The sequence below is a fragment of the Micromonospora tarapacensis genome, assembly GCF_019697375.1.
GTDB classification, from domain to species: Bacteria; Actinomycetota; Actinomycetes; order Mycobacteriales; family Micromonosporaceae; genus Micromonospora; species Micromonospora tarapacensis.
The window spans coordinates 1,974,331-2,032,001 of the sequence record NZ_JAHCDI010000004.1; the positions used below are offsets into that span (position 1 = coordinate 1,974,331).

The window sequence follows — 57,671 nt, forward strand, 5'->3', positions numbered from 1 at the left end:
GGCGAGGGCGCCCGCACAGTGGTCCTGCTCGACTGACCCGCCCTCCACAGCATTTCGCTCAGCGAGCAGCCTCACAGGTTGCTGCACCGCCGCTGTAATTCCGCCGGCTGTCTCTGGTCCAGCCGATGAAGCGGCAGTGCAGCGCGCCGGCCGGTGCCCAGGGCATGTCCTCGGCGGCCCGGACGAGGTAGGCGCCGAGGTAGAGAGCCAGGGACACTGGCGCACCGGCGTACTCCGCGCGCAGTTCCCATGGAGCCGATGCCGGGCCACCACCCACGTAAGCGGCCTGGCGCCATCTGGCGGCCCACCGGGCTACCGAGATGCCCGCTCCGTCGTCACCTCCCTCGCCAACCAGGGAGATCCCGAACCACTACGCGACTCCATCGCTCGCGCGCACCCCGACGACGCCTGCCAACGCGCAGACCTCAACTACTCCGCCTACTGGGTCGGCGAGATCCCCCACCGCCAGCCCGACGACTCCTTGATGCCCGCCACATCACCGAATGGCGCGGCACTCGGCTTCTGCGGCACCTGGTCGAACGCCTCAACGCCGACCATCCGTTCATCGACCTCAACATCCACAACCTATGGGCACTGCTCACCGCCCGACGCGGACTCGCCTACGACCATCCTGGCACCGGACAACGACCTCGCCGCCCAGGCCGTAGCGATCCTCGACAGCGACCGGATCTCGACACAGTCCCGCCAGGAACTAACCTCGATCGTCTACAGCCTGCGAACAGAGGGCATCACCGGCACAGGGACGGACAGATGAGCGAGGACCAGCACGCCGCCACGATGAGGTACATCTTCGAGGCCGGCGTCCTCAAACGCGCCGCCCGTACCGGCTGGTGGTTCGCCGGAGTCAAGCACCCCGAATCCATCGCCGAACACTCACACCGCACCGCCCTGATCGGCATGATGCTCGCCGCCATGGAAGGAGCCGACCCCGCCCGGGTCACCATGCTCTGCGTGCTGCACGACACCCAGGAAACCCGCACCACCGACCTGCCCCACATCGCCAAGCGCTACCTCACCGTCGCCCCCAACACCGCCATCACCGCAGACCAGGTCGCCGACTGCCCACCCACCGTCACCGACCTCATCACCGCCGCCGTCACCGAGTACGAAACCGGCGAAACCCTCGAAGCCGTCGTCGCCCGCGACGCCGACAAACTCGAATGCCTCGTCCAAGCCGTCGAATACCGCCACCAGGGAATCGACAACGTCCAGCGCTGGATCGACAGCAGCCGCGCCGCACTCAAGACCGCCTCCGCACACCACCTCGCCGACGCGGCACTCACCAGCCAACCCCTCGCCTGGCTCGCACCCCCGCCGGCCCCGGCGAGCTGACCTCTCGCCTGTAAGTTCCGGGCGCACCGTCGGCAGTACGGTCAGCGCGTGACGCCCTTCCTCAAGTGGACCACGACCAAGATCGACAACGGGATTCATGCCGGCGAGGTACCTATCTTCCCGGATGTATTGCCGGGCTGGCGGCTACAGCGAGAGTGGCAGGCAACGGTACGTGCCTTGAGGGCCGGTGGGTGTCCTTGAGGACGGCAGACGGCGAGTTCTTCCGTGAGTATCCGGCGACGATGAATGGTTGCGGCAACCATCGCTTTCACCTTCGCTGGCGGAGTGTCAGCGGGGTGCCCGTGCGGTTCGCCTGCGGGACCGTTGCCAGCGAGATCGACTCGTCCGTCGCCGGGTCAGGCGCTCTATCGGGTGCCTGACCTGGCGTTTCTTCTGGCCCTGCTGGTCGCTGACGGTCAACGTTGGTCGGCGTCTGAGACCCTGCGAGCCGGTCAGATGAAGTCTCATCCGAGGTCATCCGGCCTGCTGAGGGCCGCCGGAGTCGGGTGTGGCTCGATCGGTTGCCGTACTCCGCTGCTGTACTTCACTAACCGCGTGAAGGACGTTGCGGGCGACGGTTGCCACGGGGCAGTCCGGAGTGCGGCAAGCGCAGCAGTGGCTGTCCGGCCCGGGTCGGTGCTGTCGGGGGGCCGTTCGGGCGGTGAGGATCAGTCGGTTGCGGATCTGGGCCAGGGACAGGAACGGTGCCGTCACCGGTCAGCCCACCCCGAGGGTGACGGCGAGCTGCGTGACCGTGGTCGGGGCGCGCGGGTCACGGGCGAGCTCGGCGAGTGCCTCGCGGGCGGCGGGCCGGTGTCGGATCTCGGCAGGTGCGGTGTGCTCGGCCTCGATCAGCACCCGGGCGGCGTTGGTCGGATCGTCGGCGTGTAGGTACGCACGCGCGGCGTCGAGCAGGTGAGCGGCGCGGTGTTCGGGGGGTAGCCACCGCCATCCGGGCCGCTTGGTGGCCTTGTTGTGCCAGGCGATCGCAGCACGGGTGTCGCCGGATTCGGCGGCTACGGCGGTGCGGGCCAGGTCGACGGCGGTGGGTCCGAACCCGGTGCGGTGATAGTCGTGCCCGTCACCTATGCGCTCGGCCATGCTGGCGGCCTCGTCGATCAGCTCGGTGGCGGCGGGCTCGTTTCCGTGCTGTGCTGCTGCCAGGGCGGCTTGGATAAGCAGAGTTCCGCACAGGGACAGCGCCGTCGGTGTGCCGTACTCGATCACGGTCGGGGCGATCCGGTACGCGGCGGCGAGCATCGCCGATTTCGCCGCCCGTGCCCGCCCCGACGCGCGCAACACCTGACCCAGCTGCACTGCTGCGGCAGCCACCAGCTCCCGGTCACCGGTGGCGGCGAGCATCGCCCGGTCGGTGGCCAGCCACGCCAGCTCGGCGTCGCCGAGCTTGACCAGCAGGGCGGCGATGATCCGGTACGCCTCCACCAACGGCACCCGACCCATCACCGGGGCGTGGGCATGGGTGCCCTGCGCATTGCTGAGCAGGTCCGGTGCCAGGTCGATCACCTGCTGGTAGCGGGCGTACTGAAACGTCGTCCACGCATGCCCCACCTCCCGCAGCATCCGGTCCACGGACAACACCGGCCGCCGACCCGCCGGCCTGCCCAGCGGAATGTCGTACCGCGACAGCGACGCCCTGATCCGGTCGACGCCCTCGACACGACCCCTCGTCTCAATCTGCTCGGCGTCCCGGCCGAGCAGGACGGCGGTGTCGATGCGCAACACGGTCGCGATCTCCTGGAGCGTGGACAGCTTGTCCAGCGACCGGACGCCACGTTCGACCTTGTCGACCCAGCTCTTCGACTTGCCCAGCCGATCAGCGAGCAGCTGCTGCGACAACTTCCGCCGACCCCGCCAGTACGCCACCCGCCGCCCGACCGGCAACAGCTCAAGGCTGTCCACGACGCCACCGCCGGTCCGGTATCGCCCGGGTCGTCTCCTCCGCCGGGATCCGATCCGCCTCAGCCTCGGCGAGAAGCCGCCGCTTGGCCGCTTCCCGCTCGGCTGCCTGGACCTGCTCGCCCCGGCTGACCCCCGGCTCGCCGCCATCACCCTGCATCCCCACCTCCGTCAGCAGAAGCGCACCGGCAAGCCGGCCGTCGCAGGTCCACAGTGACGTCCGGGTGTCACCGACCGCGACGGCACAAAGCCCGACATCTAGGCCACATTGCTGGCGACATAAAGGCGACACAGCGCTATCGTGTCGGGCATGAACGCCCCCAACACCGCCCTGCGCGCCGTCCGCACCGGAATGCGCATGAGCCAGGACGACTTCGCCCGCGCGCTCCAGGCCGCCGGCCACCGCGTGGGCGAGCCCAACGACGCCAACAAGAGACTCGTCCAGCGATGGGAATCCGGCACGATCACCGCACCGCGACCCGTCTACGCCCGCGCCCTGGAGGTCGTCACCGGCCTACCCATCTCGCTGCTCGGCTTCGCCGCAGTGCCCGGCGAGCAGATCGCCGATGACCAGCACGGTGGCCACGACCTGACATCCCCCATGTCCAACCTGGCCACCCCGACGCAGGCGTCCAGGCAATCCACGGTCCACAGGTCATATGAGGACGTGTGGCTCAGCCGCTACCAGTACTACTCCAGCGGCCGGGGAGACTCCTTCGCCGGGCAGCACTTCGTGGTCGTGCTTCAGCACGGCGACCGGCTGACCGCGCGCAGCCTGCCTGGCTCGGCGACATCGTCGCTGTCGCTCGATCTGACCGTGGACGGCGCTGTCGTCACCGGCACGTGGGTCGAGCAGACCGACTCGGCCGGCTACTACCGGGGCGCCCGCTATCACGGCGCAATCCAACTCCTGGCCGAGCCCACGGGTCGACGGATGGCCGGGAAATGGGTCGGGTTCGGCAAGGACATGGAGGTCAACACCGGGCCGTGGGAACTCATCTTCCGCGACGCCTCGACATCCAAGGCGACGCTCGATCGGTACAACACGTCGGCGGAATAGCATCCGGCTCACCCCGCCACCGCGTCGCGTTCGGCGGCGTCGATGTTGGCGTCGGTGACCTGGCGCATGCCGAACAGCAGGGTCAACACCACCAGACCCATGATGGCGAAGACCGCGCGGAGGCCGAACAACTCGGCCAGCAGACCGCCGGCAAGCGCGCCCACCGGCATGCTGCCCCAGGCGAGCAGGCGGTAGCTGCTGTTGACCCGGCCGAGCAGGCGGTCCGGGGTGATCCGCTGGCGCAGGGATATCGTGATCACGTTCCAGGCGGCGAGCAGGATCCCGCCGCCGAAGAAGACCGCGCCGAGCACGAACGGGTTGGTGCTCAGCGCGGGCGCGCCGACGACCGCCGCCATGGCGAGCACGGACACGCCGAGCGCGCGGGCCCGGCCGAGGCGGCCCTCGATCCATCCTGCGGCCAGCGAGCCGAGCACGATGCCGGCGGCCACGGTGGTCAGGAAGATCCCGTAACCGGGCTCGGTGAGCCCGATCGCGGAATCCGGCCCGACCGCGTAGAGCACCAGCACCGCGAACATGGCGTTGGTGGTGAAGTTGCCGACGCCGACCATTGTCGCGAGGGTTCGCAGCAGCCGGTGCCGCCACAGGAAGCCCAGACCTTCGGTGATGTCGGCACGCAGCGTGCTCGGCGCGTCCCGCGGGACCCGGAACCGGCCGCCGACCAGCAGCAGCAGCACCGCGACCGCGACCGCCCAGAGCCCGGCCGGGCCGGCCAGGGCGACGGCCGCGCCGGCGGCCACCAGGAAGCCTGCCAGCGGCGGGCCGATGAACTGGTTCGCGGCCAACTCGACGGCGCTCAACTGCCCGTTGGCACGGGGCAGCGACTCGCGTGGCACCAGCTGCGGCAGGATCGACTGGGCGGACGTGTCGTAGAGGGTCTCGGCGACGCCGACCCCGAACGCCACCACGTAGAGCAGCCAGATCGACCCGGCGTCGAGCGCCACCGCCACCGCCAGGGCGCCGAACAGCGTCGCCCGGAGGGTGTTGGCGGCGAGCATCACCCGCCGCCGGTCCAGCCGGTCGACGAGCGCGCCGGCCGGCAATGCGAACAGCAGCCACGGCAGGCTGAACGCCGCCGCCACCCCGGCCACCAGCACCGGCGAGGTGGTGTAGCCGATGGCGACCAGCGGCAGCGCGATCTTGACAATTCCGTCGGCGAGGTTCGACACCGCCGACGCCGACCAGAGCCGCCAGAATCTGCCGCCCAGCCCGCCCGGCTCGGGGCGGGAGTCCGCCACCGGATCCGTACGCAATGGTTCGTCGACCCCCGTCATGGGGTCGAGGATGGCAGAAACCCCGTTGCGGGCCAAGAAACAGATCGGAGAGGCTTTCACTCAGTGAAATCGTGGGTCCCCTGACCCGGGCCCGCCACGGGACCATCCGACCACCGTCGTCCCGAGGAGGTCCGGTCGCATGGAGTTCGCCCGCAACCAGTGGTACGTGACGGCCTACGGCAACGAGGTCGGGCGGGATCTGCTCGCCCGCACGGTGCTGGGTGAGCCGCTGGTGCTCTACCGCACCGAGTCGGGGGTGGCGACGGTCCTCGCCGACCGGTGTGTGCACCGCCGCTACCCGCTGTCGGAGAGCCGGCTCGACGGCGACAAGATCGTGTGCGGCTATCACGGCTTCACCTACGACCAGACCGGCGCCTGCGTCTTCGTGCCGGGCCAGCAACGCATCCCGCGGACCGCGCGGGTCGCCGCGTACCCGGTGGTGGAGCAGGATTCGCTCATCTGGGTGTGGATCGGCGACGCCGACCGCGCCGACCCGACCACAATCCCCCGCGCGCCCTGGCTGGACGATCCGCGGTACACCGTGGTCCGCGGGATGGCGCCGCTGAACGCGCGATACGGCCTGCTGGTGGACAACCTGATGGATCTGTCCCACGAGACCTACCTGCACGGTGGCTACATCGGCACGCCCGAGGTGGCGAACACGCCGATCACCACCGAGGTCGACGACGAGCGCGGCGTCGTCTACGTCAGCCGGCACATGGACGACGCCGAGTGCCCGCCGTTCTACGCGAAGTCGACCGGCATCCAGGGCCGGATCACCCGCTGGCAGGACATCGAGTACCACCCGCCCTGCCTGTACCTGCTGCACAGCCGGATCGCGCCGCAGGGCGTCTACCCGCCGGCCGAGGGCGAGGACAGCGACGCCTTCCACGCCGAGATCGTGTACGCGATCACCCCGTCGACCGAGCACACCACCTACGACTTCTGGGCGGTGGCCCGCGACTTCGCCGTGGACGACGAGTCGGTCAGCGAGTACCTGCACCAGAGCAACCACACGGTGGTCATGCAGGACGTGACGGCGCTGAACATCCTGGAGCAGGTGATCGCGTCCGAGCCGGACAGGTACCAGGAACTCAGCATCAACATCGACACCGGCGGGCTGGCCGCCCGACGCCTGCTCGCGCGGCTGGTCGAGGCGGGGACGGTCGGTGCGTCGGGGACGGTGGGAGCGCCACGATGACCGCGCCGGCCCGCATGCTCACCGGCGACCGGGTCTACCGGATCCACTGGATGCCGGGCACCGACACCCTGCGCGGGATCTGCCACTGCGGCGCCGAGAGCAGCGCCGAGGAGCCCGTGGAGCTGTGGGAGTGGCTGCTGGCCCACCCGCGTGGCCACCACGTGTCAGCGGTGGTCCCGCCGGCACCGCAGCCCCCGGCCCGCACCTCGGCGCCGGCATGAGCGGCGACGAGCTGGCCGGCACGGAGCTGGTGGTCGCCGCCCGGGACGAGGTGGCCACCAACGTCGTCGTGTTGACCCTGCGCCGCCCCGGCGGCGGAGACCTGCCCGGCTGGACGCCGGGCGCGCACGTCGGTCTGGAGCTGGACCCCGACCTGGTGCGCCAGTACTCGCTCTGCGGTGACCCGGCGGACCGATCCGCGCTGCACGTCGCCGTGCAGCTCGAACCGGGCGGGCGCGGCGGCTCCCGCCACGTGCACGAGCGCCTCACGCCCGGCACCGCCGTCCGGGTGCGCGGGCCACGGAACAACTTCCGGCTGGTCGCGGCGCAGCGGTACCTCTTCATCGCCGGTGGCATCGGCATCACCCCGATCAGGCCGATGGTCGCCGCGGCCGACCTCGCCGGGGCCGACTGGCGGCTGGTGTACGGCGGACGCAGCCGCGCCACCATGGCGTTCGCCGCCGCGCTGCGGGCCAGGTACGGCGACCGCGTCAGCCTGTGTCCGCAGGACGAGACCGGGTTGCTGGACCTGGACGGGTTGCTGCACCGGCCGCCCGACGGGCTCGTCTACTGCTGCGGCCCGGAGGCCCTGATCGACGCGGTGCAGCAGCGCTGCCGGGCGTGGCCGCCGGGCCGGCTGCACGTCGAGCGGTTCGCCCCGGTCGCCGCCGATGCGGGTGTCGAGGCGGCCGTCGAGGCCGCCGTCGAGGTGGAACTCACGCTCTCCGGTCGGATGGTCACCGTGCCACCGGGCACGCCGATCCTGCGGGCGGTGGAGGAGGCCGGCGTGCAGGTGCTCTCCTCGTGCCGCGAAGGCACCTGCGGCACCTGCGAGACGACGGTGCTGGCCGGCGTGCCGGACCACCGCGACAGCCTGCTCACCGAGGAGGAGCGGGCGGCGGGCGACACCATGCTGATCTGCGTCTCCCGGGCCCGCACGCCCCGGCTCACGCTGGAGCTGTGAGCGGCTGACCGGGTGCGATGATGGCCGGGTGCGCGCCCAACCCGGACGGTCGGTCACGAGCAAGGTGCTGGCGCTGCTGGACGCGTTCAGCCCGGCCGACCCGGCGCTGACCCTGAGCGAGCTGGCCCGCCGGGCCGGGTTGCCGTTGCCGACCGCGCACCGGCGGGTCGCGGAGCTGGTCGCGTGGGGGGCGCTGGAGCGGGGCGACGACGCGCGGTACCGGATCGGCCTGCGGCTCTGGGAGGTGGGCTCGCTCGCCCCGCGGGGCCTGGGGCTGCGCGAGCTGGCCCTGCCGGTGATGGAAGACCTGTACGAGGTCACCCACGAGAACGTTCAGCTCGCCGTCCGGCAGGACCTGGAACTCGTCTTCATCGAACGGATCGCCGGCCGGCACGCGGTGCCGGTGCTGACCCGCGTCGGTGGCCGCTTCGCGCTGCACGCCACCGGCGTCGGGCTGGTCCTGCTCGCCTACGCCCCCGCCGACGTCCAGGAGCAGGTCCTGGCCGCTCCGCTGGAGCGCTACACCGAGCTGACAATCGTCGACGCCCGGCGGTTGCGTCGCGGCCTCGCCGAGGTGCGTCACACCGGGTACGCGATCAGCGACCGGCAGGTCACGATGGACGCCCTCTCGGTGGCCGCGCCGATCCACGGCCCGGACGGCGTCGTGGCCGCGATCTCGCTGGTGGTCGCGCACGACCGGGCGGACCCGGTGGCGTTGGCACCGCTGGTGCAGGCCGCCGGCCGGGTCATCTCCCGGGCTCTCGGCGCGCCGTACGGCCGGGTCGTGACCGGGCCGGGTGCGGCCGTCACCGCCACGTCATGAGACGCAGTAACGTATCCGGGTGTCCGTCGTCCGTCCCGCCTCACCGCCGGCTCGTCCCCGCTCGCACGAGGGCGGGTCACGGTGGTGACGAACGATGGCCGGCGGGAGCAGCACCCCGGGTCGCCGGCCGATCGCTCGTCGGCGGCGGTCGGGCGGGCGCGGGCCCAGCGACTGCTGGTGACGCTGCTCGGCGACCACTGGCACGCCGGCCGGTCCCCACTGCCCTCCGGAGGTCTGGTCGCGGTGCTGGCCGAGTTCGGCATCGCGCCGGCCAACGCACGCGCGACGCTCAGCCGGTTGACCCAGCGGGGGCTGCTCCAGCGGAGCAAGGAGGGCCGGCGGACCAGCTACCGGCTGACCGAGCCGGCGTGGCAGACCCTCCAGCGTGGCGCCCGGCGCATCTTCGCCGCGACCGACGAGGACGCCTGGGACGGCAGCTGGACGCTTATCGCGTTCACCTCGCCCCTGGACGACGCGAACCAGCGCCGGCTGCTCCGGGCCCGGTTGCGCTGGTTGACGTTCTGGCCGCTGTACGACGGGACCTGGGTGACGCCGCACGACCGGTTCGACGAGGTGCGTGAACAGCTGAGCGAACTCGGCGTCACCGACGCGGTGCTGCTGCGCGCCACCGACCTGGAACTGTTGCCCAGCGGCAGGGCGCGGCTCGAGGCCGCGTGGCGCATCGACGAGGTCGCCGCCGGCTACCAGACGTTCCTGCGGCGCTACCGGGACGTGGCCGGCAGGGCCGCCGCCGGTCGGGTGGGGCCGGTGGAGGCGCTCGTCCAGCGCACCGAGCTGGTCAACGACTGGCGTGCCCTGGTGGGCGACGATCCCGACCTGCCGGTCAAGTTCCTGCCCCCGTCGTTCCCGCGTGCCGAGGCGCGGGTGTTGTTCCTGGGCACCTCCGAGGCGTTGTCCCGGCCGGCCCAGCTTCGTTTCGAGGCACTCGTCCGGACACCCGACGAGGCCTGAGGCCGGCCGCGCCCGGCGGTGCCCCACACCGCCCTGATCGAGGGGACGACCCGGGCCGATCCGCCGTCCGTCGACACCGCCCGGCTCCGTCGTACGTGGATACTCCGCCGTACATGGATACATTGCAAAGTCATTGACGTGCGATCAGATTTCGCATTATGTTTTCCGCACGCATGTGACCAGGAGGTCCAGCCGTCCGTCCCCGGCTGAAAGGGGTCCTGTCGTGCACTTCCGTCGATTCGAGGAGAGAACCAGGCAACGATCTTCGAGGGTGGCGCTGGCCGCGTTCGTCGTAGCGGCACTCGTCGCTGGCCCCACCGCGCCGGCCATCGCCACACCGGGCGCCCGGCACGGCACCGACCGTACGTTCGCCGTGGAGGTCCTCTCCGGCCGAGCGGACACGATCAGTGGTGGTGACGCGCTGGTGCGCGTCCGCGTGCCCCGCAACGTCTCCCCGCACCGGGTGAAGATCCGGGTCGGCGGCCGGGACGTCACCGCCACGTTCCACCCCCGGGGAGACAAGCGGACGCTGCTCGGCCTCGTGGACGGGCTGGCGTTGGGCCGCAACCTGCTCGAGATCCGCGCCAACGGGCACGGCCACGGGCACGGCCACGGCCACGGCCACGGCCGCCCCCGGGCCGCGCTGACGTTGGTCAACCACCCCGCCGAGGGGCCGGTGTTCTCCGGGCCCCACATCCCGCTCTTCTGCACCGCGTCGGGCAACCCCTGGCAGCTGGGCCCGGTCGACGAGAACTGCCACGTGGCGCAGCCGCAGGTGACCTACCAGTACCGCACCACCGCCGGCGGCTTCGCGACCCTGCCCGACGGCCCGCCGCCGGGCGACCTCGCCACCACCACGACCACCGACGGCAGGGCGGTCCCGTACGTCGTGCGGATCGAGCGCGGCACCATCAACCGGGCGGTGTACGAGATCGCCCTGCTCCACGAGCCGGGCACCGCGGTTCCCGACCCGTGGACGGCGACCTCCGGCTGGAACGACCGGCTGGTCTACACCTTCGGCGGCGCCTGCGGCATCGGGCACACCCAGGCCACCAGCACCGGTGGCGTGCTGAACGACACCCTGCTGAGCCGGGGCTACGCGGTGGCCAGCGCGACGTTCAACGTCTTCGCCAACAACTGCAACGACGTCACCTCCGCCGAGACCGCCATGATGGTCAAGGAGCACTTCGTCGAGGCGTACGGCGCGCCCGACTTCACCATGGGCTGGGGCGGCTCGGCCGGCACCATGCAGCAACTGCTGATCGCCAACGCCTACCCCGGCATCCTGGACGGCGTCATCGGCCAGATCGGCTATCCCGACGAGCGCTCGGTGACGCTCACCGGCCACGAGTGCCGCTTCATCTCGCAGGCCGCCACCGCCGCCGGGCTGTCGACCGCCCAACGGACCGCCGTGACCGGGTTCGCCAGCCCGAACACCTGCTTCGGCTACCAGTTCTTCGACAGCGTCGACTGGCCCGCCACCTGCCCGAACCACATCCCGGCGGCCCTGCGCTACCACCCGGACAGCAACCCGGGCGGCATCCGCTGCGCCATGGCGGACTTCGTCTCCAACGTGTACGGCGTCGACCCGGCCACCGGTGCCGGGCGCCCGATCATCCCGGACACCGTCGGCGTGCAGTACGGCCTGCGGACGCTCGAGGCGGGCGTCATCAGCCCCGAGCAGTTCGTGACCCTGAACGAGGGCATCGGCGGCCTGGACGTCGACGGCAACCGCACGCCGGAGCGCACCTCGGCGAACGTCGGCGCGATCAGGACCGCGTACGCGACCGGCCGCATCAACCAGTTCGACGGTGGTCTGCGCTGGACACCCGTCATCGAGACGCGCAACTACACCGACCCCACCGGCGACTTCCACGACCGGTTCCGGTCGTGGACCATGCGCGAGCGGCTGCTGAAGGCCAACCGACGCGCCGACAACCACGTCAGCATCACCAGCCCGTCCGGGGCCGCCGCCGCGGCGACCCAGGTACGCGCGCTGGCCGACATGGACGCCTGGCTGACCGCCCGGGCCGAGTTGGCGGCGGCCCGCCCGCACCTGCCCGCCGTCGAACTCACCCGGCGATCCCGGCCGGCCGGACTGGCCGACGGCTGTGTCGCACCCAGCGGCGAGCAGATCGTGGAGAGGCTGACGCTCGACCCGACCGCCCGATGCAACCAACTCTTCCCGTACCACCGCAACCCGCGGGTGGTCGCGGGTGGACCGACCAGCTCCGACGTGGTCAAGTGCAAGGTGCGACGGCTGGACCGGTCACGCTACGACGCCACCTTCACCGACGAGCAGTGGCAGCGCCTGCGGGCGGTCTTCCCGGCCGGTGTCTGTGACTGGTCGAGGCCCGGGGTCGCCCAGGTGCCGCTCGCGGACACCTGGATCCGCTTCTGACCGCCACACCCGTCATCGATGCCCGGGACCGGGCGGCGTCACCACGGCGCCGCCCGGTCGCGGTGCCCGGCGATGCGGGTCGGCCCCGGGTCGACGTCCGGCCGCGGCCCGGTGGTCATACTGGCCCCGTGCGACCGGATCAGGTGGGAAAGGCCAGCAGCCGCAGCAACTGCGCCAGCCGCTCGTGGTCCGCGGGCGTCACGGCGGCCAGCAGCCCGAGTTCCACGGCGCGCGCGGACTCCTGGGCGCGGGCGAAGAGCGCCCGACCCGCGTCGGTCGCGACCAGGACGTTGGCGCGCCGATCGGCCGGGTCGGTGCGCCGCTCGACCAGCCCGCGCCGCTCAAGGTCGTCGATGAGCGCGACGACCTGGCTCGGATCGAGCCGCAGGAACTCGGCGAGCTCCCGCTGCGTGGGGTGGGCGTCCTCGGCGGCCAGCGCGAGCACGGAGTAGGACCGGGCCTTGAGCCCGTGGGCGGCGAGGGCGGCGTTCGCCGCTGCGAGCGTGAGCGCGTTGGCCCGGGCGAGCAGGAAGCTCAGGTCCCCGCCGAGCACGCTGTCCCGCAGGCCGTCCGTTCCGGCCGGCCGGATCTTCTCGGTAGGGGGCATGGCGACGATGGTAGCAAGCTTCACAAATAATTGACATTTTCAACGGTCTGTGCTGCGATCGGCTTCGACGCGAAGGAGTTCCCATGTCCCTGGACGACAAAGTCGCCATCGTCACCGGATCTGGACGCGGTCTCGGCCTCGCCTACGCGCAGGAGCTGGCCCGGCGGGGCGCGTCCGTCGTGGTGAACGACGTCGACGAGGAGGCCGCCAGCGAGGCCGTCGCGGCCATCCAGGCGCTCGGCGGCAAGGCCGTGGCGGTGGTCGCCCCGGTCGGCCCGACCGCGACCGCGAAGCAGCTCGTCGGCACGGCGGTCGAGACCTTCGGCCGGCTCGACATGCTCGTCACCAACGCCGGCGTGCTGCGCGACACGGTGTTGTGGAAGATGAGCGACGAGGACTTCGACACCGTCATCGACGTGCATCTGCGCGGCACCTTCACCACGGTCCGCGAAGCGGTGCTGCACATGCGGCAGGCCGGCGAGGGCGGGCGGATCGTCTGCATCGGCTCCCCCACCGGTCAGCGGGGCAACTTCGGCCAGACCAACTACGCCGCCGCCAAGGCCGGCATCGTCGGCATGGTGCGCACCTGGGCGATCGAGCTCAAGCGCGCCGGCATCACCGCCAACGCCGTCGTCCCGGTCGCCGCGACCGCGATGACCGCCACCGTCCCCTACTTCGCCGCCGCCGTGACGGCCGAGGCAAAGGGTGAGCCGGTGCCGACGTTCTTCCGGCACGACCTCGGGTTCGGCACCGCCGAGGACGTCGCCGGGCTCATCGCGTTCCTCGGCTCCGACTCGGCCGCGACGGTGACCGGGCAGGTGATCGGGGTCGGCGGCGACCGGATCCAGATCTGGACCCATCCGGAGGCCGCGCTCAGCGCGTACCGGGCGGGCGGCTGGAGCTACGACGCGCTGGTCGAGGCGTGGTCGACGGAGTTCGGCGGTGCGTTGCAGAGTGTCGGCGAGCGCTTCCCGGAACTCCCCGAGGAGTTCTCCTCCACCACCGCCTCCTGACCCGCTGACGAAGGTTCCGACCATGTACCAGCCCGCGATCGATCCCGACGCCGTCACCGCGATCGACATGCACGTGCACATCGAGGTCGACGACGACGGCCACGCCTCGCTGCCCGCCCCGCTCGTGGAGGCGGCGTCGAAGTACTTCCGGACGGACGGGCCACGGCCGGCGGTCGACGCGGTGGCGCGGTACTACCGGGAACGCCGGATGGCCGCCGTCGTGTTCACCGTGGACGCCCGCACGCAACTGGACCACCGTCCGTTGTCGAGCGTCGACATCGCCCGCGCGGCGTCCGAGCACGCCGACGCGCTCATCCCCTTCGGCTCGGTCGATCCGCGCTGCGGCGAGGCGGCACTGGAACTCGCCGCCCGGCTCATCGAGGACGAGGGCGTACGCGGCTTCAAGTTCCACCCCACGGTGCAGGGTTTCGACCCGAGCCGTGAGGAGTACGCGCCGCTGTGGGGTCTGCTCGAGAAGGCCGGCGTTCCTGCCCTGTTCCACACCGGCCAGACCGGCATCGGTGCGGGGCTGCCGGGAGGCTACGGCTTCCGGCTCGGGCTGTCGAACCCGATGCTGCTCGACCCGATCGCCGCGGAGTTCCCGCAGTTGCAGATCATCATGGCGCACCCGTCGGTGCCCTGGCAGGACGAGGCGTTGTCGGTGGCGACGCACAAGCACAACACCTGGATCGATCTGTCCGGCTGGAGCCCGAAGTACTTCCCCGCGTCGCTGGTGCGCCACGCCAACTCGATGCTGAAGCGCCGGGTGCTCTTCGGCACCGACTTCCCCCTGCTCACCCCGGATCGTTGGCTGCGCGACGTGGCCGGCACCGAGCTCAAGCCCGACGTGCTTCCTGGCATCCTGAAGGACAACGCCGCCCGGCTGCTGAAACTGGCCCGAAAGGAAGGTCCATGACGACCACCATCGCGTACGACCAGCTCGCTGGCCTCGCCGGCACCGACCTCGGTCACACCGAGTACCGGACGGTCACCCAGGAACAGGTGAACCTCTTTGCCGACGCCACCGACGACCACCAGTGGATCCACGTCGACCCGGCGCGGGCCAAGGACGGCCCGTTCGGTGCGCCGATCGCCCACGGCTTCCTCACCCTCTCGCTCGCGGTTCCCTTCTGGACGGAGCTGCTCGAGGTGAAGGGCGTGTCGACGAAGGTCAACTACGGCCTCGACAAGGTGCGCTTCCCGGCCCCGGTCAAGGTCGGGTCCCGGGTGCGCATGCGGGCGACCATCGCCGAGGTCACCGAGGTCCGCGGCGGCTTCCAGATCGTCGTCGACCAGACGATCGAGGTCGACGGCGAGGCCAAGCCGGCGGTCGTCGCCCGCGGCCTCTACCGCTTCTACGCCTGAGCGGGGCGCCAGCGGGCGCACCACCTGCCACCACCAGGAGACTGCTGATGCACCGACACGGGATCGGCGCGTGGACCGCCAAGCGGCGACTGAAGTCACCCGACAAGCCCGCCCTCGTCTACGGCGACCAGTCGACGATGACGTACCGACAGTTCGCCGACGGCGCGGACGGCGTCGCCGCGATGCTGGCCCACCGGGGCGTCGGCAAGGGCGACGCCGTCGCCTACCTGGGCGAGAACAGCCCCGAGTTCCTCCAGGTGATGTTCGGGACCGCTGCGCTGGGCGCCGTGTTCGTCCCGGTCAACACGCGGCTCGCGCCACCCGAGATCGCCCACATTCTCGCCGACTGCGGTGCGCGGGTGCTGGTTCACGATCCCGAGTTCGGGCCACGGGTGGCCGCCGTCCTGGGCGCCGCACCGGGTCTGGACGCCATCGCCACCGGCGAGGGGACGGCGGACGATCCCGGGCTCGCCCGCCTGCTGCGTCCGCCGGCCGCCGCCCCGCCCCCGCCGCCCTCACCCTCGATGACCCGGCCGCGATCATCTACACCTCGGGCACCACCGGCAGGGCCAAGGGCGCCGTGCTGACCCACGGCAACCTCACCTGGGTCGCCCTCAACTGCGTCGTCGACTACGACATCGTCTCGACCGATGTCGCGCTCATGATCTCGCCGCTGTTCCACGTCGCCTCGCTCGGCATGGGTGCGCTCCCGGTCATCCTCAAGGGCGCCACGATGGTGCTGGAGAAGGGATTCGAACCGGGGCGCGCGCTCAGCCAGATCGAGCGGCACCGGGTCACGATGCTCAGTGGCGTACCGACGACCTACCAGCTCATGGCCGACCATCCGAACTGGGCCTCGACCGACCTCTCGACGCTGGGCAAGCTCACCTGCGGCGGCTCGGCGGTGCCCGCGCGGATCCTCGACGCGTACGAGCGGCGCGGCCTGTCGTTCTCGCAGGGCTACGGCATGACCGAGGCGTCGCCCGGCGCGACCTCGCTGCCGCCCTCGATGACCCGCGCCAAGCAGGGCAGCGTGGGCCTCCCCCACTTCTTCACCGAGGTGCGGATCGTCGACGAGCACGGGGCGCGAGCCCCCCGCGGCACCGTCGGCGAGATCGAGGTCGCCGGGCCGAACGTCTTCCCCGGCTACCACGGGTTGCCGGCGGCGACGGCCGACGCCTTCACGGCGGACGGGTGGTTCCGCTCGGGCGATCTCGGCCGGCTGGACGCCGACGGCTACCTCTACATCTCCGGCCGGATCAAGGACATGATCATCTCGGGTGGCGAGAACATCTACCCGGTCGAGCTCGAACAGGTGCTCAGCGAGATCGACGGGGTCACCGGAGCCGCGGTCATCGGCGTACCGGACGAGCGGTGGGGTGAGGTGCCGTGGGCGGTCGTGACGGTGCGGGACGGGGCGTCCGTCGACACCGACAGCCTGCGGGCCCAGCTCGACGGCAGGATCGCCCGCTACAAGCTGCCGAAGCGCGTCGTCATCGTGGACGAGCTGCCGCGGACCGCGTCGGGGAAGGTGCGGAAGGCGGATCTGCGGGCCCGGTTCGGCAGTTAGTCGTGGTCCGGGCCGCGACGAGGGCGTTGAACTCGGCCACGGAGGCCGCGGCCAACTTCTCGTGCATCCGCCGGTAGGTCTCCACCGACCGGGTGGCGGGCCACGCCGGGTCCATGAACTCGCGGGGCAGCCGCGGGTCGGCGCGCAGCAGGGCGAGCCAGTCCGCCACCAGCATCGTCCGCGCGGTCAGCGCGCTCGCCGCCAGCGTCGCCGGCTCCGGCTCGCCCCACACCTCGATGAACGCGAGGTGCTCGCGCCGGATCGCCTCGATGTCCCACGCCGCGCGGACGCTCTCGCCGATCGGATACCCCGCCAGTTCACGGGCGTGGAAGGCGATGACGGTGTGGGGTGGCAGGTCCTGGCGCAGCGGTTCCAGCGACCCGGCGAGGTCGACCTCGCCGGGCGCGAGCCACAGCCCGTCGCGCAGCGGCGCGAAGCCTTCCCAGGTCAGCGTCGAGCGCAACCGGTGGCGCAGGGTCCGCTGGCCCTCCGGGATCGAGAACGTGACGAGCGTCCACCCGGTGCCCTGTGGGTCGAAGGGACGCGGACCGCGAACCCGCTCCGTCGCCTCGCGCAGCACCGCGGCCCCGTGCCCGGTCAGCGAGAACAGGATTTCCCGGCCGCTCTTGCTCCGCGCGAGGATGCCGCTGTGCACGAGCCGGTCGAGGGTCGCCCGCGTCGCCGGGGCGGCGACGCCGGCGCCCTCGAGCACGCCGATCAGGACGCTGGCTCGGACCGGCCCCGGTGAGTCGTCGACGACGTGTTCGCCGAAGAACGCGAGCAACAGCTGTTTCGGCTGACGACTGCGCACAGTCCTCCCCCTCGGCGGATCCGTCGAGGTGGTCACCGCGCCGGCTGCGCGGCGACCGCCTGCCCACGCTTGGCGCGCTGGATGTGGTCGTAGACGTGGCTCCGCAGCTCCGTGAAGCGGGGCAGCGCCCGGGTGGTGATCTGGTCGCGTTCCGGCGGTAGGTCGACCGCGAGATCCTCCTGCACCCAGGTCGGCGCCCCGGACAGCACCAGCACGCGCTCACCCAGATAGACCGACTCGTCGATGTCGTGGGTCACGAAGAGGATCGAGATGCGGTGGCTCAGGTGCAGTTCCCGCACCAGGTCCTCCAGGTCCGCCCGGGTCTGCGCGTCGACCGCGGCGAACGGCTCATCCATGATCAGCACCTCGGGCTGGTACGCGATGGCCCGCGCGATCGCCACGCGTTGCTGCATCCCGCCGGAGAGCTGCCACGGGTGGCTGCGCGTGGCGTGCGCCAGACCGACCGCCTCGATCGCGTCGGTGACGAGCCGGTCGCGCTCCGCCCGGGAGAGCTTCTTGTGCCGGAGCGGGAGTTCGACGTTTCCGCGGACCGTCAGCCACGGGTAGAGGCTGCGGCCGTACTCCTGGAAGACGACGGCCATCGCCGGGCTCGGGCCGGTCACCGGTGATCCGTCCATCTCGATGACGCCGCCGGTCGGCCGGAGCAGACCGGCGAGACACTTCAGCAGGGTGGTCTTCCCGCATCCGGAGGGGCCGACGATGCAGACGAGTTCGCCGGCCTTCATCGTGAAGCTGATGTCGCCGATCGCCTCCACGTCGCCCGTCGTGGACTCGTAGACCTTGCGCAGATGTTCCACCCGCAGCAACGTGCTCCGATCAGGCACGAGTGACCTCCCTGATTCCGTGGTACCAGCGCAGGACGCGCCGCTCGACGAGACCGAACGTTACGGCGAGTAAGACGCCGATGAGACCGAGGAGCAGGATGCCGCTCCACATCTCGGCAATGAGGTAGTTCCGTTGGAAGTACGCGATCCGGTAGCCGAGTCCGGCCGACGAGGCGAACATCTCCGAGATGACCATCAGGATGAGCGCGACCGAGAGCCCCTGCCGGACTCCCGTCATGATGCGCGGGCTGGCCGCGGGAAGCACGAGGAACCAGAGCCGCTCCCACCAGGTGACCTGGAACGAGTCGGCGGTCTCGGTCATCACGCTGTCGGTGGCCCGGACACCGTCGATCGTGTTCAGCAGGATCGGCCAGACCGCGCCGGAGACGATGACCACCACCTTCATCGTGTCGGTGATGCCGAGCAGCAGCATGGCGACCGGGATCAGCACCGGCGGCGGGATGGCGCGGAAGAACTCCAGCAGCGGTTCGAGGAGTTCGCGCAGCCAGCGGAAGAGGCCGATGAGGGTGCCGGCGGCGACACCGACGACGATCGAGGCGAGGATGCCGAGCGAGAGTCGGGACAGGCTCGGCACCACGTCGTCGACGAACGCGGGACCGATCCACGTGTCGACGAAGGCCTCCGCGATCGTCACTGGGCCGGGGAAGAACCGGTTCGTCGACGCCGTCGACGCCACGCCCCAGAGAACCAGGAGCAGGAACGGCAGCCCGAGCGCGTAGAGGAAGCCCGCGGCGATGCGGAGCCCGACGACGCGGCCACGCGACGGCGCGGCGATCCGGCCGGTGTACGCGGTCACAGGACCTCCTCCCCCCGTACGGACTGGTGCCAGGACAGCGAGCGGCGCTCGACGAAGCGGAAGACGAGGTTCACCAGGAGCCCGAGCAGCCCGGTGACCATGACGAGGGCGTAGAGGCCGACGGCGTCCCCGGCGGAGCGGGACAGCTCGATCATTCGTCCGAGGCCGGGGTTGCCGATCACCATCTCCGAGGTGATCGCGAGGATGAGGGCAACCGCCGCGGCGAGTCGGACGCCCGTCATGAGATACGGCAGGGCGGTCGGCAGCACCAGATACCACAGATGCTCCCGGCGGGTCAGGCCGAAGCTTCGTGCGGTGTCGCGGGCGACCGCGTCGACGTCGGCCACGCCGTAGATCACCTGCACGAACACCTGCCAGAACGACGCGTAGATGATGATCACGAGGGCCGCCTGCATCTGGATGCCGAACATCAGCACGGCGAGCGGGATGAGGGCGACCGACGGGATCGGTCGCAGGAACTCGACCATCGTGTGGGTGGCGCGACGCAGGAAGGGCACCAGACCGACGATCGTGCCCAGGACGACCGCGGCGAACGTCGCCACGCCCAGCCCGATCGCCCACGACGTCATGGTAAACCCGAGCCTCCGCCAGAACGCCAGGTCGCGAAGCTCCTCGAACAGCCGCCCGAACACGTCGGTCGCATACGGCAGGTACTGCGAATTGATCAGGCCCATGGTCGGGATCGACTGCCAGACGACGAGGAATCCCGCAAGGCCGGCGAGGCCCAGCAGCACCTTGCGCAGCGACCGCAGGCTTCGGGTGGATAGGACGCGCATATCGCTCCCGTGATGGGTCGGGTCCGCCCTCCCCGGCCAGGGCACGGGGAGGGCGGACCGCCGCCGGCTACTGCTGCTGGATGAGGCGGTCGAAGTTGGGCTGCTGGTCGAGCACGCCGTACTTCCCGGCGAGCGTGGCGAGCGTCTCCAGGCTCGCCCGGTCGAGATCCCAGCCGAACGCCGGGAGCTTCACCGAATCGGCGACCGCCTCGGGCAACTCCAGGTTGTCCTTGATGGACTGACGGAGGTCAGCTTCGTTGGCCGGGTCCTGCGCCCACTGGAGTGCCTCCTTCATGGCCGTCGAGAAGTCGGCGATCAGCTCGGGGTCGGACTCCGTCCGCTCCCTGGTCGCGATCGTGGTGAGGGTCGCGAGACCGGGGACGACCGCCTGGTACGGAGCGACGATGAAGGTGTCGCCGCGGCTGCGCAACTGCGTGACGAAGGGCTCCGGCACCCAGGCGGCGTCGATGTTGCCGGCCTCCAGTTGGGCCGGCACGTCGGGGAAGGCGACCTCGACGAACTTGATCGTGGTCGGGTCGCCGCCGTCCTTCTCCACCGCCGCCATGATGGTCACGTCGCCGGCCGCGCCGAGGCTGTTGACCGCCACCCGGCGGCCGGCGAGCTCGGCGGGCCTGGTGATGCCGGACTCGGCCGACGCCACGACGGCGTTGATGTCGTCACCGTCCGCGTAGGACGACGCGTAGTTGCCGATCAGCACCACGCCGAGATCCTGCAGGTCGGCCCGGAACGGGCCGAACGGCTGGCCGATGGCGAAGTCGATGTCACCGTTGATCAGTGCGGGGATGGCCTGCGCGCCGCCCTGAGCCGGCAGCACCTCGACCGCGAGACCGTGCCGGGCGAAGATGCCCGCCTTGATGCCGCCCCACAGGGCGGCGGTCTCGGTGATGGGCAGCGCCGCGACCCGGACCTGGCGCTGGTCGCCGTCGGCCGGGTCGGACGGGGAGCTATCTGAGTCGGTGCATCCGGTGAGGGCGATCGCGGTGATGGCGACCAACCCGAGGGCGATGACCTTCTTCATTGACGAGGCCCTTCCTGGGCTGTGATGGTGGGGGTGCGTCAATTCCGGCGGATGCCTCGGACCTGCGGTGGTACTTCGGTGTGTTGGGGGGCACGCCGCTGTGTTGGACATGCTCAGCCACGGGCCAACGGATGTCAAGAAACTTCTGACGCCCGTCATGAATAGATTGAATAACGGTTCCGGGGCGACAGCGCCTACCCCAGTACGCGGGCCAGCTCGGTGCGGGAGCGGACGCCGAGCCGGTGGAAGATGTTGCGCAGATGGTGGTCGACGGTCCGGGTGGACAGGAACATCTGGCTGGCGACCTCCCGGTTGGTGGCACCGGAGGCGACCAGGTGCGCGATGCGCAGCTGCTGGCCGGTGAGCAGGCCCGCCGCCGGTCGGTCCGGCGCACCGACGGACTCGCCGGCCGCCCGCAGTTCCGCGGTGGCCTGTTCCGCCCACACCCGCGCCCCGATCAGCGTGAACGTCTGCCGGGCGCGGTGCAGGTGGTCGCGGGCGTCGCGGGGCCGGCGGCTGCGGCGCAGTTCCCGTCCGAAGAGGAGTTCGGTGCGGGCCCGTTCGAAGGTGGCGGCGTCGGTCGGGTGCAGCCGCAGGGCGGCGCGGAACTGTTCCTCGGCCTCGGCGCTGCCGCGCGGGGCCAGCAGCGCGTGGCAGCGGGCCGACAGCGCCCGGCGTGACGGGCTGGCCGTACTGCCGGCCCAGCGGTCGAAGACGGCGAGCGCGGCGCGGGCCGGCGCGGGCCGGCCGTCGTGGGCAGCGGCCTCGACCAGGTGGGGTGTGGCCATGACCTGGACGAGGACCTGGCCACGGCCGGTGCCGGGGCGGGCCAGCCCGGTGAGGCGGTCGGCGGCGTCGGCGTACCGGGCGTCGACCAGGTCGAGCACCGCGAGGGCCCACTGGGCGAGGGCGTACGGCCGGCTGTCCGGCATGGCCGTCTCGCCCAGCTCGGCGACGTACCCCAGGCTGGCGTCCCGGTCGGCACGCACGGCCGCGAGCACGGCGAGCAGACCCAGGTGGACGCCGGCACAGGTGTACTGGCCGGTCTCCCGGGCGACCCGCAGCCCCGCCCGGCAGCTCCGCGCCGCGGCTTCGTGCCGGCCCAGCCAGTACTCGGCCATCGCGCGCAGTTCGAGCGCCCGAGGCAACAGGGACAGTTCCCCACGGGCACCGGCCAGGTCGACGGCGCGGTCGGCCAGCCGGTGCGCCGCCGCGTCCACCGCCACCAGCAGACCAGCCGCGGCGGCGCCGGTCAGCGCGGTCGGGGTGAGCGCGGCGCCGGTCAACCGTCCACCGAGCACGACGGCGCGGCGCAGCAACGGCCCGCCCTGGGCGTGCTCGCCCCGCAGCGTGGCGGCCACCCCGGCGACCAGGGTGGTGATCAGCTCCACGTCCGGTTCCACCCCGTCGCGGCGCAGGTCGGCCACCCGGCGCGCCACCTCCGCGTATCGATACTGGTCGCCGGAGAAGCAGACGGCCTCGCCGGCCCGCATCAGGGCTACCAGTGCGGTGGTGCGGTCGGTGCCGGCCAGGCTCGCGGCGGCGGCCAGCAGGGCCGTCAGCGCGGCCGGGGCGACCCGCAGCGGAGCTGCATCTCGCCGCGCAGCAGGTCCGCGCGGCCGGTGACGGCCGGGTCGGCCGGCCCGGGGCAGGCCGCGCAGCAGGGCTCGGGCCTGGTCGGGTCGCCCGGCGGACCAGGCGTAGCCGGCGGCGGTGACCCGCCGGCCCGCGGCCCGCGTCGGGTCGTCGGTGAGCTCGGCCGCCCGGCTCAACGCCGCCGCGGCGGCGGCCCAGCCGTCCGCACCACCGGCCGCCGCCTCCGCCAGTTCCGTCGCCAGGGCCGGGTCCGGGCCGTCGGCCGCCGCGGCCCGGTGCAGCGCCCGGCGCAGCCGCTGGCCGGCGGCGTCGAGCACGCCGGCCAGCAGCAGGTGAGCGGCTTGCCGTTCGGCGCGGGACGCGGCGGCGACGACCATCCGGCGGGCGAGCGGTCGACCGAAGGCGACACCGCCCTGCGGGTCGACCCGGACCACGCCGGCGGCCTCGGCCGGACCCAGCGCCCCGGCGCTGCCGCCGACGACTTGGAACGCCCGGGCCAGGGCGCCGGGGTCGAGGTCGGGATCGGTGGCCAGCGCGGCCAGCAGCAGCACCCGGCGGGCGTCGCCCGGCAGGCGATCCAGCAGTGACCGGTAGGCGCGGGCCAGTGCGCCCTCGGGTGGCGGCACGGTGGGTGGCGGCGCCTGCCCACGCCACTGGGCGGTGCTCAGCGCGGCGGCGAGGTCGGCCAGGGCCTGCGGGTTGCCGGCGGCGACCACGGTCAGGGCCGCGAGCACCGGCGCGGGTGGCTGCGGTCCGGGTCGCCGGTCGGCGAGCAGGGCCTGGCTGTCGCGGTCGCCGAGCGGGCGCAGCCGGCGGGTGGGTATCCCGGCCGCGCCGACGTCGCTGCCCGCGGTGAGCAGGAGGGCGACCGGCAGGTGGCTCAGCCGCCGGGCCACGAAGGCCAGGATCCGCGCGGTCGGCGGATCACCGAGGTCGACGTCGTCCACGGTGCACAGCAGTGGACGGTCCGCTCCGGCGGCGGCGAGCAGCCCGAGGACGGCCGTGGACAGGGCGAGCCGATCCTCCTCGGGGCAGCCCTCGCCGGCCAGCGCGCCGCGGAGCACCTGCCGTTGCCGCCCGGGCAGCGCCGCGGCTCGATCGAGCACGGGATCGAGCAACCGTTGCAGGCCCGCGTAGGGCAGCGTGGCCTCGTCGGGCAGGCCGGTCGCGGCGAGCGGCGTGCGGTCGCCGGCGTGACCGTGGGCGTACGCCAGCAGGGCGCTGCGGCCGGCACCGGGCTCGCCGTGCAGCAGCAGCGCTCCGCCGGCCGGTGAGTCGAGCAACCCCCGGATCTCCCGGCACTCGTGCTCCCGCCCCCGCAGCACGGTTATTTGCACTCTTGATGCATTAACCATGCATCGAGTCTCACCTATCGGAGACCGCTTGAGAAGGGGTGAGTTGGACTTCGGCGACCGCGCCGGGCCGCGGTCCAGGTTCAGCCCTCGGCCGGTCCCGCGAGCAGGGCGCCGACCGTGCGGGCCATCACCGCCCGGGCGGCGTCGACGCCCAGCCCGAGACCGTCACGCAGCGTCGACCAGGCCGGCCAGGTGCTCGCCACCACCACCGCGTCGACCACCTGCCCCCGGCCCGGTCCGGCGCGATCCAGCTCGTCGGCGAAGAGCTGCTCGACCTCGTCGCGGACCCGGGCGATGTGCTTGAGCCGGTTGCGGCGCAACTGGGCGGAGACCGGCTCGCGCATCTGCGCGGCACGGGCCGACGGCGCGATCATCTGGAGCAGCTTCGCCCGCTGCCGGCAGTACGCGTCGACCCGCTTCGCCAGCGGCAACGTGGGCGAGATCGGCCGCCAGGCGAGTTCCTGCTGGCGGAGCAGCTCGGTGCCGCTCGCCTCGAACAGCGTCTCCATGTCCTTGAAGTTCGTCCAGAGCGTACGCAGCGAGATGCCGGCCCGCTCGGCGATGCGTTCGCCGGTCGGGCGCAGGTCGCCCTCGGAGATGAGCGCGAGGTGCGCCTCGACGATCGCCGCCCGGGTGCGCTCGGCCCGGGCGGTCCGGCCGTCGACCCGGCCCGGCGCCTCGACCCTGCCCATCCGTGCCCGCCCCCTTCACCGCTGGAATTCCGGTCGTGCGAGCCGAGTCTAGACGCGCGCCGGCACCGGGGCCTGCGCCGCATGCCGGCGCAGCTCCCGGCGGGCCAACGACTGCCGGTGCACCTCGTCGGGACCGTCGGCGATCCGGACCGCCCGGGCTCGGGCCCAGAGCCGGGCGAGCGGGGTGTCCTGGCTGACCCCCGCCGCGCCGTGTGCCTGTACGGCCCGGTCGATGATCCACTCGACCGTCTCCGGCACCGCGATCTTGATGGCCTGGATCTCCGGGTGAGCCTCCCGGTTGCCGACGGTGTCCATCAGCCACGCGGTCTTGAGCACCAGCAGGCGGGCCTGCTCCAGGCGCACCCGGGCCTGCGCGATCCAGTCCCGCACCACGCCCTGCTCGGCCAGCGGCCCACCGAAGGCGTGCCGCTCGCTGACCCGCCGGCACATCAGCTCGACGGCCCGTTCCGCCATGCCGAGCAGGCGCATGCAGTGGTGCACCCGCCCTGGGCCGAGACGCGCCTGGGAGATGGCGAAGCCCGAGCCCTCCGTCCCGATCAGGTTCGTCGCGGGCACCCGGACGTCGACGAAGTCGATCTCGGCGTGGCCGCCGTGGTCGCCGTCGTCGTACCCGAAGGCCGTCATGCCCCGGCGGACCGTGACCCCCGGGCTGTCGCGCGGCACGAGGATCTGGCTGTGCTGCTCGTGCCGGGCGGCGGCCGGGTCGGTCCGGCCCATCACGATGATGATCGCGCAACGCGGGTCCATCGCGCCGGTGACGAACCACTTGCGGCCGTTGATCACGTACTCGTCGCCGACCCGCTCGACCCGGGTGGCGATGTTGGTGGCGTCGGAGGACGCGACGGCCGGTTCGGTCATCGCGAAGGCCGAGCGGATGCGGGCCGACAGCAACGGCTCCAGCCAACGCTCCCGCTGCTGCGCCGAGCCGAACTGCGCGAGCAGTTCCATGTTGCCGGTGTCGGGAGCCGCGCAGTTGAGCGCCACCGGGGCGAGCCACGGACAGTGCCCGGTGATCTCGGCCAGCGGCGCGTACTGGAGGTTGGTCAGGCCGGCGCCGTGCTCGCCGGTCAGGAAGAGGTTCCACAGCCCACGCCGGCGCGCCTGCGCCTGGAGTTCGGCGACGACCGGCGGCACGGTCCACGGCTCACCGGGCTCGCGGGCCTGGGCCGCGAAGACCGGCTCGGCCGGGTACACGCACTCGGCCATGAAGCCGTGCAGGCGTTCCCGCAGCCGTTCGGTCGTCTCGTCGTGACGGAAGTCCATCTCTCGTCTCCTCCCCGTCCCCGGGCCGGCGGGTGGTCCGCACCGCCGGACGCGGTGCGGACCACGCGGACCAGCGGATCAGGCGGTCGGTATGCCGTTGGTCGGTGGCGTCACCGGCGGCGCGGAGTACTCGTTGACCGGCCCGTCGGCCTCGTCGGTCTCGTACGTCGGGCCGAAGTAGCCCTGTTCTCCCCCGCTGATCCGGCTGAGCCGGCCACCGCCGTACCCCGAGTGGTCGGTGGCGGAGAAGCGCAGCGGGGCGACTCCCGGTCCCTGGTAACCACCCCTGCCGACGGCCTCCACCAGCGACTCGCGGGTGAGGTCCTGGCCGGCGGCCAGCAGCACCTGCACGAAGAGGTAGCCCACGGCCATGCCGTAGACGGTGTTCCCGTCGAACTCCGCGCCGCCGTTGTGCTCGGCGTTCACCTTGGTGAACAGCTGGATCCACGGGTCGGCGTCGTCGTTCTGCATCGGCAGGTAGTTGACGCCGACCATCCCCTCCAGCAGGCCGGCGGCGTCGCCGAGCTGCCGGGCCAGGGTCGGGTGGTCGGCGCCCACGTTCGACACCAGCCACTGCGGGCTGAAGCCCAGCCGGGCGGCGGTACCGACGGACAGCGCGGTGAAGCCGGGCACGGTGGCCAGGATGACGACCTCGCAGCCGGCCGCCTTGAACGCGCCGATCTGGGGTGCCACGTTGGTGTTGCTGGTGACGTACGTCTGGCGTTCCACGACGCCGTCGGCACCGAGCACCTTCTCCACGCCGGCCAGCGCGTCGCGGCCGAAGTCGTCGTCCTGGCCGAGGAAGCAGACCTTGCGGCCGGGCAGGGCGGTCTGCACGTGGTTCGCCAGGATCTTGCCCTCGACCGTGTAGTCGGGGTTGAAGCCGAAGGTGTTCGGGTAGCGGTCGGGCTGGTCCCAGCTGCGGCTGCCGGAGGCGACGAAGAGGTCCGGCACCCGGTTGGTGTGCAGGAAGTCCAGCACGCCGGTGTGGGTGGGCGTGCCGAGGCCGTTGAGGATGGCGAAGACCTTGTCCTGCAGGACGAGCTGGCGGACGACCTGCTGGGTGGTGGCGGGGTTGTACCCGTCGTCCATGATCTTGTATGTGATCTTGCGGCCGTGCACGCCGCCGTTGGCGTTGACGTAGTCGAAGTACGCCTTCGTCGCCGGCGCGATCTTCGAGTAGCCGGCGGACGCCGGCCCGGTCAGTGGCATGTGGGTGCCGACGACGATCTCCGTCTCGGTGACGCCGGGAACCGGCTGACCGGAGCCGGGGCCGTCGTCGGAGCCGCAGGCGGCGGAGCTGAGCAGAAGGGTGAGGGTGGTGGCGATCGCGAGACCGCGCCGTGCCGTGGATCGCATGGGACACCGACCTTTCATCGGTCCGGTTGTGCGAGTTGGGTGGGCCTCCCGGAGGTGGCCGGGACGGGTGGGTCGGGTGGATCGGCCGGCCGCCGGGACGGCCGGGACGGTGGACGGGGACGTGCTACGAGCCGCGGTGGCGCCGGCGGATCCGCAGTGCCCCGGTGAGGCGGGACAGCAGGCCCTGCACGCCTCCCGGCGCGGCGATCATGACGACGACCAACGTGCCACCGAAGATCGCCAGTGGCAGGTTGCCCTCCAGCCGCTGCGCCGCCGCCGGCGAGAGGGTGAACAGGTTGGTCAGCGAGTGGGTCAGATCAGGCAGGGCGACCAGCAGGAGGGCACCCCAGAACGCGCCGGCGAGCCGGCCGAGACCACCGATGACCACGGCCATCAGCAGGAACAGCGACAGCGTCAGGCCGAACGCGCCGGGCGACACGCTCTGCGCGAGCACCGCCAGCAGGGCGCCGCCGAGGCCGGCGCTGGCCGCGCTCACCACGAACGCGACGACCTGGGTACGGGCGACGTGGATCCCGGACAGCCGGGCCGCGACCTCGTCGTCTCGTACCGCCCGGAAGGCCCGGCCGTACCGGCTGCGGACCAGGTTGGCCAGCAGCACCAGGCAGAGCAGCGTCGCCGCGGTGGCCACCCAGAGTTGCCACCGCTCGTACGGGAAGTAGCCGCCCAACGCCTCCGGGGCGGGCGCCATCGGCACCGCCAGGCCCTGTTCGCCGTTGAAGACGCCGTCGAAGGTGACGGTCAACGCGGGCACCACCACCGCCACCGCCAGGGTCAGCCCGGCCAGGTACGGCCCGCGCAGCCGGGCGGCGGCCACCCCACGACCGCGCCGACCGCGACGGCGGCCAGCACCGCCGCCACCAGCGACAGGACCAGCGTCCCGCCGGCCGTGACACCCCGGTCGGCGAAGGCGTTCTGGCTCAGGGCGACGGTGTACGCACCGGTGGCCATCAGCGCCCCGTGCCCCAGCGAGAGCTGCCCGCAGAGTCCGGTGAGGACGGTCAGCCCGGCGGTCGCGCAGAGGTAGGCGGCCACGGTGGCCAGTTGGAAGTTGCGGAACGAGTCGAGCTGGTAGCTGAGGATCAGCACCACCAGCGCGGCGGCGGCGGCGAGAACGAGGTGGCGCAGCAGGGTCGGCATGGCCCGGCCGGGGCGGACGACCTCGGCGGCGGCGTGCCGGCCGGGCGGTGCCGCCGCCCGGGTGGCGCTCACACCCGCCTCGCCGTGACCGGGGCGAACAGCCCACCGGGGCGCAGCAGCAGCACCGCCAGCAGCAGGGCGAGCACCGCGAGGGGGATGAGGTCACCGCCGGCGTAGCCGCTGACGTAGGACAGCAGCAGACCGACACCGAGGCCGCCGACGACGGCACCGGGCGGGCTGTCCAGACCGCCCACCACCGCGGCGGTGAACGCGGAGACGAAGACCAGGTCCATCGCGTGCGGGTGCAGGCCCAACCCGGTGGGGACGACCAGCATCGCGGCCAGCGCGCCGACCCCGGAGGCCAGCGCCCAGCCGAGGGTGAGCATGCCGCCCACGTTGACCCCGAGCAGGCGGGAGACCTCGGGCGCGAACGCCGCCGCGCGCATCCGCAGGCCGATCGCGGTCCGGGTGAAGATCCAGACCAGGGCCGCGCCGACCACCCCGACGGTGGCGAAGACGAACAGGTCGTACGGGGACAGCACGGCGGTGCCGCCCACGGTCAACGCGGTACGGCTGAACGGGGTACCCGCCGGCAGGTACTCGTTGCCGTACGCCATGCCGAGGACGGCCTGGATCAGCAGGACCAGACCGAGCGCGACGATCACCGGATTGAGCGGTGACCGGTGATCCACCAGCCGCATCACCGCGACGTCGACCAGCGCGCCGAGCAGCAGCCCGGCGACCAGCGCCGCCCCGAACCCCAGCCAGTACGAACCGGTCGCGGCGGTGACGCTGTACGCGACGTACGCCGCGGCCACCGCCATCGCCCCCTGGGCGAAGTTGACGATCCGGCCGGCCCGCCAGATGAGCACCAGGGCGAGCGCGAACGCGGCCAGGACCGCGCCTCTCGACAGGCCGTCGAGGGTGAGGAAGACGAAGCGGTCCAACGATCCTCCTTCCCTTCAGAATCCGAGGTAGGCGTGGCGCAGGTCGGCGTCGTCGCGCAGCCGGGCGGCGGGGGCGGCGAGGACGACCCGGCCGAGCGACATCACGATGCCCTGGTCGGCGACGGCGAGCGCGCTGCGGACGTTCTGCTCGACCAGCAGCACGGTCAGCCCGGTGTCGTCGCGCAGTCTCCGCAACAGGGCCATGGTCTGTGCCACCACCCGGGGAGCCAGGCCGAGCGACGGCTCGTCGAGCAGCAGCAGCCGGGGCCGGCCGACCAGGGCCCGGCCGAGGGCGAGCATCTGCCGTTCACCACCGGAGAGCTGGTGACCGAGGTGGCGCCGCCGCCGGGCCAGCGGCTCGAACAGCTGGTAGACCTCGTCGAGGGCACGCGCGGCGTCCGCCCGGTCCCGCCGCCACAGCGCGCCGAGGCGCAGATTCTCCTCGACGGTGAGTTCGCCGATGACGCCCCGGCCTTCCGGCACGTGTGCCACGCCGCGCCGGACGAGTTGCTCGACCGGGGTGCCGCGCAGGTCCGCCCCGTCCAGGAGGATCCGGCCGGCGCTCGGGCGCAGCATGCCGGACAGGGTGCGCAGCAGAGTGGTCTTGCCGGCGCCGTTGGCGCCGATGACCGCGGCGATGGTGCCCGCGGGCACCCGCAGGTCGACGCCGTGCAGCACCGGCACCGGACCGTAGCCGGCGGCCAGGGTCTCGGCGGCGAGCAGGTCGCCGCTCATGCCGGCCCTCCGCTGCGCTTCGGGCCGTCATGAGGCACCGACGCGCCGAACCGATGATTCACTCGCTGACGCTCGCTCATGCCGGCCCTCCGCTGCGCTTCGGGCCGTCATGAGGCACCGACGCGCCGAACCGATGACTCACTCGCTGACGCTCGCTCATGCCGCTGTCTCGTCGACGTCGGCGCCGAGGTAGGCGTCCACCACGGCCGGGTCCTCGCGGACCGCCGCGGGTGTGCCGGCGGCGACGACCCGCCCGAAGTCCAGCACCACGATCCGGTCGCAGACCGCCATGACCAGGTCCATGTGGTGTTCCACCAGCAGCACGGCGCAGGGGTCGACGGCCCGGTGCGGCAGCCGCCGGATCAGGTCCGCCAGCGCGGCCACGTCCTCGGCGCCGAGGCCACCGGCCGGCTCGTCGAGCAGCAGCAGCCGGGGACGGGCGGCCAGCGCGCGGGCCAGGGCGACCCGCTGGCGTACGGCGAACGGGAGCGTGCCCGGCACGGCGCCGGCGTGTGCCGCGATGCCCAGCTCGTCCAGGACGGTGTACGCGTGCTCGCGCAGCCGGCGCTCGTCGCGATCGCTGCGCGGCAGACCGAGCAGGGCCGCCAGCAGGCCGGCGCGCGCGTGTGCGCGGCGCCGGCCATCACGTTCTCCAGCACCGTGAGCCCGGCGAACAGGCCGGTGCCCTGGAGTGTCCGGGCGACGCCCAGCCGGGTGAGCCGGTGCGGACGCGGGCGCAGTGGCCGGCCGTCGAGGCTCAGTGAGCCGTGGTGCGGGGAGACGAAGCCGCAGACCACGTTGAACAGCGTGGTCTTGCCGGCCCCGTTGGGGCCGATCACCCCCACCACCTCGCCCGCGCACACCTGTAGCGAGACGTCGTCGAGGGCGGTGAGGCCACCGAAGCGGACGCCGATGTGGTGCAGTGCGAGACCGTCCGCCATCAACCCATCCCTCGCCCTCGATCATTCTTATTACACTGGGAGTGTACGTTTCTCGCGTGTTTCGTCAACACCTTCGATACCTGGTCGTTACCGATTGGAGCGGGCCGGGCCGATGCTCCCGCCGGCACCCGCCGGAGCCGGCGCGGCCAGGTCGACCAGCCGGGCCAGGGCCGCCCGGTGCCGGTCGGCGGTGCCGAAGGCGACGGCACCGCTCTTGGCCCGCTTGAGATACAGGTGCGCCGGGTGTTCCCAGGTGAAGCCGATCCCACCGTGCAGCTGCACGCAGGCCTCCGCGGCCCGCACCGCGACCGGGCCGCAGTACGCCTGCGCCAGCGCGGCCGCCAGCGGCGTCTCCGGATGGCCGGTCGCGAGCCGGTCGGCCGCGTGGCGGGCCACCGCCCGGGCCTCGGTGATCTCCACCCACAGGTCCGCCAGCCGGTGCTTGACCGCCTGGAACGACCCGACCGGCCGGCCGAACTGACGGCGCGTACGCACGTGCTCGATGGTGGTGTCCAGGCACCACTGGGCCAACCCGACCTGCTCGGAGGCGAGCAGCCCCGCACCGGCGGTCAGCGCGACCGACACCGCGCGGGTCGCCGCCGGGCCGGTGGCGACCCGCCGGCCCGGTGCACCGGCGAGCACGAGGTCGGCCAGCGGGCGGGTCGCGTCGAGCGACACCACGGGGTTCATCCGCACCGCCGCGGCGGCGGCGTCGACGGCGTAGAGGCCGTCGGCGGCCGGCACCAGCAGCACGTCGCAGGGCAGGGCGTCGGCCACGCCGGTCACGGTGCCGCGGAGCACCGGGCCGGGCTCCACCGCGACCGGTTCGGGCCGGGTGTCGGGAGCGGTGGCGAGGCCGACCGCCAACACCACCGCGCGCTCGCCGGCGGCCACCGCGCCGAGCAGTTCGGCGTCGCCGCACGCGAGCAGGGCGCGGGTGGCCACCGCGGCACCCAGGAACGGCACCGGCGCGACCGCCCGGCCCAGTTCCTCCAGCACCACCGCGACCTCGCGGAAGCCCGCACCGGCGCCGCCGTGCTCGACGGGCACCGCCAGCCCGGTCACGCCGAGCTGGTCGACCAGCAGCCGCCACAGCGCCGCGTCGTACGGCTCGTCGTCGTCGAGGCCGGCGAGGGTCCGCTGCCACGGGGCGTGCGCCACCAGCAGGGCCCGTACGCTGTCGCGCAGCGCCTCCTCGTCCGCGCCGTAGAGCAGGTCGGTCATCGGTCCACCCGGGGTTCGGCGGGCAGCCCGAGCACCCGCTCGGCGATGACGGTGCGCAGGATCTCCGACGTGCCGCCCTCGATGGAGTTTCCCCGGGCGCGCAGGTAGCGGTATGTGGCGGTGCGGCCGAGCAGATCGGGTTCCACCGGCCGGCGCATCGCCCAGTCGTCGTGCCGCAGGCCCTCGGCGCCGAGCAGTTCCACCTCCAGTCCACTGATCCGCTGGTTCAGCTCGGCGAAGGAGAGCTTCACCGCCGACCCCTCCGGCCCGGGCGCACCGGCCGCGACGAGCTGGCGCAGGCGCAGCGCGGACAGCCGGGCGGCCTCGGCGCGCACCCAGGACCGGAGCACCTCCTCGTGCAGGCCGGCGGTGCGCAGCTCGGGCCGCTCCCGCCAGAGACGCGCCAGGACGCCGACCATGCCACCCTCCCGGGGCAACGGCCGGCCACCGATCGCGACGCGCTCGTTCATAAGCGTGGTGCGGGCGATCTGCCAGCCCTCCCCCACCGCGCCCACCCGGTGGGCGTCCGGAACCCGGACCCCGGTGAGGAAGACCTCGTTGAACTCCGCCTCGCCGGTGAGCTGGCGAAGTGGGCGTACCTGCACTCCTGGTGCGGTCATGTCGCAGACGAAGTAGGTGATGCCACGATGCTTGGCGACGGCCGGGTCGGTCCGGGCCAGCAGGATCGCCCACCGCGCCTCGTGCGCCATCGACGTCCACACCTTCTGTCCGTCGACCACCCAGTCGGCGCCGTCGCGGACCGCACGGGTGCGCAGGCTGGCCAGGTCCGATCCGGCCTCGGGCTCGCTGAACAGCTGGCACCAGAGCTCCTCGCCGGTCCACAGCGGGCGCAGCCAGCGCCGGCACTGCGCCTCGGTGGCGTGCCGCAGCAGGGTCGGCGCGGCCATGCCGAGCCCGATGCTGTTGCGCCGGGGCCGGTTGTCCGGCGCACCCGCCTCGGCGAAGGCCGCGTCGACCACCGCCTGTAGCTGCGGTGGCGCGCCCAGGCCGCCGTGCCCGGGCGGGTGGTGCACCCAGGCCAGCCCGGCGTCGAAGCGGGCCCGCAGGAAGCCGGCCCGGTCGCCGCGCGGGTCGTGCGTACGCAGGAACTCGGCGACCAGCCCGCGCAGCCGGTCGGCGGTGTGCTCCGGCACTCGGCACCTCCATTCTAGTTGCACTGGCAATGCAACATAGTGCCGCCGGTCCTCGGGACGGAAGACCGGCGGCCGGACGGGTGCGGGGCGGTCGGCCGCGCGACCGCCCCGAGCGACGTCAGTGCGGGCAGGTGTTGCGGTACTCCTCGATCGCCAGGCCGCTCGGCCCCGGGCAGAGGAACGGGTCGTAGCGGGTGTCGTCGTCGACGAAGCGCTTCAGCCAGGCCACCATCTGCTTGGCCGTGGGCGTGTTGACCGAGTTCGGGAAGAAGTGCCCCTCGGCGTTCAGCTCCAGGTACGCCTTCTCGGCCGACGCCGGAATGCTGTTGTAGAACGGCTCGGAGTGCGACGAGACCGAGGCGACCGTGTCGTACTCGCCACCGACGATCAGCGTCGGCACCCGCACGTCCGACCAGTTCTTGCTCAGGTTCCACGGTGCCAGCGGCACGGCGGCCTGCAACGACGGCCGACTCTCGGCGGCCTCCAGGCTGCCGCCGCCGCCCATCGAGTGACCGGCCACGGCGAGCCGATCGGCGTCGATCCGGCCGCGCACGGAGCTCCGCTCGGTCAGGTAGTCCAGCGCGGCCAGCAGTTGCCGCCCCCGGCTGGCCGGCTGGTCGAAACGGCTGTTGGTGTCGATGCCGATGACCACGAAGCCGTGCGAGGCGATCCGCGGGCCCAGCCAGTCCAGGCTCGACCACGAGGCGGTGTAGCCGGGCGAGATGGCGACGGCGCCGAAGGTGCCCTCACTGGTGGTGGTCGGGTAGTAGATGACGCCGCCGCCGAAGCCGATCACCAGCGACGAGACGTTCGTCGACGAGATGGCGAAGGGGCCGCGGCCGGCCTCCAGGATCGCGTTGGTCGGCGCCGGGCCGCGCTCGTACGGGCTCGCGGCCTGGGCGGCGGGCGAGGTGGCGACGACGCCGCCGGCGGCCAGCACGGCGGCCATCGCCAGCCGGGCCGCGAGGGAGAGGAAACGGGGACGGGTGGTGGTGGGTGATCGCACGTCGGGTACTCCCTTTGAGTCGGAGCTGTATCGACTGCGATCAGTGTTTGGGCTGGCTCGCCGGCGGCGCATCGGCAAAATCACCAGTCCACCGGGGCCGCCGGCGGCTACCCATCGACGTACCACGATCCCATGCCATCCGGAATCACTCAACGGCGCCCCGCGCCCGACGCCGGGCGACGAACGGTCCACTCGACGACGTCGAACCCAAAGAATAGTAAGGTTTATAAACAGTTGGTGCTACGATCACATCCGTCGATGCGCGGTCCGGCCGTCGACCCCCGCTCACCCGCGGAAAGGAGTGATCACATGTCGAGATTGCGCACCGTGGCCGCGCTCGCGGCGCTGGCGCTCGCCGGCGCGCTGCTGGCGGTCATCCCGTCGACCGCCGCCTCCGCCGCCGCCTGCGCGACGGCGTGGCAGTCCTCGGCCGTCTACACCGGAGGTATGCAGGTCTCCCGCAACGGCCGCAACTACCAGGCGAAATGGTGGACCCAGAACGAGGCCCCACCCGGCACCACCGGCGTCTGGCAGGACCTCGGTGCCTGCGGCGGCGGCACGCCGCCGCCCTCCGGCGGCACCTGCAACCATCCGAACTGGGTCGCCGGCACCTGGTACCCCGCCGGCAGCGTCGTGCGCTACACCAACGGTCAGTACTACGTCGCCGAGCACGACAACCCCGGCTACGACCCGATCATCAGTACCTGGTACTGGGATCCGTACACCTGCTCGGGCACCCCACCCACCAGCGGCCCACCGCCCACCAACCCGGGCGCCTTCGTGGTCAGCGAGGCCCAGTTCAACCAGATGTTCCCGGGCCGCAACTCCTTCTACACGTACTCCGGCCTGGTCGCCGCGCTCGGTGCCTACCCCGCGTTCGCCCGGACGGGCAACACCACGGTCCAGCGCCAGGAGGCCGGCGCCTTCCTGGCCAACGTGTACCACGAAACCGGTGGCCTGGTGCACATCGTGGAGCAGAACACCGCCAACTACCCGCACTACTGCGACGGCGGCCAGCCGTACGGCTGCCCGGCCGGTCAGGCCGCCTACTACGGGCGCGGGCCGATCCAGCTGAGCTGGAACTTCAACTACAACGCGGCGGGCAACGCCCTCGGGCTGCCGTTGCTGACCAATCCCTGGTTGGTGCAGAACGACGCCGCCGTGGCCTGGAAGACCGCGATCTGGTACTGGATGACGCAGCACGGCCCCGGCACGATGACCGCGCACAACGCGATGGTCACCGGCGCCGGGTTCGGGCAGACCATCCGCAGCATCAACGGCTCGATCGAGTGCAACGGCGGCAACCCCGCCCAGGTGCAGAGTCGGGTCACCCGGTACCAGCAGTTCGTGGGCATCCTCGGGGTGCCCGCCGGAGCGAACCTCTACTGCTGAACCCTCGGCCTGGCGCCGCCGCACACCTCGGCGGCGCCAGGCCGGTCAGCCCACCTTCGCGGTGGCCCGGTCGATGATCGCGGCGTAGTCGATCCCCGCCGGCAGCGTGCCGTACGCGTGACCCCGGTCGCCGGCGAGCCGGGAGGCGCAGAAGGCGTCGGCGACGGCCGGGTGGCCGTGCCGCACCAGCAACGCGCCCTGCAACACCAGGGCCAACTGTTCGACCACCCGGCGGGCCCGCACCTCCAGGTCGGCGGGGTCGGCCAGGGCGGCCCGGACCTGGCGCACCGCGGTGTCGAGCCGCGCATCCGCGCCCGCGGCGGCGTCGACCTCGGTGTGGAACGCCGCCACCACCTCGGGCTGGCCGGCCAGCGCGCGCAGCACGTCCAGCGCCGCCACGTTGCCGGAGCCCTCCCAGATGGAGTTCAGCGGCGACTCGCGGAACAGTCGCGGCATGCCGGACTCCTCGACGTAGCCGTTGCCGCCCAGGCATTCCAGGGCCTCGGCGGCGTGGCCCGGCCAGCGCTTGCAGACCCAGTACTTGCCGACGGCCAGGGCGATCCGCTTGAACGCGGTCTCCGCCGCGTCGCCCCGGGCGGACCGGTCCGTCGCCCCGGCCAGGCGCATCATCAGCACGGTCGCGGCCTCGGACTCCACCGCCAGATCGGCCAGCACGTTGCGCATCAGCGGCTGGTCGGCCAGGTACCGGCCGAAGGCCCGCCGGTGGGCGGCGTGGTGCACGGCGGTGATCACCCCCTGGCGCATGCCGGCCGCCGCGCCGATCACACAGTCCAGCCGGGTCAGGTTGACCATGTCGATGATGGTGCGGACACCCCGGCCCTCGTCGCCGACCCGCCACGCGACCGCGTCGTCGTACTCGACCTCGGCGGAGGCGTTGGAGCGGTTGCCGAGTTTGTCCTTCAGGCGCATCAGCCGCATCGGGTTGCCGGTGCCGTCGGGCAGCACCCGGGGAACGAGGAAGCAGGTGAGCCCGCCCGGCGCCCGGGCCAGGGTGAGGAAGACGTCGCACATCGGCGCCGAGGTGAACCACTTGTGCCCGACCAGCCGGTAGCTGCCGTCGGGCTGGGCACGCGCGACGGTGGTGTTGGCCCGCACGTCCGAGCCGCCCTGCTTCTCCGTCATCGACATGCCCGCCAGCAGCCCCCGCTTCGTCGACGGCACGCGCAGCCCGAAGTCGTACGTCCGGGCGGTGAGCAACGGCTCGTAGCGTTCGGCCACCTCGGGGGCGTGCCGCAGCGCCGGCACCACCGCGTACGTCATCGAGATCGGGCAGCCGTGACCGGCGTCGGGCCGCCAGGTGTAGAACTTGGCGGCCCGCGCGACGTGCGCGCCGGCCCGCGCGTCGGCCCAGGGCGCGGCGTGCAGTCCATGGCCCACGGCGGTACGCATCAGCTCGTGCCAGGAGGGATGGAACTCCACCTCGTCGACGCGGTGGCCGTAGCGGTCGTGGGTACGGAGCACGGGCGGGTGCTCGTTGGCCAGCCGGCCGTGCTCGGCGGCCTGTTCGGTGCCGGCCAGCCGGCCGAGCTCGTGCAGCTCGGCGGCGGCCCAGCCGGCGCCCTCGCGGGCCAGCCCGTCGAGCAGGGCCGGTTCGTCGGCGGTGTCGTGGCCGACCAGCGGCGGGACCTGGTTGAACACCTGGTGTGTGGTCACGGCGAGACTCCCAGCGCGCGGTGGATGAAGGTGGTCAGGCCGCCGATGGTGTCCGGGCCGGCGACGCCGGCGGCCAGCGGGCCCACCAGCGCCTCGGCCAGGGCACCGACCACGGCGGTGGAGGTCAGCTCGGGATCCTGCGGCGGCAGTTCGCCGCCGGCCACGCCGTCGGCGATGTAGCCGGCGAGCAGCGCGGCGTGGGCGCGCCGGAACACCAGCCGCTGCGCCTCGACCGCCGGGTCGACCGGCTCGGCGAGCAGCGCGTACGCCAGTCGCGGAGACCGTAGGGCCCGGCCGGAGAAGGTCTCGACGACCGCCCGGATCCGCGCGGCGGCGGTGCTCTCCCGGGCGGCGGCCCGGGCGACCGCGTCCACCTCTCGCTGGCTGGCGGTGCGGAACACCTCGGCGAAGAGTTCGGCCTTGGCGGGAAAGTGGCGGTAGACGCTGCCGGTGGCCACACCGGCCCGTTCGGCCACGGCGGCGACCGAGCAGCCGGCGTAACCGGCTTCGGCCAGGATGCCGATCGCGGCGGCGACGATCCGTTCCCGCGAGGCGGTCAGCCGCGCCTTCACCCGCTCCGTGCTCCGGTAGGCCACCCAAGGATTGAATCATCATTCATTTCTTGCCGGCAAGCACCTCCGGCGACAGGTTCGTTCCCCCGCACGGGTCGCCGCTCAGGGCAGCGGCTTGGCGAACCAGTGGTGGGCGTACGGGTTGTCGTTGTAGCGCGGGATCTCCTGGTAGCCCTCGGCGCGGTAGAGCCGCATCGCCTCGGTGAGGGTGCGGTTGGTGTCGAGGCGCACGCTGGTGGCGCCGGCCGCCGCGGCGTGCCGCTCCAACTCGCCCAGCAGGCGACGCCCGACGCCGAGCCCGCGCACCGAGTCCGACACCCAGAGGCGCTTGATCTCGGCCGGCTCGCCCGGTGGCAGCCGCAGCCCACCGCAGCCCACCGCCTCGGTCGAGATGGTGGCGACCAGGAAGAGGCCGGCCGGCGGCACGAATTCCTGCTCGTCGGCGCCGGCCTGACCCAGCTCGAAGCCGGCGTCGAAGCGCTCGGTGAGTTCTCGCGCGTACGCCCGCAGGCAGGCGCGGGCGCGCGGTTCACCGGGATGGCAGGGGCCGATGGTGACCAGCGACGCCGTCAACAGGCGCTCGACCTCGGCCATGGCGCGGGTGAGCCGGGCGCGTTGGCCGTCGGTGAGCGGCGCCAGGACCGACCAGGCCAGCTCGTCGGACCTGCCGTCCAGCAGGTGCCACTCGGCGCGGCCGGCGTCGGTGAGGCGGACGGTACGCACCCGACCGTCCCCCTCAGCGGGCCCCACCAGGACGAGGCCCGCGCCCTCCAACGTCCGCAGCAACCGGCTGAGGTAGCCCGCGTCGAGCCCCAGCCGGGTCCGCAGCGCCGCGACCTCGGCGCCCGCCGGGCCGATCTCCCACAGCAGGCGCGACTGCGCCAACGGCCGGTCACGGGCGAGGTAGCTGTCGTCCAGCGCGCCGACCCGCTGGGTCACGGTGCGGTTGAAGCGCCGTACCGTCTCGACCAGTCCACGATCCATGATTGCTGACTTTAGTCAGTTATTCCGGGACCCGGTAGTCGGCCACCGCCGCCACCGCCGCCAGCACCCCGGCACAGCCGTAAAGGACCGCCGCGGCACCGACGATCCCGGCGAGCGGGCCGAGCGCGTTGGTCGTCAGCAGCAGCGCCAGACTCTGCACGAGGACGAGCACGGACTGCACCCGGGCCAGGTGCGTGACCGGCGCGGCGACCAGGATCAACGGACCGACGTGGGTGGCGAAGAGTCCGGAGCCGGCACCGACGACCATCCCGGCACCGACCGCCGCCAGCGGCCAGCCGCCGACGACCAGCACCGCCGAGCCGCCCGCGACCAGCAGGACCACTCCGGCGGCGGCGACCAGCAGACCGGCGGATGCCGCCCGACCCGGGCGGGACGACGCGCCGCGCAGCAGCACGGTCACCGCGACGGTGACGGTACCCAGCGCCACCGCCGCGACGACGGAGCCGGCGGCCTGCGACGACCATGCCCGTTCCCGGCCCAGCAGTGGTACGAGCAGCGAGGGGACCGGCAACAGGAAACCCGCCGCGACACCGGTGACCAGCAGCGCCGGCCGCAGCGTGCGGTGCCGCCAGGCAAGGCGCAGTCCGTCCAGCGCCGTCCGCCAGACCGCTCGGGTCGGCTCCGCCCGGTGGTCTGCCGACCTGTCCGCCTCCGCCGGTTCGGCGCCGCTCCTGCGCGGGCGCAGGGCCAGCAGGACGCACAGCATCACCAGGAAGGTCGCGGCGTTGGCCAGGGCCACCGCCGCGAGCCCGGCGGCGACCAGGATCAGGCTGCCCACCGGCGGTCCGGCGAACAGGGCGAGTTGCCCGGCCAGGTGACGGGCCGACATCGCGCGGGCGAGGGCGACCGGCGGCACCAGGAGCCGGGGCACCGAGCCCGTGCTCGGCAGGTAGAAGGCGTCGACGATCCCGATGGCCAGGGCGGTGAGCAGCAGGGGCAGCCGTGGGTCGGTCGACGACCAGACGGCGCTGGCCAGCGCCACCATCACCACGACCATCGCGGCGTCCGAGCCGACCATGACCGGCCAGGCGCCGACCCGGTCGGCAACCGCCCCGCCCACCAGGAGCAGGAGCACCCGGGGCAGGGTTATCGCGGTCAGCACGAGCGCAGCGAAGCTGCCGCCCCGGCCCGCCGCGACCCAGCCCATCGCGAAGGCCGTGGCCTGCACACCGACCAGGCTCGACGCCGTGCCGCCGAGCCAGGCCCAGTACCTGCCCGGCACCGCCGTCCGGCGACCTGTCGCTACGACCACCATGGCTCCCCCGTCCACCGCGGGCCGGCGGGGGGCCGACCCGTCTCGCGTCCGGAGGACTTTCCGGCCTCGACGGGGTCGAGAGTCAAGCTCCGGCGATGCGGTCCCGCGTCGCACGCCGCGAGCCGGCCGGCCGGCCTGGAGCAACGGCCGGAATTACCGCGGCGGATTGCCGGCCTGTTTCGGCCTGACGACATTCCGGAAACCCAGGGGTTGCGCGGCCAGCAACATTGCCGCTATGTTAGCGATAACATAGATGATACGTCATATCATCTCTGATCCGGGAAACACCGCGGCCCGCACGCCGCGCACCCGCCGGGGCGTGGCCGTTCGCGCGCATCAGCCCGGCCACGCCACGTGCCACCGGCCGGCCCGTCCCGGCCAACTCATCAGCCCCGAATCCAGGAGGCCGCCATGCCGTACCCGTCCCTCAATCGTCGGCACGTACTCCAGGCCGCTGGCGCGGCGGCCGTCGCCACCGCCGTCGGCCCCCACCTCGTCGGCGGCTCCGCCAGCGCGGCGATCTCCCCGGCCCGGCCCGACATCGGCGTCTCCGCCCACGCGTTCGAGATGGGACAGGTGCGGTTGACCGCGAGCCGGTGGCTCGACAACCAGAACCGCACCCTGAACTACCTGCGCTTCGTGGACGTCAACCGGCTGCTCTACAACTTCCGCGCCAACCACCGCCTGTCCACCGGTGGCGCCGCGGCGACCGGTGGCTGGGAGGCGCCGAACTTCCCCTTCCGCACCCACTCGCAGGGGCACTTCCTGACCGCCTGGTCGTACCTGTGGGCGGTGCTCGGCGACACCACCTGCCGTGACAAGGCCAACCACATGGTGGCCGAGCTGGCCAAGTGCCAGGCCAACAACGGCGCCGCCGGCTTCAACACCGGTTACCTCAGCGGCTTCCCCGAGTCCGACTTCACCGCCGTGGAGAACCGCACGCTCAACAACGGCAACGTGCCGTACTACGCCATCCACAAGACCCTGGCCGGGCTGCTCGACGTGTGGCGACACATCGGCAACAACCAGGCCCGCGACGTCCTGCTGGCGTTCGCCGGCTGGGTGGACTGGCGCACCAGCCGACTGAGTTCGGCGCAGATGCAGGCGATGCTGGGCACCGAGTTCGGCGGGATGAACGCCGTGCTGACCGACCTGTACCAGCAGACCGGCGACGCCCGCTGGCTGACCGCCGCCCAGCGGTTCGACCACAACGCCGTGTTCAACCCCCTGGCGGCCAACTCCGACCAGCTCAACGGGCTGCACGCCAACACCCAGGTACCGAAGTGGATCGGCGCGGCCCGCGAGTTCAAGGCCACCGGCACCACCCGCTACCGGGACATCGCCAGCAACGCGTGGAACATGACGGTCAACGCGCACACCTATGTCATCGGCGGCAACAGCCAGGCCGAACACTTCCGGGCGGCCAACGCCATCGCCGGTTACCTGCGCAACGACACCTGCGAGGCGTGCAACACGTACAACATGCTCAAGCTGACCCGAGAGCTGTGGCTGCTGGACCCGAACCGGGTCGCGTACTTCGACTTCTACGAGCGGGCGCTGCTCAACCACCTGATCGGGGCGCAGAACCCGGCCGACAACCACGGGCACATCACCTACTTCACGCCCCTACAGGCCGGCGGCCGGCGTGGCGTGGGGCCGGCCTGGGGTGGCGGCACCTGGAGCACCGACTACAACTCCTTCTGGTGCTGCCAGGGCTCGCAACTGGAAACCAACACCACCCTGATGAACTCGATCTACTTCCACAACGACACCACGCTCACGGTGAACCTGTTCCTGCCCTCGGTGCTGACCTGGTCGCAGCGCGGCATCACGGTCACCCAGAGCACCACCTACCCGGTCAGCGACACCACGACCCTCACCGTGACCGGCGACGTCGGCGGGTCGTGGACGATGCGGATCCGCATCCCGGCCTGGACGCAGGGCGCGACGGTGAGCGTCAACGGCGCCGCGCAGAACATCACCACCACCCCGGGCACGTACGCCACCCTCACCCGATCCTGGACCTCGGGCGACACGGTGACCGTACGGCTGCCGATGCGGGTGATCGTGCAGCCGGCCAACGACGATCCGAACGTGGTGGCCCTGACCTACGGCCCGGCGGTGCTCTCCGGCAACTACGGCAACACCGCGCTCTCCGCCCTACCCGCCCTGGCCACCACCTCGGTCAACCGGACCAGCACCTCGGCGTTGGCCTTCACCGCCACCGCCAACGGCGCCACGATCAACCTGGGCCCGTTCTACGACGCGCACGGACACAACTACACCGTCTACTGGAACTCGGGCGGCCAGGACGGTCCCGCCGGAGCCACGTTCCGGCTCTTCAACGCGGCCACCGGTCAGGTGCTCGGCATCGAGAACATGTCCACCGCCGACGGGGCCCCGGCCCTGCAATGGGGCGACAACGGCACCCTGGACCACGACTGGCAGCTGGTCGTCGACGGCAGCGCCGTGAAGTTCCGCAACGCCAACAGCGCCAAGGTCCTCGGCGTACAGAACATGTCCACCGCCGACAACGCGCAGGTCCTGCAATGGTCGGACACCGGCACCGCCGACCACCGGTGGACGATCGTCGACTCCGGCGACGGCTCACACAAGATCCGCAACGGGCACACCGGCAAGCTGCTCGCCATCCTCAACGGCTCCACCGCCCAGGGCGCCCGGGTGGTGCAGGATCCGGACAACGGCACGCCGGACAACCAGTGGCGGCTCGTGCCCAACGGCACCCGCCGGATCCAGAACCTGGCCACCGGCCTCGTGCTCGGCGTGCAGAACATGTCCACCGCCGACGGCGGCCTCGTGATCCAGTGGGGCGACACCGGCACTGCCGACCACCTCTGGACCGCGATCGTGGACAGCAACGGCTACCTACGGCTGCGCAACTCGCACAGCGGCAAGGTGCTGGGCGTGGAGAACGGCGGCAGTGCCAACGGCACCCGGGTGGTGCAGTGGGCCGACAACGGGTCGGCCAGCAACCGCTGGCGGCTGCGGTACGGCGCCAACGGCTACTTCCGGATCCAGTCCGCCAACGGCGGCCGGGTCCTCGGCGTCACCGGAGCCTCGTCCAGCCAGGGCACCCAGATCGTGATCTGGGACGACTACGGTGCCAGCGACCACCGCTGGCGGTTCGTCTGATCCCCGCTGCGGCCACCACGGCTTGCCGGGCGGGCGGCGTCCCGTCCGGCCGTCGACCTGCCCGCCAGCTGGCCGGAGAAGCGGTCCTGCCCGGCCCCGGTGCACCCGGGCCGGGCATCCGGTCAGCGGCGGGGCGGTGGGCCGACGCTCAGGCGGGACACCAGGGACGGCGCGATGGTCTCCCGCAACGCGCCGCCACTGGCCGACTCGATCTGGGCCAGCAGCATCTCCAGGCTCGCCCGGGCCACCGCGTCGAAATCCGGCCGCACGGTGGTCAGCGGCGGGATGAAGTAGGCGGCCTCGGGGACGTCGTCGAAGCCGACCACGCTGAGGTCGTCGGGCACCCGACGGCCGTGCTCGTGCAGCGCCCGCAACACACCGAGGGCGAGGTGGTCGTTGGCGGTGAAGACGGCGGTGACGTCGGGCATCCGGGCCAGCATCTGACCGCACCGGTAGCCGGCCGCCGCGGACCAGTCCGCCGGCACCAGCGGCGGGATCTCCGCTCCGGCCGCGAGCAGGGCCGCGCGCCAGCCATCGATGCGGCCGGCACTGTCGAACCAGTCGGACGGCCCGGAAACGTGCCAGACCGTGCGGTGTCCGGCGTCGAGCAGGTGCTGGGTGGCGGCTCGGGCACCGGCGGCCTGGTCCACCGTGACCAGCGGCATCGGCCGCCGGGGATCCCCGTCGACGGTGACCAACGGGACGTCCTTCGGCAGACGCTCCAGGGCCTCGCCGGCCGACTCCACCGGGGCGATCACCACGATGCCGGCGACCCGGTGCGCGAGGTGCCGCTCGACCGCCGCGGAGATGGAGCGGTGATCGAGGTCCTTCACGCTGCCCACGCTCACCGCGAACCCCGCCTCGGCGGCGGTCTGCTCCAGCGCGGCGAGCAGCGACGCCGGACCGTAGAGGGTGGTGTTCTGGGCTATCACGCCGATCACCTGCGATCGGCCGGTGACCAACGCACGGGCCGCCCGGTTCGGCCGGTAACCCAGCTCGACGATGGCCGCCTGAACCCGCAACCGCGTCTGCTCACGCACGTTCGGGTGGCCGTTCAGCACTCGCGAAACCGTCTGGTGGGAGACACCAGCGAGGCGGGCCACGTCCGTCATCGCAGGATCGCGTACGGCCATCTCACACTCCCGGCATGCCCGTCAGTCGCCGCTGCCCGTCGACGTTGACTGGCACGGCCTGGATACAGAGATCCCCTCGCGCGGCGCCCACACCGGCCCGTGCCGTCCGGGTGGAGAGCGCTAGATCGCGCACAGTCTACGCCAGCGACGGCTCCGGCCGCGGGCAGGTCAGAGACGTGTGACGGATGTCGGTCGCGCCGTCGATAACGGTTGACAGACGACGCTCTGGCGACATCACGAACTCGGCCACCGCCACGCCCGTACGGGTGTGGCGGTGGCCGGTGGGGCGGGCCCTGCGGACGTACGCGGGTGGCGCCCGGAATCACCGGGCACCACCCGCCGGTCACCCTCGTGCGGTGACCTCCGCCCCGGCGGGCGGCGCTGCCGGAGGTGAGCGCCGCACCCGCTGCGAGGACCCCGCGATCATCAGGATCAGGGGGTGGCCAACTCGAAGCGTCGCACCGTCACCGCGCCGCCCAGTGCCTGGGTGGCGTGGTTGAAGATCGCGAACCGGTATCCCATGAAGAACGTCCAGTTGTTGTTGAGCGTCAGCGCGTTGCCCAACGGGGTGAAGTTGATCCCGTCGGTGCTGTACGAGAAGCGCGCCTGCCGGCCGGAGCCCGGCCTGATGTCGGCGTTGGCACGCAACCAGATCCGGCCGCCGGAGACGGCGGCGCTGGCGACCTCGCTGCCGGTGCTGGTGGTGTCCCAGTTGCCGTTCATGCTCAACCCGTTGGTCATCACCACCCGGGTCGCACCGTTGTCCCGTCTGACGCCGATCCAGGCCGAAGCGTCCCGCAGCATGGCCAGGCCGGTGCGGTCACCGTCACGCATCGTCGAGTAGTCGAGCTCGACCGTCGCGGTCGAGGTCGGCCCCTGGATGCGGTGGGTCACCGTGTTGCGGGCCCGGTACAGGTCGTTGGTGACGGTGGCGGTCTCCAGGCGCAGGCCGTTGTTCACCGACCATCGGCTGTTGTCCGGGTTGTGGTTCCACTCCCACTGCGGGCCGAGGGTGGTCCCGGTGAACGTGTCGACGCCGGTGAGGGGTTTGACCGGACGCAGCGGCAGCGGGTTGGGGTAGTTGACCCCCCAGGCGCCGTTGACCGTCTGCACCTGCGGCCAGCCGTCGGCGGTCCAGGTGATCGGCGCCAGCGTCGGCATCCGGCCGCCCGGGTACGCGTCGGTGAACGCCATGTAGTACCAGGCGCCGTTCTGGGTCTGCACCAGCCCACCCTGGTGGGGTACCCCGCCGCCGGAGATCGGGCCCTGCATGTTGAGCAGCACCTGCCGCTGCTCGTACGGGCCGAACGGCCCGTTTGTGGACTTCAGCACGTACTGCCCGTTGGCGGGGCGGGTCAGCCAGATGTAGTAGGCGCCGTTGCGCTTGTAGAAGCGCGCCCCCTCCAGGGTGCCGATGCTCGACGGCGTCTGGTAGACCTGCTGGGTCCGCACCTGAGTGCGGCCGTCCGCCGACAGCTGCGCCACGCTGATGGTGCCGTTGCCGTACGCGACGTACATGGTGTCGTTGTCGTCGATCAGCATGCCGGCGTCGTAGTAGCAGTTGGGGATGGTGGCGTGCCGGCTCCAGGCACCGTCGACGGCCGACGCGGTGTAGATGTGGGTCTGGGCGAAGTCGATGCAGCCGGCCCAGTAGAACGTCTGGTTGCTCGGCCGGTAGTTCAGGGTCGAGGCCCAGATGCCGTCGACGTAGGCATGTTGGCCATTGGCCATGTCGTACTTGGCGCCGAAGTCCAGCCGGGGCACCGAATGCCCGGCGAACTCCCAGTTCACCAGGTCGTACGAGCGCAGCACCGGGGCGCCGGGCGAGTAGTGCATGGTCGAGGCGGACATGTAGTACGCGTCACCGACCCGGATGATGTCGACGTCGGCGAAGTCCTGCCAGACCACCGGATTGGTGAAGTTGCCGCCGGGGGTGCCGGGGTCGCCACCGCCGTCGACGCGGACGAGTTGCCACTGCTGGTTGTTGCCACCCCAGTCGTCGTACTGCACGATGTTGCCACCGTCAGCGGTCGAGGCGCCCTGCACCTCCAACACCTTGTTGCTGTTCCGGTTGATGAACCGGACGTAGTCACCGGCCGAGTCCGCCAGCCGGAACTGCTGGTTCGACCCATTGTGGTCGGCCCACTGCACGATCGCCGCACCGTTGGCCGTCGACCAGTTGTAGACGTCCAGCACCTTGCCGGACAGCCGCGACTTCAACCGGTAGTAACCACCGCCGGAGTCGACGAACTGCCACTGCTGCTGGTTGCCGTTGTTCCGGGCCCACTGGGTGATCCGCGCCCCGTCGTTCGTGGCCAGGTTGTACACGTCCAACGCCTTGCCACTGTTGCGGTTCAACAACACGTACCACGCGCTCGTGTCCACCGTCGCGGCCGTCGCGGGCGACGGTGCCACCGCCGCCAGCGCGCCGCCCACCACCACCGCAACCAGCACGGCCGCGGCGCGTGACAACCACCCACGCCCACCCGGCACGGTCCGTGAGACCTCGCCAATCGCAACCATGATCCTCCTTCAGGAATGAGAGCCGAACGATCGGGCGGGACCGGTCGCTACCGCGGCCAGGGCATCGCCTCCGGGCAGACCATGTGATCGCTAACATCGCCTCCCGCCCAAGGAGGCTGCTCACATGGTCAGAGTTCTCAGAGCGATGCGAAGGGCCCGGCCAGCCATAGGTATCGTCCGTCTTCACTATCGACTGTGAGCGATAACATGTCGTTAGTCAAGACGTAACATCGACGACTTGCGCTCGAATCCACAAGGGTCCCGGGTCGACCGTGGCGGCTGGCCGGGGGTGCCGCGGCGACAGGTACGCCGGCCACGCGGGCCTCGCCGGTGGCGACGCCGGACCGGCGCCGACGAGGTGCGGAACCGGCGCCGGGTGGAGCCCCGGCCGGCGCGCGCCGGCCGGGGACCGGCCGCCCGCGCGGCGGGCGGGTGCCGGCGGTCGGTCGCCGGCGAGTGCGAGCTGACCGGGCCGCCCGCGCGCGGCGGGCGGCCCGGTGGTCGTACCGAGTCGTCCTGCCGCGGCCACGTCCGCCGCCGTCTCCCCTGCGATCCACAGGCCAGGGAGATCCCGGCGGTCAGAAGCCCCGGGCGAGTCGGTAGTAGGCCTGGTTCCAGCGGAGTTCGTCGGCGAAGCGGCGGGGCTCGGTGTCGGCGTCGATGACCACGAGTTCGGTACGGCTCATCTCGGCGAGGTCGTGCAGTTCCTCCACCCCGACCGCCTGGGACAGCACCGTGTGGTGTGGTGCGCCCGCGGTGATCCACGCCTCGGCCGAACCGGCCAGGTGCGGGCGGGGTCGCCAGACCGCCCGGGCCACCGGCAACCGCCGCAGCGGCTGCGGCGGAGGCACCACGTCGACCTCGTTGGCCACCAACCGGAACCGCTCGCCCATGTCCGCCAGGCCGAGCACGACCGCCGGGCCGGGCTCGGCGTCGAAGACCAGCCGGACCGGGTCCTCCCGACCTCCGATGCTCAGGGGGTGGATCTCCACGTTCGGCACGCCGGCGGCGATCGTCGGACAGACCTCGAGCATGTGGGCACCGAGGATGAGTTCCTCGCCGGGCGTGAGGTCGTAGGTGTAGTCCTCCATGAACGACGTGCCGCCCTCGGTGCCGACCGCCATCGCCTTGAGGGTGTGTACGAGGACGGAGGTCTTCCAGTCCCCCTCGCCGCCGAAGCCGTAGCCGTCGGCCATCAGCCGTTGCACCGCGATGCCGGGCAGCTGGCGCAGGCCACCGAGGTCCTCGAAGTTCGTGGTGAACGCGCGGAACCCCCCCGCGTCCAGGAACGTGCGCAGACCCAGCTCCAGCCGGGCGGCATAGCGCAGCGAGTCGTGCCGCTCACCACCGGGCCGCAGCTCGGCGGCGACCCGGAAGGTGTCGTCGTACTCCTTGATCAGGTCGTCGACCTGGGCCTCGGCCACCTCGTCGACCACCCGCACCAGATCATTGACCCCGTAGGTGTTCACCGAGACCCCGAAGCGCAGCTCCGCCTCGACCTTGTCCCCCTCGGTCACCGCCACGTCGCGCATGTTGTCGCCGAAGCGGGCCAGGCGCAGCGAGCGCATCGCCGACCAGCCGATCGCCGCCCGGGTCCAGGCGCCGACCCGGGAGACCACCCGCGGGTCGGAGACGTGCCCGGCGACCGTCTTGCGGGCCACGCCGAGCCGGGTCTGGATGAAGCCGAACTCCCGGTCGCCGTGGGCGGCCTGGTTCAGGTTCATGAAGTCCATGTCGATGTCGTCCCACGGCAGCCGGACGTTGGCCTGGGTGTGCAGGTGCAGCAACGGCGTGCGCAACACGTCCAGGCCGGAGATCCACATCTTCGCCGGCGAGAAGGTGTGCATCCAGGCGATGACCCCGACCGCCCCCTGCGCGGCGGCATCCCGGCAGATCTGCAGGATGTCGGCGCTCGTGGTCAGGACCGGCTTCCAGACCACCCGGGCGGGGATGTGCGGCGAGTCGTCGAGCAGGGCGGCGATCTGACGGGACTGGTCGGCCACCTGCCGGAGGGTGTCCTCGCCGTACATTGCCTGGCTTCCGGTGAGGAACCAGACCTCGGGTTCAGGGTGTGTTGCCATGGGAGTTGCCTTCCGCGAGATGGGCGGTTACTTGTAGCGGATGCCGATGAGGCGCTGGAGCAGGATGAACGCGAAGAGCAGGCCTCCGATCACGATCTTGGTCCACCACGAGTTCAGGCCGCCGTCGAAAGTGATCAGGGTCTGGATCACGCCGAGCACCAGCACCCCGAGCACGGTGCCGAAGACATACCCCGAGCCACCGGTGAGCACGGTGCCGCCGATGACGACGGCCGCGATCACGTCGAGTTCCATACCGACCCCGATCAGCGGTGCGCCGGAGAGCGTGTAGAACGACAGCAGGATCCCGCCGATCGCCGCGCACAGCCCACTGATCGTGTAGACGGCGATCCGGGTACGCCCCAGCGGCAGGCCCATCAACAGCGCGGACTGCGGGTTGCCGCCGATCGCGTACACGTTGCGGCCCAACCGCGTGTACGCCAGCACGTACGCCGCGACCAGGACCACGGCGAACGCGACGAGCACGCTGACCGAGACGAAGTTGCCGCGGGGGTCGCCGATCCGGTACTGCGACATCGTGGTCCAGAAGCCGTCGGTGATGGGGATCGACGCGTTGCTGATGAACGTGCACATCCCGCGGGCGAAGAACATCCCGGCCAGGGTCACGATGAACGGCTGGATGTCGAAGAAGTGGATCGCGCAGCCCATCAGGAACCCGAGCGTCGGCCCGATGAGCAGCGCGATGACCAGCACCGGCAGGGCAGGCAGGCCCGACTGGAGCAGCCACGCCGACACCATCGCGGTCATCGCGGCCACCGAGCCGACCGACAGGTCGATGCCACCGGTGAGGATCACGAAGGTCATTCCGACGGCGATGACGAGCAGGAAGCCGTTGTCGATGAAGACGTTGAAGACGACCTGGACGTTGGAGAACGCCCGGTACTGGGAGACACCGATGCCGTACATGACCAGCAGCAGGGCCAGGGTGGCCAGCACCGGCACGTGCCGCCGCGGCAGCCGGGCCCAGCTGGGAACGCCGCTCAGCGAGCCGGTGGTCATGCCGTCACCTCTTCCTTCTGCCGCTGCGGCGGTGACGGCTGCCGGGTCGGGGTGCCGCGCCGGCGACGACGGAACTTGGCGCGGAAGGCCGGTGCCTGGATGAGGCAGACGGCGATGACGACGACCGCCTTGAACAGCAGCGCCGTCTGCGGTGAGATGTTCATGGCGTACACCGAGGTGGTGAGGGTCTGGATGATCAGGGCGCCGAGGATGGTGCCGCTGAGGTAGAACCGGCCACCGGCCAGCGAGGTGCCACCGATCACGACCGCGAGGATCGCGTCGAGTTCCACCCAGAGGCCGGCGGCGTTGCCGTCGGCGCTGGAGACGTTGGCGGTCATCATGAAGCCGGCGATGGCGGCGCAGCCGGCGCTGACCACGTAGACGAGGAAGACGACCCGGCTGGAACGGATGCCGGCCAGGCGGCTGGCCTCGCGGTTGCCGCCCACCGACTCGATTATCATGCCGAGGGCGGTACGGCGGGTGACCGCCGCGACGAGCAGCGCCGCGCCCAACGCGATGAAGATCGCCAGCGGCAGGGTCAGGAAGTGCCCCAGGCCGATGGCCCGGTACGGGTCGGAGTTGATGGTGATGATCTGACCCGCGGTGACCAGCTGTGCCAGTCCCCGGCCGGCCACCATCAGGATGAGCGTGGCGATGATCGGCTGGATGCCGATGATCGAGACCAGCACGCCGTTCCAGGCACCGAGCACCAGTGCCACGCCGAGGGCCATCGCGAGCGCGGTCAACACCATGCCGAGGTCGTTCTGGTCCGGCGCCTTGCTGATGTAGAGGCAGGCGATGGCGCCGCTGATGGCACAGATCGAGCCGACGGAGAGGTCGATGCCGCCGGTGGAGATGACCAGGGTCATGCCCAGCGCGACCAGGATCAGTGGCGCGCTCAACCGAAGGATGTCGATCGGGGTGCCGTACAGGTGACCGTTGTTGACCTCGATGCTGAGGAAGCCGGGACGGTAGGCCGTGTTGGCCGCCAACATCACCACGAGGACGGCGACCGGCCAGAACAGCCGGTGGCCGAGCAGGGCTCGGAAGCGGTGGTTGTCGCTCATGGCTTCGCCTCCTCCCGTGGGGATCCGCTGGCGATGGTCTGCATGACCCGGTCGGCGTCGACCGTGCCGTCGTTGACGAGATGGGCGACCATCTCCCGGTCGCGCATCACTGCGATCTTGTGACTCAGGCGCAGCACCTCGTCCAGTTCGGCGGAGATGAACAGCACGGCCATGCCGCCGCCGGCGAGCTGCACGACGAGCCGCTGGATCTCGGCCTTGGCGCCGATGTCGATGCCGCGGGTCGGTTCGTCCAGGATCAGCAGCCGGGGCTCGGTGATCAACCACCGGGCGAGCAGCACCTTCTGCTGGTTGCCGCCGGAGAGGTTGCGCACTGGCACGTCCGGGTTCGCGGGACGGATGCTCAGCGCCTTGATGTACTTGTCGACCAGCTCGTCCTGGCGGCGGCGCGGGATGGGGCGCAGCCAGCCACGGGCGGCCTGCATCGCGAGGATCATGTTCTCGCGGACCGTCAGGTCGGCGATGATCCCCTCCGCGCGGCGGTTCTCGGAGCAGAAGCCGATGCCCTGGTTGATGGCCTGCACCGGGTTACGGAGACTCGCCGGTTTGCCCCCCACCGCCACCTCACCATGGTCGCTGCGGTCGGCGCCGAAGAACAGCCTCGCCACCTCGGTACGGCCCGAGCCCAACAACCCGGCCAGGCCGACCACCTCGCCGGCGTGGATGGTCAGGCTGAACGGGGCGACCGCCCCCCTGCGGCTCAGCTCCGACACCGCCACGAAGGGGACCTCGTCCTCCAGGCCCGCCAGTTCCGGCCGGTTGTGCCCCTCGATCCGGTCGAGCACGTCGAGTTCCTTACCGATCATCTTCTCGACCAGGGCAAGCTGGGGAAGCTCGGCGGTCGGGTACTCGCCGACGAGGGTTCCGTTGCGCAACACCGTGATCCGGTCGGCGATGCCGTACACCTGGTCGAGGAAGTGGGTCACGAAGAGGATGGCGATGCCCTCGTCGCGCAGCTGGCGCATGATCCGGAACAGTTGCTCCACCTCACCAGCGTCCAGGCTGGAGGTCGGCTCGTCCAGGATCAGCACCCGCGCCCGCACGTCGATCGCCCGTGCGATCGCGACCATCTGCTGCACGGCCAGGGAGTAGCTGGCCACCGGCGCGCTGACATCGATGTCGAGGTCAAGGCGGGCCAGCAGCTGCCGGGCCCGCCGCCGGACCTCTCGCCAACGGACGGCGCCGAACCGGCGGGGCTCACGACCGATGAAGATGTTCTCCGCCACCGACAGGTTGGGGCAGAGATTGACCTCCTGGTAGACAGTGCTGACCCCGGCGCCGGCCGCCTGCATCGGCCCGCTGAAGGCCACCCGCTGGTCGCCGAGGGTGATGACGCCCTCGTCGATGCCGTAAACGCCGGTCAACACCTTGATCAGGGTCGACTTGCCGGCACCGTTCTCGCCCATCAGGGCGTGTACCTCGCCGGGAAAGAGCCGGAAGCCGACATCGTGGAGTGCGCGCACCCCGGGAAAGGACTTGCTTATCCCGGTCATCGTCAGGACCGGACGGCTATCCGTCATCCCATCAGACCTCTTCTGGGTTCTATCGACACGGATGGGCCACGGCCTCCCCGTGGCGTCCGCCCGGCCGGCCCCTGAGGGCCGGCCGGGCGGGCGTGGCGCGGGATTGTCGGGCCAGGCGCCCACTCCGTCCGGAATGGGCGACGCGGCGGGGCCGCCACATCAGCGCGGCGGCCCCGGCGTCGATCAGTACTTGCGGTTGGGCAGGGCCTCCTTGGCCTGCTCCTGGGTGAAGGTGGTCTCCTCGGTCTCGATCCGCGGGGGCACCTCCTCGCCGGCGTGCACCTTCTTGGCCAGGTCCATCAGCTGTGGGCCGAGCAGCGGGCTGCACTCCGCGATGAAGTTGAACTTGCCGTCGGCCAGGGCCTGCATGCCGTCCTTGACCGCGTCGATGGTGATGATGGTGATGTCCTTGCCGGGCTCCTTGCCCGCCGCGGTGATCGCCTCCAGCGCGCCGAGACCCATGTCGTCATTGTGCGCGAAGAGCACGTCGATCTTGGGGTGGGCCTTCAGGAACTGCTCCATGACCTGCTTGCCGCCCGCCCGGGTGAAGTCACCCGACTGGGAGGCGATGACCTTCAGGTTGGGGCTGGCGGCGATCGCGTCGGCGAAGCCCTTCTTACGGTCGTTCGCCGGGGCCGAACCGGTGGTGCCCTGCAGCTCGACGATGTTCACGTCGCCGGTCGCGTCCTTGGTGTTCTCGACCAGCCACTCCCCCGACAGCCGGCCTTCCTTGACGAAGTCCGAGCCGAGGAAGGTCTTGTACAGCGAGGTGTCGGCCGAGTCGACGGCGCGGTCGGTCAGGATGACCGGGATACCGGCGTCCTTGGCCTCCTTGAGCACCGTGTCCCAGCCGGACTCCACCACCGGCGAGAAGCCGATCACGTCGACCTGCTGCTGGATGTAGTTGCGGATCGCCTTGATCTGGTTTTCCTGCTTCTGCTGGGCGTCGTCGAACTTCAGCTCGATGCCGGCCTCGGCCGCCGCCTCCTTGATGGAGTTGGTGTTGGCCGTGCGCCAGCCGCTCTCCGCGCCGACCTGGGAGAAGCCCAGGACGATCTTGCCGTCGTCGGCGGCTTCGCCTCCGGTGTCGCTGTTGCCACAGGCCGCCACCGTGCCGGCGAGCAGGACGGCGGCGACGGCTGCGACGGCGCGTCGAGGCGCCAGGGACATTCGCATGTTTCTCATCGGATCTCCTCGGGTGGGTGCGGGTGTCCACGCCGTCCGCCGACGGGCACGAGCGGCGTGCGCTGGTGGTGCGGATCCTGTGCGTCGGGTGGTGCGAATCTGGCCTGGGCCGCGGAGATGGCCCGGGGCCGGCTAGGAGTTCGCCGGAGGCGAAGAACGTTGGCCGTAGACGTTCTGGTAACGGTCGTAGAGCGCGTCGATATCGGCCTGCGCCATCGGCACCGGTTGCCCGACCGCGCGCGCCAGGTGCGCGGTCCGGGCGACGTCCTCGCACATCACCGCGGCCTTGACCGCGGCCCGGGCGTTGCGCCCGATGGTGAAGACGCCGTGGTTCTGCATCAGCACCGCCGGTGACCGGTGACCGGTGAGGGTGCTGACGATCCCCTTGCCGATGTCGTCGCCGCCGATCAGCGCGAACGGGCCCACCGGGATCTCTCCGCCGAACTCGTCGGCCTGAGCGGTCAGGTGGCACGGGATCGACTCACCGCGCGCCGCCCAGGCGGTGGCGTACGTGCTGTGGGTGTGCACGACGCCGCCGACCTCGGGCATGGCGCGGTAGACGTAGGCGTGCGCCGCGGTGTCACTCGACGGGGAAAGGTCTCCCTCCACGGGCACGCCGTCGAGGTCACAGAGCACCATGTTGTCCGCCGAGAGGTCGTCGTAGTCGACGCCGCTGGGCTTGATCACCATGAGGTCCTGGCCGGGTACCCGCGCGGAGACGTTGCCCGCCGTCCAGGCGACGAGGTTGTACCGGGTCAGCTCGCCGTGCAGGCGGGCGACGCTCTCGCGCAACTCGTTCACCTGACGGGTCAGCTCGGCGCTCATGCCGGCACTCCCTTCTGCGCGGCGGCCGACTCGACAGCCGTGTTCCGGATCGCCCGCAGGCGCAGCATCACGTCGTTGGCGCCCCGACCGAAGTGGTCGTGCAGCGTCCGGTACTCGGCGTAGAGGGCGTCGTACGCGCGGGCCCGGTGCGGGTCCGGCCGGTAGACCGCCTCCTGCACCCGGCCCATCGCCTGCGCCGCCTCCTGGATCGAGGGTGGCCGCCGGCGGCGACGGCGGCGTGGATCGCCGAGCCGAGCGCCGGCCCCTGTGCGGAGCCGATGATGCCGAGCGGGCGGTTGGTGACGTCGGCGTAGATCTGCATCAGCAGCTCGTTCGAGGTGAGGCCACCGGCGATCACCAGATCGTCGACCTTGACCCCCGCCTCGACGAACGCCTCGATGATCATCCGGGTGCCGTAGGCCGTGGACTCCAGCAGCGCCCGGTAGATGTCCTCCGGTCGGGTGGCCAGGGTCAGACCGACGATCATGCCGCTGAGATCGTGGTTCACCAGCAGGGACCGGTTGCCGTTCCACCAGTCCAGCGCGACGAGCCCGTGCGCGCCGACGGGCTGGGCCGCGGCCAGCTCGGTGAGCCGTTCGTGCGAGTCCGCTCCGGCCGGGGCGGCGTGCTCGACGAACCAGCCGAAGATGTCCCCGACGCCGCTCTGCCCGGCCTCGTATCCCCAGGCGCCCGCGCTGATGCCACCGTCGACCACGCCACACATGCCGGCCACCTCGGCGAGGTGGCTGCCGTTGACCACGTGGCAGGTCGAGGTGCCCATGATGGCCACCAGTCGGCCGGGATCGAGGGCCTGCGCGGAGGCGGCGGTGACGTGCGCATCGACGTTGCCGACGGCGACGGCGATCCCCGCCGGGAGACCGGTCCACCCGGCGGCCTGCGGGGTCAGCTCGCCGGCCTTGGCGCCGAGCTGCATCAGCGGGCCGTCCAACTTGGCCACGAAGTCCCCGAACCCGGGGTTGAGCGCGGTCAGGTAGTCCACCGACGGGTACTTGCCGTCCTGCATGATGCCCTTGTAGCCGGCCGTGCAGACGTTGCGGGTCTCGACGCCGCAGAGCTGCCACACCGCCCAGTCCGCGGCCTCGATGAAGCGATCGGCCCGCCGGTAGATCTCCGGATCCTCCTCCAGGATCTGCAGGCCCTTGGCGAACTGCCACTCGGCGGAGATCTTGCCGCCGTAGCAGCCGATCCACGGTTCGCCGCGCTCGTGGGCCAGCGCGTTGATCCGGTCGGCGTGCGGCTGGGCGGCGTGGTGCTTCCAGAGCTTCACCCAGGAGTGCGGACGCTGACGCAGCTCCGGCACCTCGCACAGGGGGGTGCCGTCGGCGAGGGTCGGCAGCACGGTGCAGGCGGTGAAGTCGATGCCGACGCCCACGACATCGCCCGGGTCGATCCCGGCGGCGGCGACGGCCGCGGGTACGGCGTACCGCAGCACGTCGCGATAGTCCTCGGGATCCTGCAACGCCCAGTCGGGCGGCAGGGGGACACCGCCGTCCGGCAGTGCGGAGCTGATGACCGCGTTGCGGTACTCGTGCACCGCCGTCCCCAGCTCGGCACCGTCGCGGACCCGGACCACCAGGGCCCGTCCCGACAGGGTGCCGTAGTCGACGCCGACGACGTACCGATCGCCAGCTTCGTCCACACCGCTCATGCTCACCTCCGGCCGATGACAGCCCTCAGTGTTAGCGCTCACATAAGGTGTCGTCAAGACACCTGCCGGCAACAGCTCCGTAACGGTGAGCACCATCGCCGCAGCCAACCTACGCCAGGCGCCGGCAGCATCCCAATCAATGCCTGTCGTCGCACGTCAGGACGCATGGCGGCCGTTCTCCGGGCGCACCCCCGGAGGGTCGGCGACTTCCGGACGCCCTCGATCGGACGGCAACCGATCGGGGCTCGGCGCTCTCGGACGGACCGGGCGGGACCGATCACCGCAGACCCTCGTCGGAAGCACCGAACCGGAACCGACCCTCGACTGCGCACCCGGCGGGCACCACCCCGCTCGCCCGAGCCACCCCGGCGGACCGCGCCGGCGAAGCGGACGCCGCCCGGCAGCCGCCCGACCGTGGCCCGCGCCAACACCGCTAGAGAGCGCTAACACAACCACCCTCGCCGGTCGGTCTCGTCGCCAGCGCTGCCATGGCCGTGCCGGTCCTACGTCGACCTGGATTCGACGAACGAAAGCCTCTGACCTGCTCGGCTGACCACCGCCAGGCCCATCCCGATGCCTTCGGCCCAGATCGGCGTTCCCGCCGATCGATTTACACAACTGGATGGGAGCGATAACATGACTGACATCGATGCGTGATCTGTCCGGGTGCCCGGCAGCAGCAGGACCCGGCTGGCGGGGCGCCAGTGCGGCCGGCGCGATCCGCCGGCGGCAGGCGTTCCCGCCTCAGCCCGGCGGTTCCGTCCGACCCGGCGGTTCCGTCCGACCCGGCGGTTCCGTCCGACCCGGCCGGGCAGGCGACGCACGACGCCCTTCGCCCGCCGACCGCGACTGCTCTTCCGGCCACTCGTCGTCGGCCATCGGCGAACGGCACCTGTTGGCTCCCCCGACCTGAGGAGGTCCCGAATGCGCGTACGACCACGGTGGTTGGCCGTCCTGAGTGTCCTGATGTTGACGCTCGCTACGGTCGTCGTCGACGGGCTCCACTCACCGAAACCCGCGCAGGCGCTCAACAACGGCGTGGCCCGCACGCCGCCCATGGGC

General features: G+C 71.7%; 48 protein-coding genes and 4 pseudogenes (2 of these 52 only partly in view). 18 read left to right on the plus strand and 34 right to left on the minus strand.

Translation table 11 applies throughout. The features are described 5' to 3' along the window. On the plus strand, nucleotides 1-36 hold the final stretch of the coding sequence (locus KIF24_RS14960) for an alcohol dehydrogenase catalytic domain-containing protein (protein ID WP_221084548.1). It extends 1,041 nt beyond the left edge of the window; the window shows 36 of its 1,077 coding nt (coding positions 1,042-1,077); the start codon falls outside the window, past its left edge; the stop codon is at nucleotides 34-36. Nucleotides 37-58: 22 nt separating this feature from the next. Here KIF24_RS14960 and KIF24_RS32905 read toward each other — a convergent pair whose 3' ends face one another. Further along, nucleotides 59-277, minus strand: a complete 219-nt coding sequence (locus KIF24_RS32905) for a hypothetical protein (protein WP_407939923.1) — start codon at nucleotides 275-277, stop codon at nucleotides 59-61. Nucleotides 278-307: 30 nt separating this feature from the next. Here KIF24_RS32905 and KIF24_RS14965 point away from each other — a divergent pair. Both KIF24_RS14965 and KIF24_RS14970 read left to right on the plus strand, forming a co-directional pair. Continuing rightward, nucleotides 308-775, plus strand: a pseudogene (locus KIF24_RS14965) (transcriptional regulator); the annotation flags it as partial. Then, nucleotides 772-1,353, plus strand: a complete 582-nt coding sequence (locus KIF24_RS14970; protein WP_221084549.1) for an HD domain-containing protein — start codon at nucleotides 772-774, stop codon at nucleotides 1,351-1,353. The pseudogene KIF24_RS14965 and the gene KIF24_RS14970, both read left to right, overlap by 4 nt. Before the next feature lie 717 nt (nucleotides 1,354-2,070). Here KIF24_RS14970 and KIF24_RS14975 read toward each other — a convergent pair. After that, the gene (locus tag KIF24_RS14975) at nucleotides 2,071-3,273 is read right to left on the minus strand and encodes a helix-turn-helix domain-containing protein (protein ID WP_331461138.1); all 1,203 of its coding nucleotides are present in this window, start codon (nucleotides 3,271-3,273) and stop codon (nucleotides 2,071-2,073) included. Beyond that, complete coding sequence (locus KIF24_RS32910; protein ID WP_230415621.1) at nucleotides 3,260-3,430, minus strand: hypothetical protein; 171 nt, start codon at nucleotides 3,428-3,430, stop codon at nucleotides 3,260-3,262. The genes KIF24_RS14975 and KIF24_RS32910 overlap by 14 nt, the downstream gene beginning before the upstream one ends. A 150-nt stretch (nucleotides 3,431-3,580) precedes the next feature. Between KIF24_RS32910 and KIF24_RS14980 the strand changes: the two genes are divergently transcribed. Then, complete coding sequence (locus tag KIF24_RS14980) at nucleotides 3,581-4,330, plus strand: helix-turn-helix domain-containing protein (protein WP_221084551.1); 750 nt, start codon at nucleotides 3,581-3,583, stop codon at nucleotides 4,328-4,330. A gap of 8 nt (nucleotides 4,331-4,338) precedes the next feature. Here the strand turns inward: KIF24_RS14980 and KIF24_RS14985 are convergent, their stop codons facing one another. Further along, entirely contained in the window at nucleotides 4,339-5,622 is a 1,284-nt protein-coding gene (locus tag KIF24_RS14985) for an MFS transporter (protein ID WP_221084552.1), read from the minus strand. A 139-nt stretch (nucleotides 5,623-5,761) separates the two neighbouring features. On the opposite strand from KIF24_RS14985, the gene KIF24_RS14990 reads away from it, so the two are divergent. The 6 genes from KIF24_RS14990 (at nucleotide 5,762) to KIF24_RS15015 (ending at nucleotide 12,202) form a co-directional block, all read left to right on the plus strand. Next, nucleotides 5,762-6,823, plus strand: coding sequence for an aromatic ring-hydroxylating dioxygenase subunit alpha (locus KIF24_RS14990; protein WP_221084553.1), 1,062 nt, complete (start codon nucleotides 5,762-5,764; stop codon nucleotides 6,821-6,823). Continuing rightward, entirely contained in the window at nucleotides 6,820-7,044 is a 225-nt protein-coding gene (locus tag KIF24_RS14995) for a hypothetical protein (RefSeq protein ID WP_221084554.1), read from the plus strand. Before KIF24_RS14990 ends, KIF24_RS14995 begins: the two co-directional genes overlap by 4 nt. Continuing rightward, nucleotides 7,041-8,006: a PDR/VanB family oxidoreductase gene (locus tag KIF24_RS15000; protein ID WP_230415623.1), complete on the plus strand. Its 966-nt coding sequence runs from the start codon at nucleotides 7,041-7,043 to the stop codon at nucleotides 8,004-8,006. The genes KIF24_RS14995 and KIF24_RS15000 overlap by 4 nt, the downstream gene beginning before the upstream one ends. Before the next feature lie 28 nt (nucleotides 8,007-8,034). Beyond that, nucleotides 8,035-8,829 (plus strand): IclR family transcriptional regulator, encoded by a 795-nt coding sequence (locus tag KIF24_RS15005; RefSeq protein WP_221084555.1) that lies wholly within the window; start codon nucleotides 8,035-8,037, stop codon nucleotides 8,827-8,829. Nucleotides 8,830-8,913: 84 nt separating this feature from the next. Next, nucleotides 8,914-9,801, plus strand: a complete 888-nt coding sequence (locus KIF24_RS15010; RefSeq protein WP_221084556.1) for a PaaX family transcriptional regulator — start codon at nucleotides 8,914-8,916, stop codon at nucleotides 9,799-9,801. 223 nt (nucleotides 9,802-10,024) lie between these two features. Next, complete coding sequence (locus tag KIF24_RS15015) at nucleotides 10,025-12,202, plus strand: DUF6351 family protein (RefSeq protein ID WP_221084557.1); 2,178 nt, start codon at nucleotides 10,025-10,027, stop codon at nucleotides 12,200-12,202. A 139-nt stretch (nucleotides 12,203-12,341) separates the two neighbouring features. Here KIF24_RS15015 and KIF24_RS15020 read toward each other — a convergent pair whose 3' ends face one another. Next, nucleotides 12,342-12,809 (minus strand): MarR family winged helix-turn-helix transcriptional regulator, encoded by a 468-nt coding sequence (locus KIF24_RS15020; protein ID WP_221084558.1) that lies wholly within the window; start codon nucleotides 12,807-12,809, stop codon nucleotides 12,342-12,344. Nucleotides 12,810-12,892: 83 nt separating this feature from the next. On the opposite strand from KIF24_RS15020, the gene KIF24_RS15025 reads away from it, so the two are divergent. The 5 genes from KIF24_RS15025 to KIF24_RS34495 are packed head-to-tail and all read left to right on the plus strand — an operon-like array spanning nucleotide 12,893 to nucleotide 16,757. Further along, nucleotides 12,893-13,822 (plus strand): SDR family oxidoreductase, encoded by a 930-nt coding sequence (locus KIF24_RS15025; protein WP_221084559.1) that lies wholly within the window; start codon nucleotides 12,893-12,895, stop codon nucleotides 13,820-13,822. A gap of 22 nt (nucleotides 13,823-13,844) precedes the next feature. Continuing rightward, the gene (locus tag KIF24_RS15030; protein ID WP_221084560.1) at nucleotides 13,845-14,738 is read left to right on the plus strand and encodes an amidohydrolase family protein; all 894 of its coding nucleotides are present in this window, start codon (nucleotides 13,845-13,847) and stop codon (nucleotides 14,736-14,738) included. Continuing rightward, a complete protein-coding gene (locus KIF24_RS15035; protein ID WP_221084561.1) occupies nucleotides 14,735-15,187 on the plus strand; it encodes a MaoC family dehydratase in 453 nt (150 codons plus the stop codon). The genes KIF24_RS15030 and KIF24_RS15035 overlap by 4 nt, the downstream gene beginning before the upstream one ends. 47 nt (nucleotides 15,188-15,234) lie before the next feature. Beyond that, nucleotides 15,235-15,774 (plus strand): AMP-binding protein, encoded by a 540-nt coding sequence (locus tag KIF24_RS33975; RefSeq protein ID WP_331461139.1) that lies wholly within the window; start codon nucleotides 15,235-15,237, stop codon nucleotides 15,772-15,774. Further along, complete coding sequence (locus tag KIF24_RS34495; RefSeq protein ID WP_331461366.1) at nucleotides 15,729-16,757, plus strand: AMP-binding protein; 1,029 nt, start codon at nucleotides 15,729-15,731, stop codon at nucleotides 16,755-16,757. Before KIF24_RS33975 ends, KIF24_RS34495 begins: the two co-directional genes overlap by 46 nt. Here the strand turns inward: KIF24_RS34495 and KIF24_RS15045 are convergent. The 16 genes and pseudogenes from KIF24_RS15045 to KIF24_RS15120 all read right to left on the minus strand — a co-directional run bounded on the left by KIF24_RS15045 (nucleotide 16,681) and on the right by KIF24_RS15120 (nucleotide 34,460). Further along, nucleotides 16,681-17,568: a PaaX family transcriptional regulator gene (locus KIF24_RS15045; RefSeq protein WP_221084562.1), complete on the minus strand. Its 888-nt coding sequence runs from the start codon at nucleotides 17,566-17,568 to the stop codon at nucleotides 16,681-16,683. The two genes, KIF24_RS34495 and KIF24_RS15045, sit on opposite strands and share 77 nt — an antisense overlap. A 32-nt stretch (nucleotides 17,569-17,600) precedes the next feature. Further along, the gene (locus KIF24_RS15050; protein WP_221084563.1) at nucleotides 17,601-18,413 is read right to left on the minus strand and encodes an ABC transporter ATP-binding protein; all 813 of its coding nucleotides are present in this window, start codon (nucleotides 18,411-18,413) and stop codon (nucleotides 17,601-17,603) included. After that, nucleotides 18,406-19,230, minus strand: a complete 825-nt coding sequence (locus tag KIF24_RS15055) for an ABC transporter permease (protein ID WP_331461140.1) — start codon at nucleotides 19,228-19,230, stop codon at nucleotides 18,406-18,408. The genes KIF24_RS15050 and KIF24_RS15055 overlap by 8 nt, the downstream gene beginning before the upstream one ends. Beyond that, nucleotides 19,227-20,027, minus strand: a complete 801-nt coding sequence (locus KIF24_RS15060; protein WP_230415625.1) for an ABC transporter permease — start codon at nucleotides 20,025-20,027, stop codon at nucleotides 19,227-19,229. The genes KIF24_RS15055 and KIF24_RS15060 overlap by 4 nt, the downstream gene beginning before the upstream one ends. A gap of 67 nt (nucleotides 20,028-20,094) precedes the next feature. Further along, nucleotides 20,095-21,066 (minus strand): ABC transporter substrate-binding protein, encoded by a 972-nt coding sequence (locus KIF24_RS15065; RefSeq protein WP_221084564.1) that lies wholly within the window; start codon nucleotides 21,064-21,066, stop codon nucleotides 20,095-20,097. Nucleotides 21,067-21,260: 194 nt separating this feature from the next. Continuing rightward, nucleotides 21,261-23,999, minus strand: a complete 2,739-nt coding sequence (locus KIF24_RS15070; RefSeq protein WP_331461141.1) for a LuxR family transcriptional regulator — start codon at nucleotides 23,997-23,999, stop codon at nucleotides 21,261-21,263. Nucleotides 24,000-24,097: 98 nt separating this feature from the next. Then, nucleotides 24,098-24,709 (minus strand): TetR/AcrR family transcriptional regulator, encoded by a 612-nt coding sequence (locus tag KIF24_RS15075; protein ID WP_221084565.1) that lies wholly within the window; start codon nucleotides 24,707-24,709, stop codon nucleotides 24,098-24,100. A 48-nt stretch (nucleotides 24,710-24,757) separates the two neighbouring features. Then, nucleotides 24,758-25,993 carry an acyl-CoA dehydrogenase family protein gene (locus KIF24_RS15080; RefSeq protein ID WP_221084566.1) on the minus strand — a complete coding sequence of 412 codons (1,236 nt, stop codon included), beginning with the start codon at nucleotides 25,991-25,993 and terminating at the stop codon, nucleotides 24,758-24,760. Between the two features lie 78 nt (nucleotides 25,994-26,071). Next, nucleotides 26,072-27,352: an ABC transporter substrate-binding protein gene (locus KIF24_RS15085; protein WP_221084567.1), complete on the minus strand. Its 1,281-nt coding sequence runs from the start codon at nucleotides 27,350-27,352 to the stop codon at nucleotides 26,072-26,074. A gap of 124 nt (nucleotides 27,353-27,476) precedes the next feature. After that, nucleotides 27,477-28,582 (minus strand): annotated as a pseudogene (locus tag KIF24_RS35080) (branched-chain amino acid ABC transporter permease). Next, entirely contained in the window at nucleotides 28,579-29,457 is an 879-nt protein-coding gene (locus KIF24_RS15095) for a branched-chain amino acid ABC transporter permease (RefSeq protein WP_221084568.1), read from the minus strand. The pseudogene KIF24_RS35080 and the gene KIF24_RS15095 overlap by 4 nt, the downstream one beginning before the upstream one ends. Nucleotides 29,458-29,472: 15 nt before the next feature. Then, nucleotides 29,473-30,192, minus strand: coding sequence for an ABC transporter ATP-binding protein (locus tag KIF24_RS15100; protein ID WP_221084569.1), 720 nt, complete (start codon nucleotides 30,190-30,192; stop codon nucleotides 29,473-29,475). A 156-nt stretch (nucleotides 30,193-30,348) separates the two neighbouring features. Further along, nucleotides 30,349-31,133, minus strand: a pseudogene (locus KIF24_RS35085) (ABC transporter ATP-binding protein). 87 nt (nucleotides 31,134-31,220) lie between these two features. Continuing rightward, nucleotides 31,221-32,357, minus strand: a complete 1,137-nt coding sequence (locus KIF24_RS15110) for an acyl-CoA dehydrogenase family protein (RefSeq protein WP_221084570.1) — start codon at nucleotides 32,355-32,357, stop codon at nucleotides 31,221-31,223. Next, nucleotides 32,354-33,511: an acyl-CoA dehydrogenase family protein gene (locus tag KIF24_RS15115; protein ID WP_221084571.1), complete on the minus strand. Its 1,158-nt coding sequence runs from the start codon at nucleotides 33,509-33,511 to the stop codon at nucleotides 32,354-32,356. Before KIF24_RS15115 ends, KIF24_RS15110 begins: the two co-directional genes overlap by 4 nt. Nucleotides 33,512-33,629: 118 nt before the next feature. Continuing rightward, nucleotides 33,630-34,460 carry an alpha/beta hydrolase family protein gene (locus KIF24_RS15120; protein WP_221087369.1) on the minus strand — a complete coding sequence of 277 codons (831 nt, stop codon included), beginning with the start codon at nucleotides 34,458-34,460 and terminating at the stop codon, nucleotides 33,630-33,632. 366 nt (nucleotides 34,461-34,826) lie between these two features. Here KIF24_RS15120 and KIF24_RS15125 point away from each other — a divergent pair, with 366 nt between their 5' ends. Continuing rightward, entirely contained in the window at nucleotides 34,827-35,909 is a 1,083-nt protein-coding gene (locus KIF24_RS15125; protein WP_221084572.1) for a glycoside hydrolase family 19 protein, read from the plus strand. A 45-nt stretch (nucleotides 35,910-35,954) separates the two neighbouring features. Here the strand turns inward: KIF24_RS15125 and KIF24_RS15130 are convergent, their stop codons facing one another. From KIF24_RS15130 to KIF24_RS15145, 4 genes are all read right to left on the minus strand, one after another. Then, complete coding sequence (locus KIF24_RS15130; protein WP_221084573.1) at nucleotides 35,955-37,583, minus strand: acyl-CoA dehydrogenase family protein; 1,629 nt, start codon at nucleotides 37,581-37,583, stop codon at nucleotides 35,955-35,957. After that, a complete protein-coding gene (locus KIF24_RS15135) occupies nucleotides 37,580-38,179 on the minus strand; it encodes a TetR/AcrR family transcriptional regulator (RefSeq protein ID WP_221084574.1) in 600 nt (199 codons plus the stop codon). The genes KIF24_RS15130 and KIF24_RS15135 overlap by 4 nt, the downstream gene beginning before the upstream one ends. Nucleotides 38,180-38,257: 78 nt before the next feature. Then, nucleotides 38,258-39,139 (minus strand): bifunctional helix-turn-helix transcriptional regulator/GNAT family N-acetyltransferase, encoded by an 882-nt coding sequence (locus KIF24_RS15140; RefSeq protein WP_221084575.1) that lies wholly within the window; start codon nucleotides 39,137-39,139, stop codon nucleotides 38,258-38,260. A 19-nt stretch (nucleotides 39,140-39,158) separates the two neighbouring features. Continuing rightward, nucleotides 39,159-40,412 carry an MFS transporter gene (locus KIF24_RS15145; RefSeq protein WP_331461144.1) on the minus strand — a complete coding sequence of 418 codons (1,254 nt, stop codon included), beginning with the start codon at nucleotides 40,410-40,412 and terminating at the stop codon, nucleotides 39,159-39,161. Between the two features lie 414 nt (nucleotides 40,413-40,826). On the opposite strand from KIF24_RS15145, the gene KIF24_RS15150 reads away from it, so the two are divergent. After that, on the plus strand, nucleotides 40,827-43,568 hold the full coding sequence (locus tag KIF24_RS15150; protein WP_221084576.1) for a beta-L-arabinofuranosidase domain-containing protein: 2,742 nt from the start codon (nucleotides 40,827-40,829) through the stop codon (nucleotides 43,566-43,568). Nucleotides 43,569-43,690: 122 nt separating this feature from the next. Here the strand turns inward: KIF24_RS15150 and KIF24_RS15155 are convergent, their stop codons facing one another. From KIF24_RS15155 to araB, 9 genes and pseudogenes are all read right to left on the minus strand, one after another. Further along, complete coding sequence (locus tag KIF24_RS15155; RefSeq protein WP_221087371.1) at nucleotides 43,691-44,680, minus strand: LacI family DNA-binding transcriptional regulator; 990 nt, start codon at nucleotides 44,678-44,680, stop codon at nucleotides 43,691-43,693. A gap of 453 nt (nucleotides 44,681-45,133) precedes the next feature. Then, nucleotides 45,134-47,224, minus strand: a complete 2,091-nt coding sequence (locus tag KIF24_RS15160) for a family 43 glycosylhydrolase (protein WP_221084577.1) — start codon at nucleotides 47,222-47,224, stop codon at nucleotides 45,134-45,136. Between the two features lie 578 nt (nucleotides 47,225-47,802). Then, nucleotides 47,803-49,305 (minus strand): L-arabinose isomerase, encoded by a 1,503-nt coding sequence (gene araA / locus KIF24_RS15165; RefSeq protein ID WP_221084578.1) that lies wholly within the window; start codon nucleotides 49,303-49,305, stop codon nucleotides 47,803-47,805. A gap of 27 nt (nucleotides 49,306-49,332) precedes the next feature. Further along, the gene (yjfF, locus tag KIF24_RS15170) at nucleotides 49,333-50,322 is read right to left on the minus strand and encodes a galactofuranose ABC transporter, permease protein YjfF (RefSeq protein WP_221084579.1); all 990 of its coding nucleotides are present in this window, start codon (nucleotides 50,320-50,322) and stop codon (nucleotides 49,333-49,335) included. After that, nucleotides 50,319-51,389, minus strand: coding sequence for an ABC transporter permease (locus tag KIF24_RS15175; RefSeq protein ID WP_221084580.1), 1,071 nt, complete (start codon nucleotides 51,387-51,389; stop codon nucleotides 50,319-50,321). The genes yjfF and KIF24_RS15175 overlap by 4 nt, the downstream gene beginning before the upstream one ends. Next, entirely contained in the window at nucleotides 51,386-52,927 is a 1,542-nt protein-coding gene (locus KIF24_RS15180) for a sugar ABC transporter ATP-binding protein (RefSeq protein WP_221084581.1), read from the minus strand. Before KIF24_RS15180 ends, KIF24_RS15175 begins: the two co-directional genes overlap by 4 nt. Before the next feature lie 186 nt (nucleotides 52,928-53,113). After that, nucleotides 53,114-54,115: an ABC transporter substrate-binding protein gene (locus KIF24_RS15185; protein ID WP_230415630.1), complete on the minus strand. Its 1,002-nt coding sequence runs from the start codon at nucleotides 54,113-54,115 to the stop codon at nucleotides 53,114-53,116. 132 nt (nucleotides 54,116-54,247) lie between these two features. Beyond that, entirely contained in the window at nucleotides 54,248-54,940 is a 693-nt protein-coding gene (locus KIF24_RS15190) for an L-ribulose-5-phosphate 4-epimerase (RefSeq protein WP_221084582.1), read from the minus strand. Then, nucleotides 54,937-56,609: pseudogene (gene araB / locus KIF24_RS15195) on the minus strand (ribulokinase). The gene KIF24_RS15190 and the pseudogene araB overlap by 4 nt, the downstream one beginning before the upstream one ends. Nucleotides 56,610-57,533: 924 nt before the next feature. On the opposite strand from araB, the gene KIF24_RS15200 reads away from it, so the two are divergent. Next, nucleotides 57,534-57,671 carry the 5' end (the start) of a glycoside hydrolase family 27 protein gene (locus KIF24_RS15200; RefSeq protein ID WP_221084583.1) on the plus strand. It continues 1,506 nt past the right edge of the window, so only the first 138 of its 1,644 coding nucleotides appear in the window; it begins with the start codon at nucleotides 57,534-57,536; its stop codon lies beyond the right edge, outside the window.

Bases quoted from the DNA above. Each gene is read 5' to 3' on its own strand.
- KIF24_RS14970 (WP_221084549.1), top strand. From the start codon at position 772: ATGAGCGAGGACCAGCACGCCGCCACGATGAGGTACATCTTCGAGGCC.
- KIF24_RS32910 (WP_230415621.1), bottom strand. From the start codon at position 3,430: ATGCAGGGTGATGGCGGCGAGCCGGGGGTCAGCCGGGGCGAGCAGGTC.
- KIF24_RS14980 (WP_221084551.1), top strand. From the start codon at position 3,581: ATGAACGCCCCCAACACCGCCCTGCGCGCCGTCCGCACCGGAATGCGC.
- KIF24_RS14985 (WP_221084552.1), bottom strand. From the start codon at position 5,622: ATGACGGGGGTCGACGAACCATTGCGTACGGATCCGGTGGCGGACTCC.
- KIF24_RS14990 (WP_221084553.1), top strand. From the start codon at position 5,762: ATGGAGTTCGCCCGCAACCAGTGGTACGTGACGGCCTACGGCAACGAG.
- KIF24_RS14995 (WP_221084554.1), top strand. From the start codon at position 6,820: ATGACCGCGCCGGCCCGCATGCTCACCGGCGACCGGGTCTACCGGATC.
- KIF24_RS15000 (WP_230415623.1), top strand. From the start codon at position 7,041: ATGAGCGGCGACGAGCTGGCCGGCACGGAGCTGGTGGTCGCCGCCCGG.
- KIF24_RS15020 (WP_221084558.1), bottom strand. From the start codon at position 12,809: ATGCCCCCTACCGAGAAGATCCGGCCGGCCGGAACGGACGGCCTGCGG.
- KIF24_RS15025 (WP_221084559.1), top strand. From the start codon at position 12,893: ATGTCCCTGGACGACAAAGTCGCCATCGTCACCGGATCTGGACGCGGT.
- KIF24_RS15030 (WP_221084560.1), top strand. From the start codon at position 13,845: ATGTACCAGCCCGCGATCGATCCCGACGCCGTCACCGCGATCGACATG.
- KIF24_RS15035 (WP_221084561.1), top strand. From the start codon at position 14,735: ATGACGACCACCATCGCGTACGACCAGCTCGCTGGCCTCGCCGGCACC.
- KIF24_RS33975 (WP_331461139.1), top strand. From the start codon at position 15,235: ATGCACCGACACGGGATCGGCGCGTGGACCGCCAAGCGGCGACTGAAG.
- KIF24_RS15060 (WP_230415625.1), bottom strand. From the start codon at position 20,027: ATGCGCGTCCTATCCACCCGAAGCCTGCGGTCGCTGCGCAAGGTGCTG.
- KIF24_RS15065 (WP_221084564.1), bottom strand. From the start codon at position 21,066: ATGAAGAAGGTCATCGCCCTCGGGTTGGTCGCCATCACCGCGATCGCC.
- KIF24_RS15075 (WP_221084565.1), bottom strand. From the start codon at position 24,709: ATGGGCAGGGTCGAGGCGCCGGGCCGGGTCGACGGCCGGACCGCCCGG.
- KIF24_RS15080 (WP_221084566.1), bottom strand. From the start codon at position 25,993: ATGGACTTCCGTCACGACGAGACGACCGAACGGCTGCGGGAACGCCTG.
- KIF24_RS15085 (WP_221084567.1), bottom strand. From the start codon at position 27,352: ATGCGATCCACGGCACGGCGCGGTCTCGCGATCGCCACCACCCTCACC.
- KIF24_RS15100 (WP_221084569.1), bottom strand. From the start codon at position 30,192: ATGAGCGGCGACCTGCTCGCCGCCGAGACCCTGGCCGCCGGCTACGGT.
- KIF24_RS15110 (WP_221084570.1), bottom strand. From the start codon at position 32,357: ATGACCGACCTGCTCTACGGCGCGGACGAGGAGGCGCTGCGCGACAGC.
- KIF24_RS15120 (WP_221087369.1), bottom strand. From the start codon at position 34,460: ATGGCCGCCGTGCTGGCCGCCGGCGGCGTCGTCGCCACCTCGCCCGCC.
- KIF24_RS15125 (WP_221084572.1), top strand. From the start codon at position 34,827: ATGTCGAGATTGCGCACCGTGGCCGCGCTCGCGGCGCTGGCGCTCGCC.
- KIF24_RS15140 (WP_221084575.1), bottom strand. From the start codon at position 39,139: ATGGATCGTGGACTGGTCGAGACGGTACGGCGCTTCAACCGCACCGTG.
- KIF24_RS15150 (WP_221084576.1), top strand. From the start codon at position 40,827: ATGCCGTACCCGTCCCTCAATCGTCGGCACGTACTCCAGGCCGCTGGC.
- KIF24_RS15155 (WP_221087371.1), bottom strand. From the start codon at position 44,680: ATGACGGACGTGGCCCGCCTCGCTGGTGTCTCCCACCAGACGGTTTCG.
- KIF24_RS15160 (WP_221084577.1), bottom strand. From the start codon at position 47,224: ATGGTTGCGATTGGCGAGGTCTCACGGACCGTGCCGGGTGGGCGTGGG.
- araA (WP_221084578.1), bottom strand. From the start codon at position 49,305: ATGGCAACACACCCTGAACCCGAGGTCTGGTTCCTCACCGGAAGCCAG.
- yjfF (WP_221084579.1), bottom strand. From the start codon at position 50,322: ATGACCACCGGCTCGCTGAGCGGCGTTCCCAGCTGGGCCCGGCTGCCG.
- KIF24_RS15175 (WP_221084580.1), bottom strand. From the start codon at position 51,389: ATGAGCGACAACCACCGCTTCCGAGCCCTGCTCGGCCACCGGCTGTTC.
- KIF24_RS15180 (WP_221084581.1), bottom strand. From the start codon at position 52,927: ATGACGGATAGCCGTCCGGTCCTGACGATGACCGGGATAAGCAAGTCC.
- KIF24_RS15185 (WP_230415630.1), bottom strand. From the start codon at position 54,115: ATGAGAAACATGCGAATGTCCCTGGCGCCTCGACGCGCCGTCGCAGCC.
- KIF24_RS15190 (WP_221084582.1), bottom strand. From the start codon at position 54,940: ATGAGCGCCGAGCTGACCCGTCAGGTGAACGAGTTGCGCGAGAGCGTC.